This is a genomic window from Streptomyces sp. NPDC000410, assembly GCF_040300305.1.
Lineage (GTDB): Bacteria > Actinomycetota > Actinomycetes > Streptomycetales > Streptomycetaceae > Streptomyces.
The window spans coordinates 110,588-165,681 of sequence record NZ_JBEPDM010000006.1 but is presented as its reverse complement, the minus strand read 5'-3'; the positions used below and the strand labels follow the sequence as shown (position 1 = coordinate 165,681).

Below are 55,094 nucleotides of genomic sequence, written 5' to 3'. Positions count from 1 at the left end.
TGCAGCCGGAGCGCGAGCTGGATCTCCAGGGCGCGGGCGGGCGACTGCCAGTCGTCGCCGAGAAGCCGGCCGACGCGCTCCAGCCGCTGGGCCACCGTGTTGACGTGGACGTGGAGTTCGTCCTTCGTACGGGCCGGGCTCATCCCACTCGCGAAGTACGCGTCGAGCGTCCGCACCAGGTCCGTGCCGCGCCGCTCGTCGTAGTCGGTGACCGCGCCGATGGTGCGGCCGACGAAGCCCTCGATGTCGCGGCTGTCGGCGAGCAGCAGCCCGAGGAAGCCGAGGTCCCGCGCCGCCGCGCCCTCTCCCGAGCGGCCCAGCAGACGCAGCGCCTCGACACAGCGCCGCGCCTCGGCGTACCCCCCGGCCGTCGCTCCCGGGGTGGCGACGAGGGCCTCCACCGGGGCCGAGGCGCCCACGGTGACCGGTTCCCGCAGGGTGCCGCCGAGGTGCTTCGCGGTGTGCCGGGCGAGATCCGCGGCGCTGTCCCCGGGGCCGAGGGGCAGCAGCAGGACCGTACCGCCGTCGCGGGCGGCGGCCAGACCGTGGCGGGTGGCCGCGAGGTGCGAGGCCGCGGAGTAGAGACGCTGGCGGTCCGCGGTGGCCCGTGAGGCACCGTCGGCACCGTCGGCAGCGCGGGTGCCGGGGTGGTCGGCGATCCGGGCGGCGAGCACCACGTGCGCCGCGTCGAGGTCGGCTCGCAGCCGCGTCGCCCGTTCACGCAGCAGACGCGGGTCGCGGCCCGGTGCGTCGAGCAGGTCGTCGAGCAGTTCGCCGCGTACGCGCTGCTCGGCCTCGCCCGCGGAACGGCGGGCCAGGAGCAGCAGTGACGTGACCATCGCGGCCCGCTCCAGCGTGCGCCGGTCGACGGGGTCGAGCGAGGGGTGGCCGTGCAGCACGAGCGCGCCCAGCAGTTCGCCGCCCGCCGACACCGCCGCCAGCCAGTCGTCGTGGTGGCGGATCGCGTGGCCGTCGGTACCGGAGAGGGCCAGGGCCGTCAGGGAAGGCGAGCCGAGGTCGGCGAACTCGACCGTCCCGCCGAGCACTTCGGACAGGGCGTCGGCCACGTCATGGACCCCGCCACCGTGCAGGACCAGTTCGGTGAGCCGGTCGTGCACGTCCGACGCGCGCTCGATGACGGCGCTGTGGTCCCGGATGATCTCATTGGCCCGCTCCAGCTCCGCGAGGGCGGAGCGGGTCTCGGCGAGCAGATTGGCGGTGTCGATGGCCACCGCGGCGTGTGCGGCGAACGAGCCCAGCAGCGCCACCTGTTCGCGTTCGAAGACGCGGGCGCGCCGGTCCGCGGCGAAGAGCACTCCGATCACCTGGCTGCCGAGCATCAGGGGAACCCCGAGGATCGCGACGAGGCCCTCGTCCCGGACTCCCGAGTCGATCGTCCGGGTGTGCTGGAAGCGCTCGTCGTCGAAATAGCTCTCGGTCACATACGGTCTGGCGGTCTGGGCGACGAGCCCGCCGAGCCCCTCCCCCATGCCGAGACGCAGCTGCTGGAAGCGGGCCGACACCGAGCCCTCGGTGACGCGCATGTAGGTGTCACCGGCGGCCGGGTCGTTGAGGCTGAGATAGGCGACCTCCGTGCCGAGGAGCGAGCGGGCGCGCTGCACGATCGCCCGGAGCACCGCGTCGAGGTCGCGCAGACCGGACAGGTCATGGGCGGTCTCGAAGAGGGCCGACAGCTCCGCCTCGCGGCGCCGTCTGCCCTCCAGCTCGGCCCTCACACGCAGGGCGAGCTGCTTGGCGTGCTCCAGCCCGGACAGCGTCTCGGAGTCCGCGCCGCCCGCACGGGCGAGCAGCACGGGCCTGTCATACGCCTCGACGGCGGCGCCGCGGGCGAGGAGCTCCAGGTAGGAGGCCTGATCGTGGGACATGAACACAGGGATACCTGCCGTGTGGGGCGCGCACCAGCCCCTGTGGACGGCACGGCCGATGTGGACAACTCCGTCATCCCCCGCCGCGCCGGCCCCGGCGACGCCGGCCCGAGACACCCACCGGCCCAAGCGCGGCCTACGCCCGGGAGACCCCGGTCCAAGCGCGGCCTGCGCCCGGGAGACGCGGCCTCCGGGCTCTAGTGCGCGGTCCAGCCGCCGTCCAGTGCCAGGGAGGCCCCGGTGATGAACGACGCCTGCGGCGCGCAGAGGTACGCGACGGCCTCGGCCACCTCGTCGGGCTCGATGAGCCGCTTGAGCGCGGAGTCCTTGAGCAGGACGTCCGTGAGCACCCTCTCCTCGGGAATGCCATGGGCCGTGGCCTGGTCCATGATCTGCCGCTCCACCAGTGCGGTGCGCACATAGCCGGGGTTGACGCAGTTGGAGGTGACCCCGTGCGGGGCCCCCTCCAGAGCAGCTGTCTTGGAGAGGCCCTCCAGACCATGTTTGGCGGCCACATACGCGGACTTGTAGGCAGAGGCGCGCAGCCCATGCACGGAGGAGATGTTGACGATCCGGCCCCATCCCTGCCCGTACATATGCGGCAGGGCGCCCCTGATCAGCCGGAACGGTGCTTCGAGCATCACGGTGAGCACCGTATGGAACACGTCCGTCGGGAACTCCTCGATGGGGCGGACCAGCTGGAGCCCCGCGTTGTTGACCAGAACGTCCGCTCCGGCGGCGGCCGCCTCCGCCGCGTCGAGGTCGGTCAGATCGAGGACCTGCGGCTCGACGACACCGGCCAGGCCCGGTCCCAGCGCCAGCGACTCCTCGACGAGGGCTGCCAGACCGTCCGCCTCCCGGTCCACGGCCCTGACCTTGGCCCCCGCGGCCGCGAGCCGCAGTGCGCAGGCCCGGCCGATGCCGCCCGCGGCTCCGGTGACGAGCGCCGTACGCCCGCCGAGATCAAGGCCGAGGGCGGCGGACAGGGGGGCTGCGGGACGGAGGGCTGCGGAGTGGGGCGCGGGCGCGGCACCCGTATGTGTGGTCATGCTCCGCACCCTAGGCAGGGGGCCCAAGGCGACCGATGTGGTCAGCGCCCACAGTTCACTCAGGAACGGTGGAGTCGAACCACGTCGGGCCGTCGGTAAGGGCCTGCTTGATCCGGAAGAGAGCGAACTCCTGGAGCTTCGGCAGCGCGTCCACCGGGAACCAGCCGACGTCCAGCGACTCCTCGTCATTGACGCGCGCTTCGCCGCCGACGGCCCGGCAGCGCATCGTGATGTCCATGAACTGGCAGCAGTCGCCGTTCGGATACGTCACCGGCTTCCTGAACGCCTCCACGAGCACGACCCGCTCCGCGACACAGCGCACCGCGGTCTCCTCGTAGACCTCCCGCACCGCCGTCACCGCCGGCTGCTCCCCCGGTTCGGGGATCCCGCCGATGATCGACCACGTGCCGGTGTCGGCCCGCCTGCCCAGGAGCACCCGGTCCTCGTCGTCGAAGACGACCGCGCTCACTCCCGGGAGGAAGAGCAGCTGGTTGCCCGCGCTGGCCCGGATCTCGCGGATGAAGTCAGGAGTCGGCATACCTCGACCCTAACCGGACCCCGTCCGCGGCATCCGGACCCAGGTGGTGTCCTCACGGTCCCGTCCGCCCGGCGACACTGCTGCGAAGACCCTCCCCAGGGGTGTCCGCCGCCCCGCCCGGCACCTCGGTGCGACGGGCGCGGACGATCACCGTGCCCGCCCAGCCGAGACCGGCCAGCGCGAGACCCATCAGCACGAACTCGGGCAGGGTGCCCATCCGGGTCGCCGGGGTCAGCGAGGAGCGCAGCGGCACCTCGGCGACCAGGGCGTCCGGCGTGAACATCTCCGTCTGCTGGACGATCTTCCCGTCCGGCCCGATGACCGCGCTGACCCCGCTGGTGACGGGGACGACGACGGCCCTGCTGTGCTCGACGGCCCGCACCCGCGACATGGCCAGCTGCTGGTACGTCATCTCGCTGCGCCCGAAGGTGGCGTTGTTGCTGGGCACGGAGATGAGCTGGGCGCCGTGTGTGACGGTGTCCCTGACCGCCCAGTCGAAGGCGGCCTCGTAACACGTGGCGAGGCCCACCTTGGTACCCGCCAGATCGAACACGCCGACCTTGTTCCCCGGCCCGAAGTCGCGGCGGACCCGGTCGACGTCCGAGCTGAAGATCCGGACGACGGAGCGCATCGGGATGTACTCGCCGAACGGCTGGACGTGCCGCTTGTCGTATTCGGCGACCGGGCCCTTCGCCGGGTCCCACTCGATCAGGGTGTTGCGGAGCTTGCCCGTCTCCGGGGCGATGACCGACCCGACCACCGTGGGCACGCCGATCGCCTTCACGGCCCGGTCGATGACGAGCCGGGCGTCGGGGTTGCGGTACGGGTCGAGGTCCGAGGAGTTCTCCGGCCACAGCACGAAGTCGGGCTTGGCCGCCTTGCCCGCCGTGACGTCGTCGGCGAGCTGCTTCGTACGGAGGGCGTGGTTGTCCAGGACCTGGCGGCGCTCGGCGTTGAAGTCGAGTCCGGCCTTCGGCACGTTGCCCTGGATGGCCGCGACGGTCGCGGTGCCCTGCTCGGCGGAGTCGTCGACGAGCGGCAGCGCGGCGAGGGCGCCGGTGACGGGGACGAAGACGGTGAGCGCCGCGGCCGCGAGGGGGCCGCGCGGCAGTTCGCCGGTCCGGCGGTACGTACGCAGGCGGCGCGCCGTCTCGTACAGGCCGAAGCCGCAGAGGGCGACGGCGAAGCCGAGTACGGGGGTGCCGCCCACCGCGGCGAGCGGCAGGAAGACGCTGTCCGCCTGTCCGAACGCGATCTTGCCCCAGGGGAAGCCGCCGAACGGCGCACGGGCCCGCGCGGCCTCGCCGAGGACCCAGAGGGCCGCGCCCCACAGGGGCCACAGTGGCAGCCGCGTCACGAGGGCGATGCCCAGGCAGGCGAACGCGATGAACAGCGCTTCGATCGCGGCGAGCGCGATCCACGGCAGCGGCCCGACCTCCTCGCCGGTCCAGACCAGCAGCGGGAGCAGGAAGCCGAGGCCGGAGAGGTAGCCGAGGCCCAGGGCCGCTCGCGGGCGACGCCCTTGGAGGCACCAGCCGAGCAGAGCGAAGGCCGGCAGGGCCAGCCACCACAGGGGCCTCGGCGGGAAGCTGAGATAGAGCAGCACCCCGGACAGCGCGGCCATACCGGGCCGTAGGAGCCGCCGCGGCAGCGGCCGAGGGACCCGGCCGGACGCGGCTTGAACGGGCTGGGCATCGGCGGAGGTGATGGTCGCGGTCACGAGCCGGAGTCTACGGCGGCCGAAGTCACGGATCGGAACCCCGGCCGGGTCCGGCCGGGGTTCCGATCGGGGTGACGGGGCCTTCGGAGCGCTCTCCGGGGCGATCGGCGATCCCCGGCCCCGCGGTCCGGGTGCACGCGCCGCCCTGCCTTCCCGGAACCCCGACCCACAGTTCCTGCGCGTGCATCCACAAACCGCCGCCCCCGCCGTTACTGTGTGCGCCAGTGCCCGTCACACGTCGGGGGGTCGACGGGATGGCAGCAACGGCGGACCGTACGACCGCAAGCCGCCACCGGACACATCGGGCGTATCGCCGCGCACAGCAAGCACCCGGCGGTGTCCCCGATGCCGTCGGTGTCGCCGTCCTCGCCTTGTGCGCCGCATGGTCGCTGATCAGCGCGGCGGGCCGGGACGCGCGGCCCGAGGGGTTCCTGCTGGCCGTGCTGGCGGTCGCCGCCGGATACGCGTGCGGGCGGATCTTCGGCACGCTGCTGCCGGTGGCGGCCGCGGCCGTCACCGCGCTCGCCGCGCTCGCCCTCGCGGTCGCCTCGCCGCACGGAACGGCGGGTGCCACGACGGCGGCGGCGCCGGTCGGCCGCACCGGCATGGCCGCCGCGCTGCTCGTCCTGGCCGCCGGGGCGGCGTGCGGCGCGGCCGGTGGCGGCGCGTGTGCTGCTGCGGGTCCTGGCACTCGCCGTCGTCGGCACCGCGTTCGTGCTCGGCACGACCGCGGGGTTCGCGGCAGCCGTCGGCGTACTCGTGTGCTCGTCGGCAGCGGCCCGCATGCGCCGCCGCCCGCCGGCGCTGGCGGGGTTCGCGCTCGCCACCGCACTCGTGACCGGGGGGGTCCTGGGCGGTGACGGATGACGCGCTGCCGGAAGGACTCGCGGCGGTGGTGGAGGAGCGGCTCACCCCGCAGCGGGTGCTGCTGTGGCGGGACGCGGCCGAGATCGCGAAGGCACACCCGGTCCTCGGTGCCGGGCCCGGCCGGTTCGGCGATCTGAGCCCGGCCACGCAGCAGGCGCCCCAGTTCCCGCAGTCCGACGGCACGCCCGCCCCGGCCCCGCTCCAGCAGGCGGCGGAGCAGGGGCTCGTGGGCGTCGGGCTGCTCGGTTCGCTGTTCGGCCGGCTGCTGTACGCGCTGTGGCGCTCGCCCCGCTCCACTCCGGTGGTGCTGAGCGCGGGGGCCGCGCTCACCGCGCTGGTGGCGCTGGCGAGTGTCGGGGACGCCTTGAGTCATACGCCGGTCGCGGTGGGCGCGGGGGTCCTCGCGGGGCTGGCGACGGCGCGGGAATCGTCCGACACACGGCGAGCCCGGGTCTCGTAAGTCGGGCCCGTTACGCCGCCCCCGGGCCAGGACGCTCAGGCCCCCGTCGAGGCCGTCGGGCGGAGGTGGCCGCGGATCACGCGGACCGCCGCCTCCGCGTCGTCCACGGTGACGGTGAAGGTCCGGCCGTCGCCGAGGTCGAGGACCAGGCCCTCGCCGCGGCGCACGATGACCGCGGTGCCCTTCTCGGGGCGCCAGCGGCAGCCCCAGCCACCCCATTGGCGTGGGCAGATCCTGGGCACGAACTCGGCGCCCACGACGGACGCGAGGGGGATCCTCCGGCGCGGCAGGCCCATATGACCGCACCGCACCTCCAGGGCGTCGCGGTCGATCGTGACCACTACATAGACGAAGGCCAGGGTCCCGAAGAGCATGAGCAGCCCGGCGGCGACGCAGCCGATCACGGACATGAGGAGCGCGATGATGCCCGAGGTCCACGGGGAGTCGACGGCGAGCTCGATGCCCAGCGCCATGCAGGCCGCACCGGCGGCCGCGAGCACCCATTGGATGCGATTCGTCGCGCGGCCGGTCCAGAGTTCGGGCAGTGGCTCTACGGCCTGCCCCTCGGCACGGGGGTGGTCCGTCATGCGTCGCACACTACTCACGTTCCGCTCAGGCGGCACCGTCACGTCAGTGCGCGGGCGTGACCGTATCCATCGCGCCGAGCAGGCGGCCCTCGGCGTACTCCAGCGCCTCCTCCGGCAGCCGCGACGCACGGCCGCTGAGCAGCACCGTCAGGCGCGCGCTCGGCGTGGCCCCGGTCGCCGGGCGGGCGTCGATGCGGCGCAGGGCCTGCGCGGCGACGGCCCCGGCGGAGCCGTGCAGGACGACCGGCGGCAGCCCGGCGGGGCGGCGCTCGCTCACGGCTGTACGGATGCGCTCGGCGACGAGCTCGTAGTGGGTGCAGCCGAGGACGACCGCGCGTACGTCCATCGGAGTGAGCGCGGCGGCCGCGGCGACGGCGCGGTCGATCCCGGCGTCGTCCGCGTACTGCACGGCGTCCGCGAGTCCGGGGCAGGGCACCTCGGTGACCGCGGCGCCGTCGGCGAAGTCACGGATCAGCCCGCGCTGGTACGGGCTGCCGGTGGTGGCGGGCGTGGCCCAGATCGCGACGCGGCCGCCGCCCGCCGCGGCCGGCTTGATGGCCGGTACGGTGCCGATGACCGGGAGTCCGGGCTCCAGCTCCGCGCGCAGGGCCGGGAGGGCGTGCACCGACGCCGTGTTGCAGGCGACGATCAGGGCCTCGGGGCGGTGCGACGCGGCGGCGCGGGCGGCGGCGAGCGCGTGCTCCGTGACGTCGTCCGGGGTACGCGGGCCCCACGGCATTCCGTCGGGGTCGGAGGAGAGGACCAGATCGGCGTCCGGCCGCAGCCGGCGCACCGCGGCGGCCGCCGCGAGCAGGCCGATTCCGGAGTCGATGAGGGCGATCTTCACCCAGTCACCCTAGCCGACGACACCAACGCCCCCGACGCCGCCGACGGCCCTTGCGGTCCTGGCGAAGTGGGGCAGACTGCGGCGAATGAGCACCATTGCGTGGATCGCGTTGGGATCTCTGGCCGCCTGGCTCTGGCTGCTGCTGGGGCAGGGCTTCTTCTGGCGTACGGACCAGCGGCTGCCGCGGCGCGGGGCACCCGGGGAGTGGCCGCCCCCCGAAGGCCGCGTTCCGGGCAGCGCCCGCTGGCCGTCCGTCGTGATCGTCGTACCGGCCCGGGACGAGGCCGGCGTGCTGCCCGAGAGTCTGCCGTCGCTGCTGCGGCAGGACTATCCGGGCGAGGCCTCGGTGATACTCGTCGACGACGGCAGCACGGACGGTACGGGCCCGCTCGCCCGTGAGCTGTCCGTCCGATGCGACGGACTGCCGCTGACGGTGACCTCCCCCGGTGAGCCCGGACCCGGCTGGACGGGCAAACTGTGGGCGCTGCGCCACGGCATCGCGCTGGCGCGGGCCGAGCGGCCCGAGTACCTGCTGCTCACCGACGCCGATATCGCGCACGAGCCGGACAGCCTGCGCGAACTGGTCGCCGCGGCCCGCACGAACGGCCTCGACCTCGTCTCACAGATGGCGCGGCTGCGCGTCGCCACCGTGTGGGAGCAGCTGGTGGTGCCCGCCTTCGTCTACTTCTTCGCGCAGCTCTATCCGTTCCGGTGGATCAACAAGGAGCGCCCCTGGGCCACGGCCGCGGCGGGCGGTTGTGTGCTGCTGCGCACCGACGCGGCCGAGCGGGCCGGCATCCCCGAGTCGGTCCGTCAGGCGGTGATCGACGATGTGGCGGTGGCGCGGGCGGTGCGCAGGGCGGGCGGACGGGTCTGGCTGGGGCTCGCGGACCGGGTGGACAGCATCCGTCCGTATCCGCGGCTGACCGATCTGTGGCGGATGGTGTCGCGCAGCGCGTACGCCCAGCTGCGGCACAACCCGCTGCTGCTCGCGGGAACGGTGGCGGGGCTGGCGGTGGTGTACCTCGCGCCGCCCGTCGCGCTGTGCGTCGCGTGGCTGGCGCCGGACGCCCCCGGGGGAGCGGTGGCCGGCTGGGCGGGGTTCCTGGCGTGGGCGGTGATGGCGGGGACGTACCTCCCGATGCTCCGCTACTACGGGCAGCCGCCCGGGATGGCCCTGCTGCTGCCGTTCACCGCTCTGCTCTATCTGCTGATGACGGTGGATTCCGCGGTGCAGCACTACCGGGGCCGGGGCGCGGCCTGGAAGGGGCGTACGTACGCCCGCCCCGATCCGGCGCCCGGCCGGCGAGGGGGTACGGCGTAGGTCACTTCCTGCCCGGCGTCCAGTTCATGCCCCAGCCATAGGCGTAATCGATGGTGCGCTGCGGGCTGACCCCGCGCTCGGGGACCAGATAGCGCGCCTCGCGCTGGACGAGCAGGTCGCCGCCCTGGTTGGTGAGGAGGACGAGGGAGCAGACGGTGGAGGGGACGGTGCACTCGTCGAGGGAGAAGCCGACGGGGGCACCGTGCTGGGGCTGGAGGGTGACCGTGGCGTGCAGATCGGCGAAGCTGCGCGCACCTTCGTAAATCGTGACAAAGATGACGACGCGTCGGAGCTTGTCCTTGTGGTCGAGGTTGATGGTGAGGTTCTCGCCCGTGGACACGGCGCCGGTGCGGTCGTCGCCGTCGAGGTGGATGTACGGCGGCCGGTGGAGCGATCCGAACGCGTTGCCGAGGGACTGGACGACCCCCTTGCTGCCGTCGGTGAGTTCGTAGAGGGCGCACAGGTCGAGGTCGAGGTCGGCGTGCAGGGCGACGGCCTGGCCGAGTTTCGCGCCCCAGCCCTTGAACTGCTTGCGCACCTCCCAGTTGAGGTTGACGCGCATGGCGCCGGATGTGCCGCCCTGCTTGCTGAGCGAGACGGTCGGCGATTCCTTCGTCAGGGTGACTTTGGTGAGGCGTACGGGAGCAGTCACCTGCGCGGGTGGTGTAACGGGCGCGGATGACGCGACGACCGCCTCGGGCGCCGGAGGCACCACGGCCGCCGGCTCCTGGGGCTCGTCGACCGTGATGCCGAAGTCGGTGGCGAGCCCCGCCAGCCCGGAGCCGTAGCCCTGCCCCACCGCACGGAACTTCCACGCGCCCTGGCGCCGGTAGAGCTCGCCGAGGATGAACGCGGTCTCGACGGTCGCGTCCCGGCTGTCGTACCGGGCGATCTCCGCTCCCCCGGCTGCGTCCACGATCCGTACGTACAGTCCCGGCACCTGCCCGAAGCTGCCGCCGTCCGCCGAGGCGACCACGACGACCCGCTCGATCGCGGGCTCCACCGCGGCCAGGTCGACGGACAGGCTGTCGGTCGTCTGCTCCCCCGTGGCGTGCTTGCCCTCGTGCCGCACCGCACCGGAGGCGTGCTCGGGCTGGTTGTAGAAGACGAAGTCCGCGTCGGAGCGCACCTTTCCCGACCCGGAGTCCAGCAGGAGCGCCGACGCGTCGACGTCGGGCACGCCATTGCCGGAACGCCAGCCCAATTCCACCCGGACATTCGGCGACGGCACCGGAACATTGGCTCCCTTGAGCATGGTCATCCTCGCCCCCGTCACGGGTCCTCGCGCCGACGCTTTCCTTCCCCGCCAACCTATGCCCGGGGCCGCCGGAACGACCCCCGCCGACCCGCGGGTAACCCCTGTTCAGCTTGCCCTTTACACGATCTAGACACTCCGGAGCGACCGTTTTTCTCACATTCGCTCGTATTGGGGATCGGAGGTCACTCGTAACACGTCAAACAACCCTCTTATCGGTCTCCCCAACCAGCACATCGTGGGCTTAACTTATGTGCCATGACCTCCCCCCGCTCCACCTACGGCGGCGGTTACTACGCCGCGCCGTCGTTCCCCGACACCCCGATCTACGACTCCCTGGTCGCTGAGCGGGGCACGCCTCAGATCGCCCCGATCCGAGTGCCTTCCGCGTACGACACCGGCAACAGCTATCTGCCGGCGCTGCCCGCGGCCCTGCCCGCCCTTCCGGCGGCCCCTTCCCACCACACTCCTTCGTACGGATACCCGCAGCCGATGCCGCAGCCCGTTCCGCTGCAGCACGCGCCCGCGCCGTACATCCCCCAGCAGCCCACCGGCCCGCGCGGGTACCCGGGCGCCCAGCCGCAGCCCATGCCCCGCCCGGTGACGGCCGGGTACGAGGCGATGCGCCCCGCGGCGCCGCGCCCGATGCCCGCCCCCGCTCCGTACGACGACCCGTACAACCGCCCCTACCAGGGAGGCGGCTACTGACGGACGGGCCGAGCGGACCGCCGGGAGCGGCAGGGGCCCGCGGGGCGGCTGGCAGGATGGTCGTATGCCAAATCCTGTGATCCGCTCCCTCCACGTCCACCCGGTCAAGTCGGTCGCCGGTCACGCGCCGCGCGAGGCCGTCGTGGAACCGTGGGGGCTCGTCGGCGACCGCCGGTGGATGCTCGTCGACACGGAGAACAGGGCCGTCACGCAACGCCAGCAGGCGCGGCTGGCATTGGTCGGCGCCGAGCCGCTGCCCGGCGGCGCGATCCGGCTGTCCGCACCCGGACAGGAGCGTTTGACGGTCGAGGTGCCCGAGCCGTCGGGCACCGACGTGGTGGAGATCTTCGGGGCGAAGGTGGAGGCGGTGCCCGCGGGCGCCGCCTCCGACGCATGGTTCGGTGAATATCTGGGCACCCCGGCCCGGCTGGTGCACATGGACGCCCCCGAGCACCGCCGCCGTATCGATCCGGCCTACTCACTGCCCGGCGAGACGGTGTCCTTCGCCGACGGCTACCCGCTGCTCATCGCCTCCGTCGCGTCGCTCGACGCGCTGAACTCCCTCATCGCCCAGGGCGACCACCCCGACGAAGGCCCGCTGCCCATGAACCGGTTCCGGGCCAATCTCGTCGTGGAGGGCGCGGCCCCGTGGGCCGAGGACGGATGGAAGCGCATCCAGGTCGGCGAGGTCCGCTTCCGGGTGGTCAAGCCGTGCGGGCGGTGCGTCGTCACCACCACCGACCAGCTGACGGCACAGCGAGGCAAGGAGCCGCTGCGTACGCTCGCCCGGCATCGCCGCTTCGGCGACAAGCTGGTGTTCGGCCAGAACCTGATTCCCGAGCACACCGGAACCGTCCGGGTGGGGGATCCTGTACGGATCCTCGCCTGAGGCCCTGAGCCCCGGAGCTCCTGAGCCCTGCGACCGTAAGGACACGGGCGACGGAGGCGAGGAGGGCGGCTGACCGGTCAACTCCCACTGCCCGCGCGCGCTACGGTGGTGCGCACATCACGCGACAGCACACACACCGGCGTACGAGGTGGGGGCAGAGCAGCACCATGGCACAGGGCACCGTTCAGGTGACGCACACCGGCACATCGCGGTGGCGGCGCCGCACAGGCGAGTACGCCTCCCTCGCCGCCGCCCTGGAGGCCGCCGGCGACGGCGACATCCTCACCGTCGCCCCCGGGACGTACCGGGAGAACCTCGTGGTGCGGCGCGCCGTGACCCTGCGCGGGCCCGACGGATCGGTCGGCTCGGTGCGGATCGCACCGTCGGAGGGGGTACCGCTGACCGTGCGGGCCTCGGCGACCGTGCAGGACCTGCACGTCGAGGGGCAGGACACGGCGGCGCCCGCCCTGCTCGTCGAGGACGGCACACCCGAGCTGACGGATCTGCGGATCGTGACCCGCTCCGCCTCGGGCATCGAGGTGCGTGGCGCCGCGCGCCCGACCGTACGGCGCTGCACCGTCGACAATCCGGCCGGGGTGGGGATCGGCGTACTGGACGGCGCGGGCGGTGTGTTCGAGGAGTGCGAGGTGGTCGCGGCCGGACAGTCCGGCGTGTCGGTGCGCGGCGGCGCCCACCCACGCCTGGAGCGCTGCCGGGTGCACCACGCCTCCGGTGCGGGGCTGAGCATCACGGGTGAGGGCAGCGCTCTCGAGGCGCTCGGCTGCGAGGTCTACGAGATCAGGGGCACCGGTGTACAGATCGCCTCGCGCGCGACGGCCCATCTCACCGACTCGACCGTGCACCGGATCTCCTCGGACGGCATCACGCTCGACACGGACGCCGTACTCACCCTCTCCGACTGCGACATCCACGACATTCCGGAGAACGCGGTGGATCTGCGTTCCCGTTCGGTGCTCACGCTGACCCGCTCCACCGTCCGGCGCTTCGGCCGTAACGGTCTTTCCGTGTGGGACCCGGGCACCCGCGTGGACGCCAACCAGTGCGAGATCCACGACAGTACGGGGGACTACCCGGCGGTCTGGGTCAGCGACGGCGCGACCGCCGTCCTGGACTCCTGCCGGGTACACGATGTCCCGGACGCCCTGTTCGTCCTGGACCGGGGCTCGCGCGCCGATGTCGTCGACAGCGATCTGTCCCAGGTGCGCAACACGGCGGTGTCGGTCAGCGACGGCGCCACGGCGCAGCTCGACGACTGCCGCATCCGGGAGGCGTCCACGGGTGCCTGGTTCCGCGACCACGGCAGCGGCGGCACGCTCAGCAACTGCACCATCGACGGGGCCCAGACGGGCGTCATCGTCACCAAGGGCGCCGATCCGACGATCGAACGGTGCACGGTGACGTCACCGGCCGAGGCCGGTTTCTACGTGTCCGCCGAGGGGCGCGGCACGTTCCACGGCTGCCGGGTGACGGGCAGCGGCGGCTACGGCTTCCATGTGATGGACGGCTGCCGTACGACCCTGACGCGGTGCCGCACCGAGCGGTGCGCGCGCGGGGGTTACGAGTTCCCCGACGAGGGTCTGACGGTCGAGGACTGCACGAGCGACGAGAGCGGCGTACGGGCGCAGGCGGCGGGGCGGGCCCCGGCGGTCCTGACCGCGACCCAGCCGGACCGGACCGCCGGGCTGCTCGGCGCGATCCCCGGCCAGCGGGCCGCCGATCCGGAACCGGAGCCCGCGGCGCCGGTGCCTCCCGTCCGTACGTCCACGGACGTGCTCGGCGAACTCGACACGCTGGTCGGCCTGGACAGCGTCAAGCGTGAGGTCCGTACGCTCACGAACATGATCGAGGTCGGCAGGCGGCGCCAGGAGGCGGGCCTGAAGGCCGCGTCGGTGCGGCGCCATCTCGTCTTCACCGGCTCCCCCGGCACCGGCAAGACGACGGTCGCGCGGCTGTACGGCGAGATCCTGGCCTCGCTGGGGGTGCTGGAGCGCGGACACCTGGTCGAGGTGTCCCGGGTGGACCTGGTCGGCGAGCACATCGGCTCCACCGCGATCCGTACGCAGGAGGCGTTCGACCGGGCGCGCGGCGGAGTGCTGTTCATCGACGAGGCGTACGCGCTCTCCCCCGAGGACTCCGGCCGGGACTTCGGCAAGGAGGCCATCGACACGCTCGTGAAGCTGATGGAGGACCACCGGGACGCGGTGGTCGTGATCGTCGCCGGGTACACCGCGGAGATGGAACGCTTCCTTTCCGTCAACCCCGGTGTGGCGTCCCGGTTCTCACGCACCATCACCTTCAGCGACTACGTGCCGGACGAGCTGCTGCGGATCGTCCGGCAGCAGGCCGAGGAGCACGAGTACCGGCTGGGCGAGGGCGCCGCGGAAGCGCTGCTGAAGTACTTCACCGCACTGCCCAAGGGGCCCGCGTTCGGCAACGGCCGTACCGCGCGGCAGACCTTCGAGTCGATGGTGGAGCGGCACGCGGGCCGGGTCGCCGAGCTCGCCGAGGCGAGCACCGACGACCTGACCCTGCTCTATCCGGCGGACCTGCCCGAACTCCCCTGACATGCGGCGGACTCGGCGTCCCGCTGTCCGGGCAGCAGCGCGGGCGGCAGCCGGTCGAGCAGTTCCTCGCGCTCCTCGGCGAACGCCGGGTCGGCCTGGTAGTCGGAGTGGCCCAGGATCGGCTCCGGCAGCGGATGCGTTCCCGTACGCCCGTACACGACGGGGTCCTTGAGGGCGTCCCGGTCGACGGGGGGCCTGCCGTCCTCGGCGGGGAGGAGGACCGGCCCGCCTATCGGGTCGGTGTGCCGCCACAGATTGCGCCAGCAGTGCAGCTCCCGGTTGAGGGCGCGCAGCGGGGTGGGGCCGAAGTAGGCGGGGAACCAGCGGCCGTAGAGGCGCTCGAGCGGTGAGCCGTAGGTCAGGAGGGCGACGCGGCGCCGGGTGGTGGGTGGGAGCTGCCAGACCGCGGAAGCGGCCAGCACACTGCCCTGCGAGTGGCCGGAGATGACGAGCCGTCCACCGGTCCGTCCCGTCCAGGAGGCCATCCGCCAGGTGAGATCGGGGACGGCGCGCTCCGCGTAACAGGGGGGCGCGAAGGGGTGCGCGGCGCGCGGCCAGAACGTGCCGACGTCCCAGAGGATGCCGATGGTGCGACGGGCGGAGGCGTCCTGGTAGGCGCGCCTGCCCCAGGTGACGAAGAGGAGGAAGCCGAGGCCGATCAGCCAGGAGCCGATCGCCTGGGCGGCGTCGGCGGCGCCCTCCACGAGTGGATGGGCGCGGCGGAAGGCCTCCGACGGGACCTCGCCGGTCATCCAGGCCCCGGCCACGGCGCCCGCCCCGAGCAGCAGTGTCGCCGCGCACAGGATGCCGATGATCGTCGGGGCGGCGTCGGTGAGCCCGGCCCTGGCCCGGGTGCCGGCGATGCGCTGGGTGCGTACGGCATCGGGCCGCTCGCCCGCGTACTCCTCCTCGACGCGCGGGGCGAGGGCGCGTGCGGTGCGCCAGGTGCGTACGCCGAGGACCGCGAGCGGGACGAGCAGCAGAAGCAGCAGGACGGGAATGACGGACGCCTGCCAGCTCAGCAGCACGGGCGGCCCGGGGATCGGGCCGCGGCCCACCCCGGGCGTGCCGGGGCCGTCCAGCCAGTCGGCGACGCGCTGCGCGACGCCGCCGGTCATGACGCCGCCGAGCGCGCAGGCCAGCAGCGCGACGGCGGGACCGCCCAGTCCGTACATGGCGGTACGGGCATGCCGGACCCTCCGGTGCAGTACGTGCGCGGCGCCCGCGAGCACCACGACGAGGGCGCCCTGGGCGAGGGCGAGGGCGCGGAAGGCGGTGTCTCCGGGAAGCGTGCCCTGCGAGATCCAGCCGGGCCGGGACCAGGAGGCGTACAGCATCGACAGGGCGAGCAGGACCAGGGAGACGCAGGGCAGCCAGGTGACGACGGCGTGGTCGACGCGGTTGTCGAGCACCCGTTCGCTGCGGCCGCGCCGGAACACGACCGCGACGACGACGAGGCCCGCGAGCACGAGCAGCGACTCCAGGACCCAGCCCGTGACTTCGAGGGCGAGGACTCCCGCGCCCCGGTCGTGCCGGGCCGCGGCCCCGGCGACTGCTCCGGCGATGATGAGGAACCCGGCGGCGGTGTGCGCGGCACGCAGCCGCGCGACGAGCCGTCTGCCGTACCAGAAGCCGGGCCGCCCGAGAGCGGGGCGCACGCCGGTGTCCGCCGCGGCCTCGTCGGCATCCTCGTCCGCGCCCTCGTCGGCGCCTTCCGGCCGGTCCGTCGTCACCGTCGGCGGGCGCTGGGCCTCGTAGGCGCTCCAGGTGCGGTTGGACAGGTACCAGAGCAGGCCCACCAGGAGGGCGGGCACCAGCGCGGCGACGGAGAGACGACGGCCCGGCTGGGACCACCAGCCGCCCTGGGCGGACGAGAGGAAGCCGAGCCAGGAGCGGCCGGCCGAGCAGCGGGCCGAGCCGGCGCACTGCCAGGCCGTGAGGTCGAGCGCCACCTCGCAGGCCGTGGCGATGAGCACCGCGGTGAGGCTGAGGGCCACCAGCCGGACGAGCATGCCGTACAGCCGCACCGTGCGGGCGGGCCCCTTCGTCGTCGGCCGCATCCAGTGCGCGAGGTTCACCACCATGAAGGGGAGCAGCAGCAGCCACAGGGCGCGGGCGCCGTTCCCGGAGGTGAGGTTGGACCAGCAGTAGGCCTCCGGGACCGGTTCGTTCGCGTAGCGCTCCGGATGGCGTTCGGCGTCGACGTCGTCGGCGCGGCGGTACATGGCGGCGGTCTCGTCACCGGTGATCCGGACCGTGCGGGGGTCGTCGAGCATGCCCTGGGGGGTGGCCCCGCCGACGCCGTGGACCAGCAGTTCCAGAGCGGCGCCGCGGCTTCGGGGACTCGGTTCCTGTGGAGCGTCCGATGAGGCAGGTGACACTTCTGCGACTCGCTCTCTGGTGGGAGGATCTCAGGAACTGTCAGCGGATCAGCGGCGCGCCACCACGATCCCGGATCACGGTGTTCTGCCGCGGGACTCTCACGGATTCTCCCCGCGCCCCACGCGAATGGACCGTGGGAGGATGAGAAACCTTGACGGACACGGAAGGACCGGCCCCGGCGGTGAGCGACAATCAGAACCTCCTCGCGGAGCAACGGCGCGCCCTGATCCTCGACGAGGTGCGGCGCCGCGGCGGCGTTCGGGTCAATGAGCTCACCCGCAGGCTGAACGTCTCCGACATGACCGTGCGGCGCGATCTGGACGCCCTCGCCCGGCTCGGTGTCGTCGAGAAGGTGCACGGCGGCGCGGTGCCGGTGGCCGACGCGAGCACGCACGAGCCGGGCTTCGAGGCCAAGTCGTCGCTGGAGCTCAGCGCGAAGGAGGACATCGCGCGGGCGGCCGCGGCGATGGCGGTGCCGGGCAGCGCGATCGCCCTGTCGGGCGGTACGACGACGTACGCCCTGGCGCACCATCTGGTGGACGTGCCGGATCTGACGGTGGTGACCAATTCGGTGCGGGTCGCCGATGTGTTCCACGCGGCGCAGCGCGCGGGCGCGGCGAGCGGTCAGCGGACCGCGGCCGCGACGGTGGTCCTCACGGGCGGTGTGCGCACGCCGTCGGACTCGCTCGTGGGCCCGGTCGCCGACCAGGCGATCCGCTCCCTCCACTTCGACGTGCTGTTCCTCGGGGTGCACGGCATCTCGGTCGAGGCGGGCCTGTCGACCCCGAACCTGGCGGAGGCGGAGACGAACCGCCGCTTCGTCCGTTCGGCTCGGCGGGTGGTGGTCGTGGCCGACCACACCAAGTGGGGGACGGTGGGCCTGAGTTCGTTCGCAAGACTGGAGGACGTGGACACGCTCGTGACGGACGCGGGGCTGTCGGCGCGGGCGCGCGAGGAGATCGCGGAGCTGCTGCCGCATCTGGTGGTGGCCGGGGAGGCGGCCGACCCGGCGGAGTGACCGCCGGGGCGTGCCCGGGACCGCCGCGGGTGGGCGGCCTCGCCCGTGGTCCCGGCCGGGCCGCGCCCAGGTCGTGCGGGGGCGCACCCGACCGTGGGCATCTGACGGCCCGGCCGTTATCGTGTGCGGGCCCGACAGCCGCCCCTCACCGCCGGAGGTCATCCGCATGGCACGCCGACTGCACCCCGTGGAACTCGACTTCGTCGATTCCGCACCCCTGCGTCTGGTGTTCACGGCCGACGTGGGGGCCGCGCCCGCCACTGTCTACCGTGCGCTCGCCGAGGATGTCGAAGGCTGGCCCTCGTGGTTCACGGCGGTCACCGCGGCACGGCCCACGGCCGGGGGCGCGGGCCGTGAGGTCCGGCTGGTCGGCGGTACCCGTTTCCAGGAGACGATCATGGCCGCGGAGCCGGGGGCCCGCTACGCGTACCGCGTGGACGAGACCAACGCCCCCGGTGTGCGGGCGCTGCTGGAGGACTGGCGGCTGACGCCGGCCGGGGCCGGGTGCCGGGTGCGGTGGACGATGGCGGCCGACGGGGCGGCGCCGTTCCGGTTCGGGCTGCGGCTGGGGCGGGCGGCGGTGGGGCGTTCGTTCCGGGACGCCGTACGCAAGCTGGATCTGCGGCTCGCCTCCGCCCCCGCCTGACGGGTCAGTCCGGCCAGACGCCGGTGGTGAGGAAGTCGTCGATCGCGGCGGCGTACGGGGCGATGTCGAGGCCCTGTCCGGCCAGCCAGTCGTCGGAGTAGTACTTGTCGAGGTAGCGGTCGCCGGGGTCGCAGATCAGCGTCACCACGCTGCCCGTACGGCCCTCGGCCACCATCTCCGCGACGATCTTCAGGGCGCTCCACAGGCCCGTTCCCGTCGATCCGCCGGCCTTGCGGCCGATGACCCGTTCGAGCGCCCGTACGGCGGCGACGGTCGCCGCGTCGGGCACCCTCATCATCCGGTCGATGGCGCCGGGGACGAAGCTCGGTTCCATACGGGGGCGGCCGATGCCCTCGATGCGTGAGCCGCAGTCGCTCGTGGCCAGCGGGTCGCCCTGGGTCCAGCCGTCGAAGAAGCACGAGTTCTCCGGGTCGGGCACACAGATCATGGTGTCGTACTGCATGTAGCGCACGTACCGGGCGATCGTCGCCGACGTGCCGCCCGTGCCCGCCGTGGCGACGATCCACGCGGGTTCCGGATAGCGCTCCAGGCGCAGCTGCTGGTAGATCGATTCGGCGATGTTGTTGTTGCCGCGCCAGTCGGTGGCCCGCTCCGCGTAGGTGAACTGGTCCATGTAGTGGCCGCCGGTCCTGGCGGCGAGCGCGGCCGACTCCTCGTACATTCTCCGGGGGTCGTCCACGAAGTGGCACTGTCCGCCGTGGAATTCGATCAGCCGGCACTTCTCGGGGCTGGTGGTGCGGGGCATCACCGCGATGAAGGGCACCCCGATGAGTTTCGAGAAGTACGCCTCCGACACCGCGGTCGAGCCGCTGGAGGCCTCGATGACCGGCTTTCCGGGCCGGATCCAGCCGTTGCAGAGCCCGTAGAGGAACAGCGAACGGGCCAGCCGGTGCTTGAGGCTGCCGGTCGGATGGGTCGACTCGTCCTTGAGGTAGAGATCGATCCCCCACTCCTCCGGCAGCGGGAAGCGCAGCAGATGGGTGTCCGCCGAACGGTTCGCGTCGGCCTGGACCTTGCGTACGGCCTCTTTCAGCCACGCCCGGTACTCCGGATCACTTCGGTCCACGTCCACGGTGGCCGTCGCCTCGTAGGTGCTCATGCGGCCCGCTCCTTCTGCTTTCGCCTGTCCCACTTCCCACCATAAGCCCCTCACCTGCACAAACGTTCGCTTTGGGGTTCCATAGGGTTTCCTTGTGGCAGGGTTGCGGAATGCGCTCTGGTGTCCATGCGGTTACGTGGGCAGACTGAGGTGGAGACGCGCTTGCGAAGGGGGCGGCGGCCATGTCCGATTCCGGGTCCGAGCTGGAGTTCAGCGCCAAGGGTGTACGCATCGAGCGGTGGCCCCGCTCGCTCACCGAGGCGGGTCAAGTTCTCGTCGAGGACGGCCGACTGGCGCTGCTGACCAGCTACGGGCGGGTGATCGACAGTGCGCCCGTGCGGGCCGTACGGGCGGGCAAACCCTGGTTCGCGGGTGACGAGAGCACGGTCGCGACGGTCAACGGCACGCGCTACCGGCTGACCATGGGCGGCAAACCGGGCCGCGGGGATGACGGGCGCCGGCTCGACGGTGCGGCGCTCGCCGGACGTTTCCTCGAAGTGCTGCGCGGGGCCGGAGGCCCCCGGGGCTGAGAGTGCGCGGAGTTGCGCGGCCGCCGTCCCTGGTTCACGCTTGACTACATCACTCAGGGTTCACCGTCGGTGACGCTGCGAACCAGCCCGGCGGCGCGTACAGCAGGCGGCCAACTGCTGGATCCGATCCTTCGTCTTCTTCCGGACCTCATTCGGGGAGTCGCAGCCGTGATCAGCGAGGCAAGCAGGCAATGCACGGTGGAGCTCCAAGCCCTGCCGTCGCGGATCGGTCAGGTCCGCAGAATCGTCTCGGCGCACCTGCGCTACTGGCATCTCGATCCTTTGATCGACCAGGCGGCGCTCGGCGTCACAGAGTTGCTGACCAACGTCCACCGGCACGCCGAACCGGACAAGCAGTGCACCGTCGAGATGGCGCTGCTGCTCGACCGGCTCACCGTCTCGGTGCACGATCACGATCCGAGGCCGCCCACGCTCGGCGCCGCCGGGTTGCTGGCGACCACCGGGCGCGGGCTCGCGCTGATCGAAGCGGTGAGCGAGAGCTGGGGCGTGCTGCCCAAGGGCGACGAGGGCAAGGCCGTGTGGTTCACACTGCCGACTTCGCCGCCGGTGGCGACGGCTGCGCCGTACGCGGTGTACGGGGCGAGGGCCGACGCCCCCTTCCCGGTCGTCGACGCCGAGGCGGGTCGCGCGCCGGCTTCGGCCCGGACGCGGTCGGCCGCACTGGGCTGACGGAGGCGGGCGTCAAGCCCGTCCTCCCTTGGCGTGGCGGCCGAATTCCTCGTCGAGCACGGACAGTCGGCGCCAGTACTCGTCCTCGTCGATCTCGCCCGCCGCGAAGCGGTGCCCGAGTACGGCGATGGGCGACCGCTCGTCGTACCGCCTCAGCGGCCCTCGTCGGCCGAGCCGGGCGGTGCGGCGCACCAGGGTGACGCCGAAGAAGATCACGGCGGCCCAGATCAGCGGGAAGAGCAGGATCCACGGGCCGGGTCCGTCGTGGGCCAGGGTGTTCATCTCGGTCAGCTCCTCGGTTGCGGCTGCGGCTGCGGTTAAGGCCACGGCTGCGGCTGCGGCTGCGGCTTCTGGTTCGCTTCCGAGATTCGCTCCGGGAGGGGGCCCGAGTCGTCGTACGGGCAGCGGCAGTGCGGATACCTCCCCAGGAGTACTGGGTTCTGTACCTACTAGTATGTACATTAAGATCATGAGCACCCCGGAGCGCCTGATCGAAGCCACCCGCGAGCTGCTGTGGCAGCGCGGCTACGTGGGCACCAGCCCCAAGGCGATCCAGCAGCAGGCCGACGCGGGCCAGGGCAGCATGTACCACCACTTCGCCGGCAAGCCGGACCTCGCGCTCGCGGCGATCCGCCGGACGGCCGAGGAGATGCGCGCCGCCGCGGAAGTCCCCCTCGGCGGGCCCGGACCGGCGTACGCGCGGATCTCGGCGTATCTCCTGCGCGAGCGCGACGTGCTGCGCGGCTGCCCCGTCGGACGGCTGACGATGGACCCGGAGGTCGTCGCCAGCGACGAGCTGCGCGCCCCGGTCGACGAGACGCTGGACTGGCTGCGGGAGCGGCTGGAGGGAATCGTCGAGGAAGGGCGTGAGCGTGGCGAGTTCAGTGCGTCACTGGTCCCGTCCGAGATCGCGGCGCTGATCGTCGCGACCGTACAGGGCGGCTATGTGCTCGCGCGCGCGTCCGGATCGACGGCCGCCTTCGACAGTGGCGTACGGGGACTGCTCGCTCTGCTCGCACCGTCCGATCCGTCCGCCGCGTCCTGAGGCTCGAGGAGCTCGTCCGTGCACGCCATGCAGTACGACATCACCCTTCCCGCCGACTACGACATGGGGATCATCCGCACCCGCGTCGCCACGAAGGGCCATCTGCTCGACGCCTTCCCGGGCCTCGGCCTCAAGGCGTATCTGATCCGCGAACGCGCCGACGGCTCGCCGGTCAACCAGTACGCGCCGTTCTATCTGTGGACCGCGCCCGAGGGCATGAACGCCTTCCTCTGGGGGCCGGGCTTCCAGGGCCTCGTCAACGACTTCGGCCGACCGGTGGTCCAGCACTGGACCGGACTGGCCTATGAGGAGGGCCCGGCGGCCGCGTCCGCACCACGCGGAGCCTCCCGCCGCCGGGAACGCCTGCCGGAGGACTCCGCGCCCGCCGAAGCCGTCGCACGCGCGCTGGACGCCCACGGCCGACTGGCGCGGACGGAGGGCGTGGTGGCGGCCGCCGTGGCGATCGACCCCCGGCACTGGGAGCTGATCCACTTCGCGCTCTGGGCAGACGCCGCTCCCCGGGAGGCCGGCGATGCCTTCCAGGTGCTGCACGTGTCCGCTCCGCACCGTGCCGAGCTGTCCCGGGGCCGGCAGTGGTGAGCGTGGTGCGTACCGTCCTCGGCGATGTGCCCGCCGGGGACCTGGGCGTCTGCGACGCGCACGACCATCTCTTCCTGCGCAGCCCGCAGTTGGCGGGGCAGGAACTGGACGACCCGCGGCACGCGGCGGCGCGGCTGGGCGAGTTCGCCGCGCTCGGCGGCCGGACGGTGGTCCAGTGGACGCCGTACGGGATGGGCCGCCGGGCACAGGCGCTGGCGGGGCTCTCCCGGGAGACCGGGGTCCATGTGGTGGCGGCCACCGGGCTGCATCAGGCGGCGCACTACGAGGCCGGGGTCGTCGAGGAGGTCGTCGACAACCTGGCGGACCTGTTCACCACGGAAATCACCGAGGGAATCGCCGGGACGGGCATCAGGGCGGGAATCATCAAGGTCGCGGGCGCCTTCCACGGCCTGGACGAGCACGCGCGGCTCACGATGGCCGCCGCGGCCGGGGCGCACCATCGGACGGGCGCGCCCATCGCCGTGCACATGGAGCTGGGCACGGGTGCGCTCGACGTACTGGATCTGCTCTGCGGGCAGTTGGAGGTGGCGCCCCAGCGGGTGATCCTCGGGCACGTGGGCCGCAATCCGGACCGGGTGACGCAGTTGCTGGCCGCGCGGGAAGGCGCGTACCTCGCGTTCGACGGACCGTCGCGGGCCAACCACATGACGGACTGGCGGGTGCCGGACTCGCTCGAGGCGCTCGCCGACGCCGGGTTCGGCGAGCGGCTGCTGCTGGGCGGCGACACCACCGTACCGACGACCCCCGGAATGCCCTATCTGCTGCGCAGGCTGCGGCCGAGACTCGAACTCACCCTGGGCGAGGAGCTGGTGGAGCGGATCCTCACCGTGAACGCGGCCCGTGCCTTCGTTCTGGGCAGTCCACGGTGAGCGAGCCTCCTGCTGTCAGCCGACCGGGACCAGGGTGAGGTACACGAGGCCGAGGATCCCCCGGTAGCCGCGCAGCCAGCTCGCGCGGTGCCGGTCCACTCTGGCGCGGGTCTCGGCGGCGAGCGGGTGCCCTTCGTGGGCGGCGAGCCACTCCTCCAGGTCGGCGAGGTAGCCGGACTCGAAGTGCTCCCACTCCTCCTCGGTCGCCGTCTCGATCCATTCCACACGGAATCCGGCGGCGGTGGCGGCCTCGGTGATGGCGGCGAGGGAGAGGTGGTCCTCGGCTGTGGCGTCCGGCCACATCCGTGCCAGCTCGTCGGCGGTGGGGGTGCGCTGCCAGAAGCCATCGCCGAAGAGCACCCGGCCGCCGGGGGTGACGAGTTGACGCACGGCGCGGAGGGCTGCGGTCGTGGGGTCCGCAGGGGCCGGGGCGTCCGCGTCCGTTGCGATGAGCGCCTGCCCGGAGCCCACGCAGAGCACCACATCGGCCGGCCCCCGGGACGTCCCGGTGGCGGACTCCTCGACGAACTCGACGCGCCCGTCGAGGCCGCGCGCGGCGGCGTTGCGTCTCCCGCGCGCGAGGTCGGCGCCGTTGAGGTCGATCCCCACGCCCTTCGCGCCGGGCGCGGCTTCGAGCACGCGGAGCATCAGCTCGCCCCAGCCGCAGCCGATATCGAGAACGGAGGCAGGGGTCTGCCGGGTCAGCCGTGCGGCCAAGTGCGCGGCCCGGGTTTCGGAGAGCGGCCCGTGGAAGGTGAGACGGGTGAGCCGGGGTGGAAAATCGTCGACAGCCATGGCGGGAACGGTACGGACGCCGGTCGCCGCGTACACCTCATTTCCGCTGATCCGGCCTGGCAAGCTGGTCCGATGGTGGATCGCGCGTTCTCCGACGAGAGCCTCGCCAGGTGGTACGACCTGCTCAACCCGTGGCGGCCCTGCGACGACTTCTATCTGGGGCTGCTGATGTCCGCGGAGTCGGTGCTCGATGTGGGCTGCGGGACGGGCACACTGCTGCACCGGGCCCGGGAGGCCGGTCATACGGGCCGGCTGTGCGGGCTCGACCCGGCCGAGGCGATGCTCGGCCGGGCGCGCGGGCGGACGGACATCGAGTGGATCCTCGGGGACCTCGCGTCGGCCGGACCGCGCGGGCAGTTCGATCTGGTGGTGATGACCGGCCACGCCTTCCAGGTCTTCGTCGAGGACGACGTGGTCCGCGCTTCGCTCGCCGCGATCCACGGCGCCCTCGTCGACGGCGGCCGCTTCGCGTTCGAAACGCGCAATCCGCTCGTACGGGCGTGGGAGGCGTGGACCCCGGACAACGCGGTGGAGGTCACCGACGCCGAGGGCACCGTGGTGCGGGTCCGGCACGAGGTCGAGAAGCCCGTGTCCGGCGATGTCGTGCGCTTCACCGAGAGCTTCACGAGTCCCGGGTGGGAGCGGCCGAGGGTGAGCCGCACCGCATTGCGGTTCCTCGACGCCCGGTCACTGTCCCGGTTCCTGGCCGGGGCGGGGCTGGGGATCGAGGAGCAGTACGGGGACTGGGAGCGGGGCCCGTTGAACGATACGAGCCCCGAGATCATCACGATCGCCCGTAAGGGGCGGGGCTGATCAGCCTGTTCGAGGCCGACTCGGGACGCCTCAGCTCAGGACGCCTCTGTTTCTGACGCCCGGCTCGGCAGCACGCTCAGCGGATCGTCCAGTACCGGCTGCCATGCCAGCTCCGCCGCCCCCACCAGACTGTTGTGGTCGAGCGTGCACGGCAGGATCGGTACGCCGCCACTGCGCCCCCACAGGCTGCGGTCGGCGACCACGGCGCGCAGCCGCTCGGGGTCGGCGTCGAGCAGCTCGCGGTGCAGGCCGCCGAGGATGATCCGGTCCGGGTTGAGGATGTTCACGAGCCCCGCGAGACCGAGGCCGAGGCGGTCGACGATCTCCTCGGCCGCCGCGCGTACGGACGGGTCGCCGTACTCCGTACGGAGCAGGTCCCGGGACTGCTGGAGGAGCGACACCTCGGGCCCGGGGTCGCGGCCCGCGGCCGTGAGGAAGGCGAGCGGGTCGGCCTCGACGTCCAGGCAGCCCCGGCTGCCGCAGTAGCAGGGGCGCCCCTCGGGGTTGACGGTGAGGTGGCCGACCTCCAGCGCCAGGCCCGAGCTGCCCGTGTGCAGCCGCCCGTCCAGGACGAGCGCGCCGCCGACGCCGCGGTGCCCGGTGGCGACGCACAGCAGGTGCTGGGCGCCGCGGCCGGCTCCGTGCCGGTGCTCGGCGAGGGCCGCGAGGTTCACGTCGTTGGCCGTGAAGACGGGTCCGTCGATGCCCGCGGCGCGGACGCGCTCGGCGAAGATGTCGCGGACCTGCGCGCCCGCGGGCCAGGCGAGGTGGAGCGGGTTGAGCGCGGTGCCCTCCGGTTCGGCCACGGCGGAGGGGACGGCGAGCCCTGCGCCCACGCACCGCCGCCCGGTCGCGCGCAGCAGCGCGGCTCCTGCCTCGACCACCTCGCCGAGCACCTGCGCGGGGTCCTCCGAGACCGTGACACAGCCGGGCACGGTCGCGACGATCCGCCCGCCGAGCCCGACCAGCGCGGCGCGGAAGCCGTCGGCGTGCACCTGGGCGGCCAGCGCGACGGGGCCCTTGTCGTCGACGGACAGCCGGTGCGATGGCCGCCCCTGCGAGCCGGCGGCCGCGCCCGGCCGGGAGTCGACCCGGATCAGCCCGAGCGCTTCGAGTTCGGCGGCGACGGCCCCGGCGGTGGCCCGGGTCACGCCGAGCTCGGCGGTGAGCACGGCCCTGGTGGGCGCCCGCCCCGTGTGAACCAGTTCCAGCGCGGGGCCGAGAGCGCTGCGGCCTCTGTCCAGCCTCGTCCGGGTCGTCGTCGCCTTGCCGTTCATGGGGGCGAGTCTCCCATGATCCCGGAGGCGGCGGGCGGCCGGGCCGTAAGCCATCACTTGTCGTATGACACAACGACCGCGACCTCTCCCGCCCGGACCAAGGCCGACGCGGCCCGGCCCCACAGCCCCAGCGCCGCCCTGGCCGCGGCGGTTGCGCCAGGGTCTGGCGGGCCCTACCCTGAGTTTGTGCCGCTACTAAACAAAAGAACGCGGACGGCCGCTCCGGGGGGCCACGGCGGAGATCCCGCCCCGTACCCCTTGTCCCGCCTCCGTATCGCCCTGACCGTCTTCTTCGGCCTCGACGGCTTCCTCTTCGCCGGCTGGGTGGTCCGTATCCCCGCCATCAAGCAGCAGACCGGCGCCTCGGCGAGCGATCTGGGGCTCGCCCTCCTCGGGGTGTCGGCCGGTGCCGTGGTGACCATGACGCTGACCGGGCGGTTGTGCCGACGCTTCGGGAGCCATCCGCTGACCGTCGTGGCCGCCGTGCTGATGTGCCTGAGCATCGCGCTGCCCGCGCAGACGCACTCGGCGCTCGCGCTCGGCCTGGTGCTGCTCGTGTTCGGCGCCGCGTACGGCGGCATCAACGTGGCGATGAACAGCGCCGCCGTCGACCTGGTGGCGGCCCTGGGCCGCCCGGTGATGCCGAGCTTCCACGCCGCCTTCAGCCTCGGGGGCATGATCGGCGCCGGGCTCGGCGGGCTCGTCGCCGCAGGCCTCTCGCCCGCCGCTCATCTGTTCGCGCTCACCGGCATCGGGCTGCTGGTCACCGCCGCCGCCGGACCGGTGCTGCTGCGCCACCGCTCCCCCGCGCACCCCGAGCGGACCGCACACGAAGCGCCCGCGGCACCCGCCCGGCTCTCCGGCCGCACCCGCCGTCTCGTCGCCGTCTTCGGTGTCATCGCGTTGTGCACGGCGTACGGCGAGGGCGCGCTGGCCGACTGGGGCGCACTCCACCTGGAGCAGGACCTGCGCGCGCATCCGGGTCTGGCGGCCGCCGGATACTCGATGTTCGCGCTCGCGATGACCGCGGGGCGGCTGTCGGGCACGGCCCTGCTGGAACGGCTCGGGCAGACCAGAACGCTCGTCGCGGGCGGCGCGACCGCCGCGGCCGGCATGCTCCTCGGGGCGCTGGCGCCGACGGTGTGGCTCGCCCTGCTCGGCTTCGCCGTGACAGGCCTGGGCCTCGCGAACATCTTCCCGGTGGCCGTCGCCCGCGCGGGCGCGCTGGCCGGCCCCGGTGGTGTGGCCGCCGCGTCCACACTGGGCTACGGCGGCATGCTGCTCGGGCCGCCCGCGATCGGCTTCCTGGCCGACTGGTTCTCACTGCCCCTCGCCCTGACCACGGTCGCGGCCCTCGCGGGTTCGGCCGCCGTCATCGGGTACGCGGTGCGCAGAGCACCGGTCACATCACCAGTCGCGTCACCAGCCACGTCAGCGGTCGCGTCACCGGTTGAGTAGCCGTACTCGCGCGTCCGCACGGCAACGGCCGCAGGATGGACATGGAGACATGGAGGCATCGACCTGAGAGGGCATCCCATGAACTCGTCCGGACATCTCAGCCGCATAGCCAGGCTCACCTTCGCCAATCCGGCGTCGCTGATATACCTGGCACTCATAGCCGCGGCTGTCCTGTTCGCCACCTACGACACGCTGTTCGTGCACCACGAGGACGCGTCGTTCGCCTGGCTGGCTCCGATGCTGCTGACCGCGCCGACCTCCTTCGCCCTCGTCGCCGGAGCACCGGACGCCGACTGGTTCCCGTACCTGGCCCTGCTCCTGTCGGCGCTGATCCAGTCGTTCGCCCTCGGCTGTTTCTTCCAACTGCTGCGCCGGGGCCCGCACTCCGCACACTCCCACGGCGTCTGACTCCTCCGACACAATGCCCCGCATGAAGACCACAGAGCTGATCACGGCCCTCTCCGGAGAGGGCAGGGCCCTGGCCGCCGCGGCGCGGCAGGCGGGCCCGGACGCGCCGGTGCCGACATGCCCCGGCTGGCAAATCAGGGACCTGCTGCGGCACACCGGAGCGGTGCACCGCTGGGCCGCGGCGTTCGTGACCGAGGGGTACACGAACGGCCGCCCCCTGGGCGGTGAGCCGGACCTCGACGGGGACGAGCTGCTGCAGTGGTACGTGGAACAGCACCGGCTGCTGGTCGGGGCCCTGACGCGGGCCCCGGAGGACCTGGACTGCTGGACCTTCCTGCCCGCGCCCTCACCCGAGCCGCTCCCGCCACGGGCCTTCTGGGCGCGCCGCCAGGCCCATGAGACCGCCGTACATCGCGTGGACGCCGAATCGGCTCTCGGCGGGGGGCCGGGGACGGTTCCGGAGCATCTCGCGGCCGACGGCATCGACGAGCTGCTGCGCGGATTCCACGCCCGGCCGAAGAGCAGGGTGCGCACGGAGGAGCCACGCACCCTGCGGGTCCGGGCGACGGACACGGGCGATGCCTGGACCGTACGCCTGTCCCCTGAGCCGCCGCGCACCGAACGGGCGGCGGAAGGGCCGGCGGAGTGCGAGCTGAGCGGCCCCGCCGACCGGCTCTATCTCGCGCTGTGGAACCGGCTGCCGCTCGCCGCCGTGTCCGTCACGGGTGACGCGGACCTCGCACGCCTGTGGCGCGAGAAGTCCGGCATCTGACCCCGAACGGCCGCGAGCGTCAGCGTGCCGGATCGTCCGCCAGCATCCTGGCCAGCACGGCACGCTGCAGCGGCCGGACCTCGGTGTGGCGCTCCCGGCCCTTGTCGGTGAGCGCCACCCGCACACCCCGCCGGTCCTCGGCGCACATACCGCGGGTCACCAGGCCGTCCTTCTCCAGGCGTGCGACCAGGCGCGAGAGCGCGCTCTGGCTCAGGTGCACGCGAGAGGCCAGTTCCTGCACCCGGTAGGAACAGCCGCCGTCCTCGGCCGCCCCTTCGGCGAGCACATCGAGGACCTCGAAGTCGCTCGCGCCCAGCCCGTGCTGGTGCAGCTCGCGGTCGAGCTCGCAGATCGTACGGGCGTGCCGCGCGAGGACATCCCGCCATTCCTCCACGAGCGCGTGCTCGGTCGGCGCGGTGCGCGCGGTGTGCTCGGTGTCCTTGGCCGCCATGACCGCACGCTAGCAGAGAAGACGCACTTCGTTGCAACAGAATTAAATGCACTTGCATTCAATGCATGCGCATGTACTGTTGCTGCCCATGACCTCTCCGCTCAATGTCCCCACGTCGCAGGAGCGTTGGACACCCCGGCTCTGGGGCACCCTGCTGGTGCTCTGCGCCGCGATGTTCCTCGACGCCCTCGACGTCTCGATGGTCGGCGTCGCCCTGCCGTCCATCGCGACCGACCTCGGCCTGTCCACCTCGACCCTCCAGTGGATCGTCAGCGGCTACATCCTGGGCTACGGCGGACTGCTGCTTCTCGGTGGCCGGGCGGCCGACCTCCTCGGCCGGCGCCGGGTCTTTCTCATCGCCCTCGCGGTCTTCGCGCTCGCGTCGCTGCTCGGCGGGCTCGTCGACTCCGGGCCGCTGCTGATCGCGAGCCGCTTCATCAAGGGCCTGAGCGCCGCGTTCACCGCCCCCGCCGGGCTGTCCATCATCACCACGACGTTCAAGGAGGGGCCGCAGCGCAACCGGGCCCTGTCCATCTACACCACCTGCGCCGCCACCGGCTTCTCCATGGGCCTCGTCCTGTCCGGGCTGCTCACCGAACTGAGCTGGCGCTGGACGATGCTGCTGCCCGCCCCGGTCGCGCTCATCGCCCTGATCGCCGGACTGAAGCTGATCCCGCACAGCCCGCGCGAGGACGCCCGCGGCGGCTACGACCTGCCGGGCGCCGTCACCGGCACGGCCTCGATGCTGCTGCTCGTGTTCACCGTCGTCCAGGCCCCCGAGGTGGGCTGGGCCTCCGCCCGTACGCTGCTGTCGTTCCTCGCCGCCGCTCTCCTGCTCACCGCCTTCGTGGCGATCGAGCGGCGCACGGCGAGCCCGCTGGTCAGGCTCGGGGTACTGCGCTCCGGCTCCCAGATCCGGGCCCAGCTCGGCGCGATGACGTTCTTCGGCTCGTACGTCGGCTTCCAGTTCATGGTGACCCAGTACATGCAGTCGCTGCTCGGCTGGTCGGCGCTGCAGACCGCGCTCGCCTTCCTGCCCGCCGGTGTGCTGGTCGCCCTGTCGGCGACGAAGATGGGTGACCTGGTGGACCGGTTCGGCACACCCCGGATACTCGCGGTCGGCTTCACGCTCGCCGTGGTGGGCTACGCCCTGTTCCTGCCGGTCAGTCTCACTCCGCAGTACGGGGTCGCGATCCTGCCGTCGATGCTGCTGATCGGCGCGGCCTGCGCGCTGATCTTCCCGTCGCTCAACATCCAGGCGACGAACGGCGTGGACGACGACGAGCAGGGCATGGTGTCCGGTCTGCTGAACACGTCGATCCAGGTGGGCGGCGCGATCTTCCTGGCCGCGGTCACCGCGGTGATCACGGCGGACGGCGGCGGGACCGGCTCACCGCAGCAGGTACTCGACAGCTACCGGCCGGGTCTGGTGGTGGTGACCGTGATCGCCCTGGCCGGCCTCCTGATCACGCTGCCCGGACTGCGCACGCGCAGCACCGCCCAGCAGTCGGTCGTCGTCGCGAAGTCCGACGGGCCCGTACGAAAGGACGCGGTGGACGCTGCGGACTCGGTGGACGCGGCCGGTGAGCGCGTGGGCGCCCGCGACTGACCATTTCGGCACGGGGGGAGGCGGCGTACGGGTGGTTGCCCGTACGCCGCCGCGCTGTGAGACTCCCACCATGGGGGAACGTACACAGGCGGAACGGGACGCGATCACCGTCGAGATCGGTTACGCACTGCTGAGCGCGGTCTTCGCTGCCGCGGTCGCCTTCGGCGTGATCGCGGGACCGAAGCTGATGTTCGCCATGCCGTACGCCGTCGAGCGCGCGCTGCTCGTCGCGGGCGTCGCGGCGGCTGCCCTGGTGTTCCCGCTGCGGGTGGTGACCGTGCTGTGGCGGTTCTCCAGGGCCTCCCGCACGTCCCGTCAGCCGAGCCAGCCCGGACGAACCAACCCCGACTCATAGGCCAGCACCACCAGTTGGGCCCGGTCGCGGGCGCCCAGCTTCACCATCGTGCGGCTGACATGGGTCTTGGCCGTGAGCGGGCTGACCACCAGCCGGCGGGCGATCTCCTCGTTCGACAGGCCGATCCCCACCAGCGCCATCACCTCCCGCTCCCGGTCGGTGAGTTCGGCCAGCCCCGCCGCCCGCGCGGGTGCCTTGGAGCGGGCGGCGAACTCGGCTATCAGCCTGCGCGTCACACCCGGCGAGAGCAGCGCGTCGCCCTCCACCACCGCCCGGACCGCGCGCAGCAGTTCGTCCGGCTCGGTGTCCTTCACCAGAAAGCCGGAGGCCCCGGCGCGGATGGCCTCGAAGACGTACTCGTCCAGCTCGAAGGTGGTCAGCATGACCACCTTCACCCCGTCCAGCGTGTCGTCCTCGGTGATCCTGCGGGTGGCGGCGAGGCCGTCGAGCAGCGGCATCCGGATGTCCATCAGGACCACGTCGGGCCGGACCTCGGCGACCCGGCGCAGCGCCTCCTCGCCGTCGGCGGCCTCCCCCACGACCTCGATGTCCGGCTGGGCGTCGAGCAGGGCGTGGAATCCTGCCCGTACCAGCGACTGGTCGTCGGCGAGCAGTACCCGGATCACGGCGTCTCCTTCTGTTCCAGGGGCAGTTCCGCGTGCACCCGGAATCCCCCGTCCGGGCGGGTGCCCGCCTCGATCCTGCCACCCAGCGCGGCGGCCCGCTCCCGCATCCCGGCGAGACCGTTGCCGCTGCCGCCCTGTTCGGCGCCGGTGGCGGGCCCGTCGTCGTCGACGCGCAGATCGAGGCGGCCGGGCGCGTAGCCGATCCTGACCCGCGCGGTACGCGACCCCGAATGCCGTACGACGTTCGTCAGCGCCTCCTGGACGATCCGGAAGGCGGCGAGGTCGGCGCCCGGCGGCAGCGCGGCCCTCTCCCCGTCGGTGGTGACCTCCACGGTGAGTCCGGCGGCCGCTGCCTGATCCGCCAGCTCGGGGAGCCGGTCGAGGCCGGGTGCGGGAGTGCGGGGCGCGTCACCGGGCGCGCGGAGGGTGTCCAGGACCTGCCGTACCTCGCCGAGCGCCTCCTTGCTGGCGGCCTTGATGGTGGTCAGGGCCGTACGGGCCTGCTCGGGGTCGGAGTCGAGCAGCGCGAGGCCGACGCCGGCCTGCACATTGATGACGGACATGGAGTGGGCGAGGACGTCGTGGAGTTCGCGGGCGATCCGCAGCCGCTCCTCGTCGGCGCGGCGCTTCTCGGCCGTCTTGCGTTCCTCGCGTTCCCGGGCCCACTGCTCCCTGCGGACGCGCGCGAGTTCGGCGGCGGCGAGGATCGCGACGATCCAGGCGGCGGTGAGCAGTTCCGTGCCCCACGGCGCCGGCATGTCGTCGCCGGGCGGCAGATAGCGGTACAGCCAGTGGCCGATCAGCAGATGGCCCGCCCAGAGCATCCCAAGGGCCCACCAGGCGGCCTGCCGGTGCCCGGCGACGATCGCCGAGAAGACTCCCACGGCGACGGTGACGAAGACCGGCCCGTAGGGATAGCCCGCGCCCAGATAGATCAACGCGGTGGCGGTGGCGCCGAACAGCGCGGCGACGGGGTACGAGCGGCGCAGCAGCAAGCAGGCAGGACCGGCGAGCAGCAGCGTCCTGGCGAAGGCGTCGAGCGGCTCGCGGTCCTGGCCCCGCGCGGCGAAGGAACTCCCGACCGTCACGAAGACGGCGAGGACCAGGGTGGAGCGCCAGGGCACTCCGGTCGTCCCGTCCCACCATCTCTCCAGCTGCCCGTGGCGCCACCACGGTGGCTCGCCCTGTGTCCGGGGCGGGCCACCGTGGGGGTGACGGATGCTCTCCATTTCCATACCAGCCACGCTAGACCGGGCGGGCCACCCCGGTCGTCGGCCGAGGGGAGTCGATCACACGTACTCCCTGTGCAGTACGTCGCCAGGGGCGCCCCCGGGTGCGGCGGCCGGAGCGCTCTCGCTGATCCCGAAGCGTGCGTGGAGCCGGCGCAGCGGGGCGGGCGCCCACCAGTTGGCGCTGCCCGCGAGGCGCATCGCGACCGGGAGGAGCACGACGCGGATCAGCGTGGCGTCGACGAGGATCGCCAGGGCCGTGCCGATGCCGAGTTCCTTGAGGAAGACGACGCCGCCGGTGGCGTACGCGGCGAAGGTGAGCGCGAGGATGCCGGCGGCCGCGGTGATCAGCGGGGCGCTGCGGCGGATACCCTCGGCGACGGCCGTCTCCGTGTCGGCGCCGCGGTCGTGCTCCTCCTTGATGCGGGCCAGCATGAACACCTCGTAGTCCATGGACAGCCCGTAGGCGATGCAGAACATGAGCACGGGGATGCTGGGTTCGATGGAGCCGGTCGGGGTGAAGCCGAGCAGCGACGCGAAGTGGCCGTCCTGGAAGACGTACACGAGGCAGCCGAACATCACCGACAGGCTGAGCAGGTTGAGCACCGTGGCCTTGGCGGGCAGCAGCAGGCTACCGGTCATCAGGAAGAGGATGAGGAACGTCGCGGTGAGGATGAGGGCGATGACGACGGGCAGCCGGTCGAGGAGCGTGGCGCGGAAGTCGGTCGTCTCGGCCGGATAGCCGCCGACGAGGACGCCTTGCGGGCCTTCCGTGTCCCGGATCTGCTGGACGAGGGCGGGGACGTCCCCGTACATCGCCTCCTGGGTCGGGACGACGGGGATGCGTACGGCGCCGCTCGCGGCGGTCTCGGGGGCTTCGACGCGGAAGACGCCGGGGATACGGGCCAGTTCGGCGGCGTACGCGGTGAGGCTCGACGCATCCCGCGGCGCCGGGACGACGACCTGGATGGTGTCGGTCGGTTCGGCGGCGAACTCCTCGTGGATCGTCTCGGACGTCGTACGCGAGGAGGTCCCGGCGGGCAGCACGCGCTCGTCCGGCAGCCCGAAGCGCAGCCCGAGCAGCGGCGATCCGGCGAGCAGCAGTACGGCGAGCACGGACGCTCCGCTGAGCAGCGGGCGGCGCATGGCACGCAGCGCGGTCCGGTGCCAGAAGCCGCTCGCCACGGGCGGCTTCGCGCGCTCCATCCGGTGTCCCCAGCGGGCGAGGGCGGCCGGCAGCACGACGACGGCCCCGGCGAGCGCGGTCGCCACGACCAGGATTCCCGCGTAGGCGAAGGAGCTGAGGAAGAAGAAGGGGAAGACCAGCAGGGCGGAGAGGGAGACGGCGACCGTGACGCCGCTGAAGATCACCGTGCGGCCGGCGGCAGAGGTCGCCCGGATCACGGCCGTGTCCTGGTCGTGGCCCGCGTACCGCTCCTCGCGGTAGCGGTTGATGACGAACAGGCTGTAGTCGATGCCGAGTCCGAGGCCGAGGACGAGCGCGATGTTCGCCGCGAAGGTGGAGACCTCGGTGAACTGGGCGAGCGCGCGAAGCCCCGCGAGGGTCCCGACGACGGAGAACAGGCCCACGGCGACGGTGATCAGGGCGGCGGCGGTGCGCCGGTAGACCAGGATCAGCAGCAGGATCACGGCGGGCAGGACGAGGATCTCGGCGGTGAGGAAGTCCGCGCGTGCCTGCTCGCCGACCTGCCGGGAGATCTCCTCCTGGCCGCCGACGGTGACGGTGATCTCCGGTGTGGTGCGGGTCAGCTTCGGGGAGAGCACGGCGAGTTCGGCCCGGACCTCGGTCGCCGTGCCTTCGAGCCGGGCGAGGACGAGGGCGTGCCGGCCGTCCTTGCCGCGCAGGGCGGGGCTCTTGTCCGTCCAGTACGCGTCCACGTCGGTGACGCGCGGCAGCCCCGCGACCTCGGCGGCCAGCGCCCGGCCCGCCGCGGCGGTGGCCGGGTGGTCCACGTCCGCGCCCCGGGCGGTGACCAGCAGCGCGAGGTTGGGGTTGCCGGTGGAGAACTCGTCCCGGAGGATGCCGGCGGCCGCGACGGATTCGGTGCCGGGCGAGTCCCAGCGCGACAGGTCCAGGTCGCTCTGGGCGCCCGCTCCGTAGGCGCCGAGGCCGAGGAAGACGAGCAGGGTGGTGATCAGGACGGCACGGCCGCGGCGTACGGCGAGCCGCCCGAGGCGGGTCAGCGGGTCTGTCATGGACCCACTGTCGGCCCGGCCGCTGGAACGCCCGCTGGAACGCCCGCTGGAAGATCCACTGGAAGTTCCGCTGGAACGCCGGGATACCCTCAGGGACATGGCTGAGGGCATCCGCTTCGAACTGCTCGGCCCGCTCAGGGCATTGACGGCGGGGCACGAGATGCCCCTCGGACCGCCGAAACAGCGGGCCGTTCTCGCCGTGCTGCTGCACCAGGACGGGCGCTCGTTGTCGTACGAGGCGCTGGTCGACGCGGTGTGGGGCGCGGAGCCGCCCGCGCACGTACGCAATCTGGTGCAGAAGTACGTCTCCGGCCTGCGCCGCGCGTTCGCGGCGGCCGGGCCCGGTGCGCCCGAGCTGGTGTGGACGGGCAGCGGGTACCGGCTCTCGGGCGCCTCGATCGACGATCTGCGGGAGCGGCGCGCGAAGCTGCGGGAGGCGATGGCAGCCCGGGACGCGGGCGACCTGGGGTACGCGAGTGAACTCGCCGTCGCCGCCGAGTCGTTGTGGCGCGGTGACTTCGCGGAGGGCCTGTCGGGGCCGTATCTGGAGGCGGAGCGGCGCCGCTGGGCCGAGAAGCGGATGCTCGTGCTGGAGGCCCGGCTGGAGAGCGAGATCGAACTCGGCCGGTTCCACGAGTGTGTCCATGAGCTGGTGCGCCAGGTCGCCGCGCATCCGCTGCGCGAGCGGCTGGTGGGGCTGTTGATGCTGGCGCTGTACCGGAGCGGGCGCTCGTCGGACGCGCTGATCGCCTACGAGGAGGCACGGCGGCACATCGCGGACGCGATGGGCGCCGATCCGGGGCCGGCGCTGCGGGCCCTGCACCAGCGGGTGCTGCGGCAGGACCCGGCGCTGCTGCCGCCTGCGGTGTCGGCGGCCTGACCGGTTCGGGGGCGGTTGCCGTCCCCTGTGCGCGTCAGCCGGCCGACGGGCCGTCGCCGCTCGGAATGCACCGCCAGAGGGTGTCCGGTGGATCAGGCCCTAGCGGGGTGGCGCGAGTACGAGGCCGGATTCGCGGGCGAGGCGGGACACGGAGTGCGTGAAGAAGGCGTCCCGGTCCTCGACCACCCGGTTGAACTGGCCGAACACCTCGAAGGAGATCAGCCCGAACACCTGCGACCAGGCGGCGACGAGGGCGACGACCAGCTCCGGGGGCAGGTCGGGCGCGACGTCCCGCGCGATCCGCTCGGCCTCCTGGCGCAGCTCCGCGGCGAGCGGGGGCAGGGCGACGCCGGGGCCTCGATGGGCGTCACGGGCGACGGTGATGAGCGCGAGGCCGACGCGGGAGGCCGGCTCGACGGTGGCCTTCGGGGCGACGTACCCGGGTACGGGGGAGCCGTAGATCAGGGCGTACTCGTGCGGGTGGGCGAGCGCCCAGGCGCGTACGGCCGTGCAGACGGCGGTCCAGCGGGCGACCGGGGCGGTCCTGGCGGGGGTTCCCGCCTCGGCGAGGGCGCGTTCGGCCGCGGCGCCGACGGCGTCGTACGCGTCCACGATGAGGGCGGTGAGCAGTTCGTCGCGGCTCGGGAAGTAGCGGTAGAGCGCCGAGGACACCATGCCGAGCTCGCGGGCGACGGCCCGCAGGGAGAGCTTGGCGGCTCCTTCCGCGGCGAGCTGTCTGCGGGCCTCGTCCTTGATGGCCGCGGTGATCTCGGAGCGGGCCCGTTCCCTGGCACCGCGCACGGCGCCGCCCGTGCTTCCCGTACTCGTCGCGCTTCCCGTACTCGTCGTGCTCCTCGTGCTCTTCATGTGGTGCAGTCTGTCACGTTTCAGAGCACCGCCCAATAACGAGAGCACTGCTCTTGCTTTGGACCGTCGATCCAGTGCACACTGCTCTCAAGCGAGAGCAGTGCTCTCTTACTCCAGGAGGTCGCCATGTCGTCATCGCCGCGCTACATCAAGGTCAACGCGCTCGAAACCCGGATGCACAAGTTCGTGGCCTGGCTCGCCCGCCGCGGCGTCAGCATGCTCGGCTCCGCCGAGCTCTCCGTACGCGGCCGCAAGAGCGGCACGATGCAGCGCGTCCCCGTCAATCCGTTCACCCATGACGGCGGGCAGTACCTGGTCTCGGCCCGCGGCCACTCCCAGTGGGTGCGCAACATGCGCGCCGCGGGTGGCGGCGAGCTGCGCGTCGGCCGCACGGTGCGCGGCTTCACCGCCGTCGAGATCCCGGACGACGAGAAACCCGCGGTCCTGCGCGGCTATCTGGAGCGGTGGGGCTGGGAGGTCGGCCGGTTCTTCCAGGGCGTGACCGCCAAGTCCTCCGACGCGGAGATCCTGGCGGCCGCCCCTGATCACCCGGTGTTCCGGATCACCGTCACGAAGTGACGCCGGCCCCGTCCGTCTCCTGCTCCCCCGCACCCTCTGCGGCACGGTCCTCACCGGCGGCGGCCCCGGACACCGGCGGCCGCACCCGGTCCAGCGCCTCCAGCGCACGCCGCGCCATCGGACGCGACCGGACGATGCCCGCCAGCGACGTCGAGCCGCGCGTGATGTCCGCGAACGCCCTCCACGCCGGGCGGAACCCGGTGATCGCGGCGTGGAACAGACCGGGGCGCCGCTCGAAGGCCGAGAGCATCCGCCTGCCGACCCCCATCTCCACCCCGAGTCCGGCCTTGATGGCGAAGGCGTAGTTCAGCGCCTGGCGGCGGGCGTCCACGGCGTCGTTCGCCTCCGCGATGCGTACCGCCCACTCCCCCGCGAGCCGCCCGGAGCGCAGCGCGAAGGAAATGCCCTCGCGCGTCCACGGCTCCAGCAGTCCGGCCGCGTCCCCGCACACCAGCACCCGCCCGCGCGACAACGGCGAGTCGTCGGCGCGGCAGCGCGTCAGATGCCCGGAGGAGACCGACGGCTCGAATCCGGCCAACCCCAGCCGTGCGATGAAGTCGTCCAGATAACGCTTGGTGGCGGCCCCTTCGCCGCGCGCCGAGATGACGCCGACGGTGAGAACGTCCCCCTTGGGGAACACCCAGCCGTAACTCCCCGGCATCGGCCCCCAGTCGATGAGCACCCGCCCCGACCAGTCCTCGGCGACCGTCGCCGGCACCGGGATCTCGGCCTCCAGGCCCAGATCCACCTGGTCGAGCTTGACCCCGACATGGGCTCCTATCCGGCTGGCGCTGCCGTCCGCGCCGACGACGGCGCGCGCGAGCACCGTCTCACCGTCCGCGAGGACCACCGCGACCGTGCGGCGGTCCGGCACGGCGGGCCCGTGCTGCTCGACGCGCGCGACGGTCGCCCCGGTGCGCAGCGTCGCGCCCGCCTTCTGCGCCTGCTCCACCAGTCCCGCGTCGAACTCGGGCCGGTTGATCAGGCCGAACAGCATGCGCCGCGAGCGGCGCGTGCGGGTCAGCTTCCCGTTCAGCGAGAAGGTGACCGCGTGCACCCGGTCCCTGAGCGGCAGTTCGAACCCGGGCGGAAGGGCGTCCCGCGAGGGCCCGATGATCCCTCCGCCGCAGGTCTTGTAGCGGGGCAGCTCGGCCTTCTCCAGCAGGAGGACCTGTCGCCCCGCCACCGCGGCGGCGTACGCCGCCGACGCTCCGGCCGGGCCCGCACCGACCACGACGACATCCCACACCGGTGCGCCGTTTCCGGCCACGGCATCTGCGTTCTCGCTGCTCACGATGTGCTTCTGCTCCCGATCCGACCCATGATCCACACTCTCGACGGCATCCTACGGGCGAGGCTCCGCGGCCCCCCTCTGTGGGAGGATCGCCGTACCGTCGCCGTACCTTCGCTGTACACACAACGTCGCACCCACAAGGAGCGTGCCCATGACCGCCCATCCGATTGCCGAGACCGTCGCTTCCCTGATGCCCCGCGCGAAGGCGGAGCTCGCCGAGCTGGTGGCGTTCCATTCGGTGGCGGACGAGGCCGTGGCACCGAGGAGCGAGTGCGAGGCGGCCGCGGCGTGGGTGGCCGACGCACTGCGCGCCGAGGACTTCCAGGATGTGGCGCTGCTCGACACCCCTGACGGTTCCCGGTCGGTGTACGGGTTCCTGCCGGGCCCGCAGGGCGCGCCCACCGTGCTCCTGTACGCGCACTACGACGTGCAGCCGATGCTGGACGAGTCGGCGTGGATCACCCCGCCGTTCGAGCTGACCGAGCGGGACGGCCGCTGGTACGGGCGTGGCGCCGCCGACTGCAAGGGCGGCTTCATCATGCACCTGCTCGCGCTGCGCGCGCTCAAGGCGAACGGCGGCGTCCCGGTGTCCGTCAAGGTCATCGTGGAGGGCTCGGAGGAGCAGGGCACGGGCGGTCTCGAACGGTACGCCGAGGCGCACCCGGAGCTGCTGCGCGCCGACGCGATCGTCATCGGTGACACCGGGAACTTCCGGGTCGGTCTGCCGACCGTGACGGCGACGCTGCGCGGTATGACGATGATCCGCGTCCGGGTCGACACCCTCGAAGGCAACCTGCACTCGGGCCAGTTCGGCGGCGCCGCGCCCGACGCGCTGGCCGCCCTGATCCGCGTCCTCGACTCGCTGCGCGCCGAGGACGGCTCGACGGTCGTCGAGGGACTCACGGCGGACGCGGCCTGGGACGGGCTGCAGTACCCGGAGGCCGACTTCCGGGGGGACGCGAAGGTCCTCGACGGGGTGGGCCTGATCGGGCACGGCACGGTCGCCGACCGTATCTGGGCACGTCCGGCCGTGACCGTCATCGGCATCGACTGCCCGCCGGTGGCCGGGGCGACCCCGTCGATCCCGGCGAGCGCCCGGGCGCAGATCAGCCTGCGGGTGCCGCCCGGCCAGGACGCGGCCGAGGCGACGAAGCTGCTGTTCGCCCACATCGAGAAGCACACGCCGTGGAACGCCCGGGTGAGCCTCGAGCAGGTGGGGCAGGGCCAGCCGTTCCGCGCGGACACGGCCAGCCCGGCGTACACGTCGATGGCGGACGCCATGCGCGTCGCGTACCCGGGAGAGGAGATGCAGGCCTCGGGCATGGGCGGTTCGATCCCTCTGTGCAACACGCTCGCCGCGCTGTACCCGGAGGCGGAGATCCTGTTGATCGGCCTGAGCGAGCCGGAGGCGCAGATCCACGCGGTGAACGAGAGCGTGTCGCCCGCTGAGCTGGAGCGGATGTCGGTGGCGGAGGCGGTGTTCCTCGGGAACTACGCGCGCTCGAAGCGGGGTTAGGGCCTGTCCGGTGGATCAGGCTGGATCAGGGAGCGGCGGCATGCGGCTTCGGATCCAAGGCGGAGGAAGGAGTCATGGCGGTGGGGGTACCTCCCGTGCCCGAAGGGATACGGGGGACCATGCCTACTGACGACAACGCTGGGGGTACCTCCCAGGCCGACAGGCCTAGGAGGAGAGACGGAGTCGCACGACGCCGCGAGCCCAGCCTGATCCGCCGGACAGGCCCTAAGCTCTGGGCGAAGATCGCCAGGAGCGTAGATCCGTGCGGCGGGCGTGGGCGGATGCGTACGGTCGCCGCATGGAGTTCATCGAGGTACTGCCTCAACTGCACATGTTCCGCTTCCCGATCGGCCAGGCGTACCTGTGGCGCGACGGCGAGGAACTCACCCTGATCGACGCGGGCAACGTGCACGCCGCGGCCGATATCGAGAAGGCGATACGCGGGCTCGGCCTCGACCCCGCGGGCATCCGCCGGATCGTTCTGACCCACTGCCACCGCGACCATGTCGGCGCGGCGCAGGAACTCGCGGACCGGTACGGCGCCGAGGTGCTGGCGCACCGGCTGGACGCGCCGGTGATCCGTGGCGAGGCGCCCGTCCCCGAGCCGGTCCTGCTGGACTGGGAGATCCCCCTCTACGAGCACGGCCTCACCGTCCCCGAGGCCCCGCCCACCCGCGTGGACCGCGAGCTGGAGGACGGCGACGACCTCGGCTTCGGCGACGGGGCCCGGGTGGTGCACGTCCCGGGCCACACGCCCGGCTCCCTCGCGGTGCACCTGCCGCGCCACGGCGTGCTGTTCACCGGGGACACGGTGGCCGGGGTGGGCCAGGTGATGCTGGGCGTCTTCAACGTCGACCGCGACCGGGCCCGGGAGTCGATGCGCCGCCTGGCCGCGCTGGCGCCGTCCACGCTGTGCTTCGGTCACGGCGATCCGGTGACGGTGGACGCGGCGACGGCGCTGAGCGCGGCGGCGGAGACGGCCTGAGACGGGCGAGGGGTGCGCCTGCGGCGGGGTTTCCTACCCACCCCGCCCCTTCCCGCGGTATCGATGTGCGGCTCCGCCGCGTGGTGGGGGCAAGCCCCAGACCCCCCAACCAGCCCCGCTGGGGGTCCCCCCCCATGCCCGCGGGGCATAGGGGGAGTTCGAGGCGCGGGGGTCCGGGGGCGGAGCCCCCGCAAACGGGGTCCCCGGGGCGCAGCCCCAGCGGGGGTTCGGGGGCAGAGCCCCCGGTCAGCCCACCGGCACCCCCGCCTCCAGGTTGAGCACCACTCCGCGCTCCCGGGCCCGCAGGGCCCAGCGCAGGCGCTCGTAGCGGACGGGCGGGAGCATTCCGGCCGCCTCCTCCTCGGAGGCGAAGCGCCAGTCGCGCAGTTCCGAGCCCGGCAGCAGCACCCGCGCCGCCGCCTCACCGCCGAGGCGACCGCCGTCGAAGATCAGGCGCAGGCCTCCGTAGCCGGGCGGCCTCGGTGATTCCCAGTCGACGACCAGCAGCCGGGGTACGGCGTCGAGCTGGATACCGATCTCCTCGGCGACTTCGCGCATCCCGGCACGGGCCGGGGCCTCTCCCGGTTCCACCACACCGCCGGGGAACTCCCAGCCCGGTTTGTAGGTGGGGTCGACGAGGAGCACGCGGTCCTGTTCGTCGAAGAGCAGGACCCCGGCGGCAACGGTCTCGGCGGTCGGCTCGGGTGTCTGGACGATCTCGCACACCGGCGCGGCTCCGGTGCGTACGGCCTCGGCAACGGCCTCAGCGGCCTGACGCGGGGTCAGGTAGGAGGTGTCGACGACGTGCGCGTCGGCGGTGAGCCAGCCGAGGCCGGCGCGGTAGGGCTCGATGTGGTCGTACGACCACTGCCGTATCTCCGGCTCCCCGCGTTCGGCGATACGCGTCCGCAGTATCGTTTCCGCTGGTGCGAGCAGGACATGCCGTACGGGGATGCGCCGGGCGGCGAGCCCGCCGAAGATCTCGTCCCGGTACTCCTGCCGCAGCAGCGTCATCGGCACCACCAGCACCCCGCCCACCTCGGCGAGCAGCGTGGCCGCCGCGTCCACGACCAACCGCCGCCACATCGGCAGGTCCTGGTAGTCCGTCACCTCGTCGAGACGTTTCTGCGGCAGCAGATACCGCAGCGCACCGCCGATCACCTCGGGGTCGTACAACGTGCTGTTCGGGATCAGATCGATCAGTTCGCGAGCGGCGGAGGTCTTGCCCGCACTGAACGCACCGTTGATCCAGACGATCACGGTTCCCCCTCTTCCGTAGCCCCCAGTGGACTGCCCGCAACACCCTGCCACGGAAACCCGTGCCCTCGGCCAGGGCAGGGCGTAACAGAACCGGACAGGGCTTCGTTGGAGGACATGAGAGCAAGGGGACAAGGGGGTGCTCGGATGCGCCGTAAGGTGCTGGAGATGTTTCCCGCCGGGGGACCGCGCGGCAGTTGGCCGGCCGAGGAGTTCGCTCGGGCGCGGCGGGACGAGGGGCTGCCCGCGGAGGTCGTGATGGACCTGGACGCGGACGCGTTCCTGGTGGTCGTACCGCACGCTGTCGCGCCGCAGGTGGTCGTACCGCACGCCGTAGCGCCGCAGGTGGTCGCGCCGCACAACGTCGTACCGCACGCCGTCGTACCGCAGCAGCCGGCCGAGTCGGGCCGCCGTCGGAGATGAAGACGAGCACCCTGAGGAACGTCTGAGCCGCTGACCCGCCCGCGGGGAGGCCGGGTTCCCGTGCGCGGCGGGCCAGGCCTCCGAAGAACGGTCACATGCGGCTTCCCGGGGTCACGAGAACTCGGGAGGCTGCTGCGCGAGGTTCTTCTCGTGCCCCTCCAGCCACGTGCTCAGCTCAGCGCATTTCACGAGACCGAGTCCCGGATAGTCCACCTGGTACCCCCTGGCGTTCCCCGGCATCCCGGTCTCGAGGCACTGCGCGGCGTACGGCAGGGTGTAGGCGATGCCGTGGGCGTTCTCGCGTACGACCTTGCTCTTGTGTGCCTGAAGGATCACCGAGGCCGACGCGGCTTGGGCGGCCAGCTGGTCGGTGTCCTTCGTCAACTCCCCGATGACGAGGGGATCGCGCTTCGCCTTGTCGTCCAGCCGCTCGAACCGCCGCATCAGAATGCGTACCCGCGTCGACGCCTGGATCAGCTCGCCGTACCGGGTGATCTGCTCGTGCACCTGGTCGGAGTCCCGCTGCCGGTCTATCTGCGCCCTGGTCGCCGCGAGTGTGCCGTCGACCTGCCGGCGCCCTGTCTCCAGCACACTGGCGGCCTGCAACTGCCCGGCCACCACGGTCGCCACGACCGCCGCGAGTCCGGCGTACACGACCCCGTGCGCGCGCACGTGCTCGCCTATCCGCTCCCTCATGTTCGCCATGAGGGCATCGTGTCCCGCCGGTTGATCGCTACGCCACGATCACGGAGCCAGGCGCCTCGTCCCCAGGCCCGCACCAGGGGACGCGCCCGCCCCGCCGCCCCGCCGCACGCCCGAGGGCGGCGCGGCCGCGGCCGCGCCCAGGAGGCCCGCGTCCGTGCCCGTGCGGGCCGGGGCCACCACCAGGTCCTGGACGAACGACAGCGTGGCGTAGTCGCGCAGGGCGCGGCGCAACGGCGTGAAGAGGACCTCGCCGGCGCCCGCGACTCCCCCGCCGATGACGGCGATACGAATCTCCACGAGCGTCGCGGTCGCGGCGATCGCGGCCGCCAGCGCCTGGGCCGCCCGCTCGAACGAGGCGATGGCGACCGGGTCACCGGCGGCGGCCGCGGCGGCCACCGCGGCCGCCGACGCGTCGCCGTCCGGGCCCGGCCGCCAGCCGCCCTCGATCGCGCGGCGCGCGATGTTGGGACCGCTGGCGATCCGTTCCACGCAGCCACGCCCGCCGCACGGGCACGGATCACCGTCGAGGTCCACGCTGATGTGGCCGATGTGTCCGGCGTTGCCCGTCGGCCCCGGATGGAGCTTCCCGCCGAGGACGAGCCCGCCGCCGACGCCCGTGGACACCACCATGCACAGGGCGTTGTCGTAACCGCGCGCGGCCCCCTGCCAGTGCTCGGCCGCGGTCATCGCGACGCCGTCCCCGACGAGTGCGACGGGCAGCCCGCCGCAGACGGCCCGCACCCGCTCCACCAGGGGAAACCCGCGCCACCCCGGCACGTTGACCGGGCTGACCGTACCGGCCGAGGCGTCCACGGGCCCCGCGCTGCCGATGCCGACGGCCGCGGTGTGCAGCCACAGCGGCGACCTCGCGAGCTCGGCGACGACCGACTCGACGGCGCGCATCACCGTCTCGCCGTCCTCGCGTGCCGGGGTCGGCCGCTGGGCCCGCAGAAGAATCCCGCCGCCGCTGTCCACCAACGCGCCTGCGATCTTGGTGCCGCCGATGTCGAGCGCGGCGACGAGGTCGTTATGCATCGGTGTGGGGTCTCCCGGGGGCTGGCATGGTCGGTCGTGGTCATGGTCGTGATCGTGATCGGCCGGCGTCGGCGGACCGGCGGCTTCGAAGACCAGTGTCCATTCCCCTGACAACGTTGTCCAGGCCCTATGCTCGACGCACAGCCTTGCACAGCCTTCAGGTGCCCGCACGGCACATCCGACGACGACAGGACAGCGCACTGTGGCCGAGCACGCCCGCCGCCCCGAGACCACCCGCTACGGCACCCGGCCCACCATGAAGGACGTGGCCGCGCGCGCCGGGGTCGGCCTCAAGACGGTCTCGCGGGTGGTGAACGGCGAGCCCGGCGTCACGCCGGACACCGAGCGCCGGGTGCAGGAGGCCATCGAGGCGCTGGGCTTTCGGCGCAACGACAGCGCGCGCGTCCTGCGCAAGGGGCGTACCGCCTCGATCGGTCTGGTGCTGGAGGATCTCGCCGACCCCTTCTACGGCCCGCTGAGTCGCGCCGTCGAGGAGGTCGCCCGCGCGCACGGCGCGCTGCTGATCAACGGCTCCAGCGCCGAGGACCCGGACCGCGAGCAGGAGTTGGTGCTGGCGCTGTGCGCCCGCCGCGTGGACGGGCTGATCGTGATCCCGGCCGGCCACGACCACCGCTATCTGGAGCCGGAGATCAAGGCGGGCATAGCGACCGTGTTCGTGGACCGGCCCGCCGGGCGGATCGACGCGGACGTGGTGCTCTCGGACAGCTTCGGCGGCTCCCGGGAAGGTGTCGCCCATCTGATCGCGCACGGCCACCGACGGATCGGCTTCATCGGCGACCAGCCGCGCATCCATACGGCGACGGAGCGGCTGCGCGGCTACCGGACGGCCATGGAGGACGCCGGGCTGCCGGTGGACGAGCGCTGGGTCGCCCTCGGCTCGACCGACCCGGAGCGGGTGCGCGCCGCCGTCACCGCGATGCTGTCCGGCCCGGATCCGGTCACCGCCGTTTTCGCGGGCAACAACCGGGTGACGGTGACGGCCGTGCGAGTCCTGGCGGAACAGCCGGCGCCGGTCGCCCTGGTCGGCTTCGACGACATCGAACTCGCCGATCTGCTGGGCATCACCGTCATCGCCCAGGATGCCGCCGCGCTCGGCCGGACGGCCGCGGAGCGGCTGTTCCGCCGCCTCGACGGCAGCGCGGACGAGCCCGCCCGCGTCGAGCTCAGGACGAGGCTGATCCCGCGCGGGTCGGGCGAAGTGGCGCCGTCAGCAGATCGGTAGGCCCGGCAGCGGGGCGTCGTTGTCGCCGCCCTTGAGGTTGACGACGTTCACGTACACGTTGGTGTTGCCGCTGTCGTCGTCGGTCCTCGCCCACCAGACGTTCGTCCACTGGCCGTGGGTCTCGCGGCGGCCCAGATTCACCTGGCAGTAGAAGTAGTTGGTGCCCGCGTAGAGCACCCCCATCTCATTGCCGCCGTGGCTGTACGACGTCGCGGTGCGCCAGACCTCGCAGTTGGACTTGCCGCCGCCGATGGAGTGGCAGGAGGGGACGGGGGCCGGGTCGCCGCCGCCGCCACTGGTGGTGGCACCGCCGCTGGTGCTTCCCCCGGTGTCGGTGGCACCACCCGTCGATCCGCCGGAACCGGAACCGTAGCCACTGCCGGAACCGGAGCTGGAACCGGAACCGGAAGCGCCGCCGTCCGCACCGCCGCTCTTCCCGTCACCCGTGTCACCCGCGCCGCCCGCACCCGCCGCCGGCGGCTTCCGGGACGGCGTGGCGGATTCCTTCGCGTCGCCCTTGCCCGAGGCCGACGGGCTGCCGCTGCCGGCCGACGGCGAAGGCACACCGCCCGGTTCGAGCACGTCGCCGGACCGCGTCCGCGACGGAGCCGGATCGGCCGCCCCCGCCGCCTTGTCGCCCGGGGCCTGGTCCCGGCCGACCAGTGCGTACGTCACTCCGCCCCCGGCCAGCAGTACGGCGGCCACCGCGGCGGCGACCAGCGCCTTGCCGCGCCCGCGCCCGGGACCGTGCGCGCTGCCGCCGCCGGGGACGGGACCCGTCCCCGACCCACCGGCTCCGCCGGAGGCCTGGGGCGTACGACCGCCCTCGGCCGGCCCGGCACCGTACGCCGCGGGGTGGCCGCCCGGCACGGGGCCGTGCCCCTGCGCGAACTGCGCGCCGTACGGAGCACCCGCGCCCCCGGCCGGCTGCCCGGCCTCATGGGCTCCGGCAGGTGCCGGCCCGAAGCCCTGGGGCCGGTACGGGACTTCGTTACGGGCGGTCGGGGCCGGGCCGCTGCCGCGCGTGTCCCCACCCGCACCCGGGGCAACCGGAGGCGCAACCGGAGACAGCCCATCGGCCGTCGCGGAACCCGTGTCGCCGCCCCGCGCCGCGCCGGGCGCGGCCGAATGCGCCGCGCCTCCCAGCCCCAGCGTCGCCGACGTCTCCTGTCCGGCCGCCACCTCGGTGAGCAGGCGGGCGGCGGTGGTCGCGTCGGGGCGCTGCGCAGGGTCCTTGTGCATCAGGGCCCGCAGGACGGGAGCGAGCGGCCCGGCCCGGTGCGGCTCGGGCAGCGGTTCGTCGACGATCGCGCTGAGCGTCGACCAGGTCGACGTACGCCGGAACGGCGAGGATCCCTCCACCGCCGCGTACAGCGTGGCGCCGAGGGCCCAGACGTCGGAGGCGGGTCCGGGCTCGTGGCCCTGCGCGCGCTCCGGCGCCAAGTAGTCGAGGGAGCCGACGATTTCGCCGCTGCGGGTCAGATGGGTGGCGGAGCCGTCGCCGGGGTCGTCCATCGCGGCGATGCCGAAGTCGGTGAGGACGACCCGGCCCGTGCGGTCCAGCAGTACGTTGCCGGGCTTGACGTCACGGTGGAGCACGCCCACGCCGTGGGCCGCGGCCAGCGCCTCCAGCACCCGTGCGCCGATGGCCGCGGCCTCGCGCGGGTCCATGACGCCGCGTTCGGAGAGCACGTCGTCGAGCGAGGGGCCGTCGACGAGCTCCATCACGATGACGGGCCGGCCCTCGTGCTCGGTGACGTCATGGACGGCGACGACCCCGGGGTGACGGACGCGCGCGGCGGCGCGCGCCTCGCGCTGCATCCGCAGCCGCAGATCGGCCAGCTCGGCACCGGACGCGTCCGAGTACGTACGCAGTTCCTTGACCGCGACCTCGCGGCCGAGGACGTCGTCGACGGCGCGCCACACGACGCCCATGCCGCCACGGCCCAGTTGCCGCACCACCCGGTAGCGGCCGGCCAGCCGCTCGCCCTCCCCCGAAGACCCTGAAGATCCCGAAACTCCTGGAAGCTCCCCCGAAGACACCGCTGCCCCGTTCCTCTGTCCGCTGGTGATGTCGCGTACAGGGTACGGGGCAGGGGTGACGGCTCCGCCGGGGGCCGAACGGCTGTTACTGGGCCGTGGCCGTCAGGTCGCCGCGGCGCGGCCGGGCGAACGCGTCGATCTCGGCCCGGCCGAGACCCGTGAGACCGGCGACCTCGGCGTCGTCGAGGGCGCCGCAGTCGAGTCCGCGCAGCAGGTAGCTGCTGAGCGCCTTGGCGGTGGCGGGCTCGTCCATGATGTCGCCCTCGGTCTTGGCTACGTACGCGGCGAGGCGCGCGGCGGCCGCCTCCATGCCCTCGCGGTAGAAGGCGAACACGGCGGCGTAGCGGGTCGGGAGGTGGCGCGGGTGCATGTCCCAGCCCTGGTAGTACGCGCGGCCCAGGGCGCGGCGCGTGAGGCCGTAGTGGAGCTTCCACGCCTCGTGGACGTGCTCGGTGCTGCCGACGGGCAGCACGTTGGTGGAGCCGTCGGAGACGCGCACGCCCGTGCCGGCGGCGGCGACCTGCATGATCGCCTTGGCGTGGTCGGCGGCGGGGTGGTCGCTGGCCTGGTAGGCGGCGCTGACGCCGAGGCAGGCGCTGTAGTCGAAGGTGCCGTAGTGCAGTCCGGTGGCGCGGCCCTCGGCGGCGTCGATCATGCGGGCGACGGCGGCGGTGCCGTCGGCGGCGAGGATGGACTGGCTGGTCTCGATCTGGATCTCGAAACCGATCCGGCCGGCGTCCAGGGCGTGGGCCTTCTCGAAGGCCTCGAGGAGCCGGACGAAGGCGGTGACCTGCTCGGGGTAGGTCACCTTGGGCAGGGTGAGGACGAGGCCGTCGGGCAGGCCGCCGTTCTCCATCAGCCCGGTGAGGAAGATGTCGGTGGTGCGGATGCCGCGGTCGCGTACGGCGGCCTCCATGCACTTCATGCGGATGCCCATGTACGGGGCGGCGGTGCCGTTCGCGTAGGCCTCGGAGATCAGGCGGGCGGCCTGCGCCGCGTGCGTGTCCTCGTCCTGGCCCTGGTAGCCGTCCTCGAAGTCGACGCGGAGGTCCTCGATGGGCTCGCGCTCCAGCTTGGCCCGTACGCGCGTGTACACGGGCTCGGCGAGCTCGTCGGACAGACCGAGGATCCGGGCGAAGGACCCGGCGTCGGGGGCGTGCTCGTCGAGCGCGGCGAGCGCCTGGTCGCCCCAGGAGCGGATGGTGCCGGCGTCGAAGGCGTCACCCGGTACGTAGACGGTGTGGACGGGCTGGCGCGTGCCCGGGTCTCCGGGGTAGCGGCGGGCGAGCTCGGCGTCCACCGATGCGAGGGAGGCGCTGATGCCCTCGCTGACCGCGCCGGCGAGGCTCGTCGCCACCTTCTCCTGCTGACCCATCGCTGCACACCCTCCTGTTTTCCGCTACACGGAATCAATAATCCGTATGGTGAAGTTAGCTGCGGCGACTGACCTGCGTCAATGGTGCCTCGGAACGCGGACCGGGGCCGCGCGGTGACGATCACCACACGGCCCCGGTCATGGAGACGAGCCTCGAACCGGCCGAGCTCAGCCCTTGCGGGCCTTGATCTCCTCGGTCAGCTGCGGGACGACCTCGAAGAGGTCGCCGACCACGCCGTAGTCGACCAGGTCGAAGATCGGGGCCTCGGCGTCCTTGTTGATGGCCACGATGGTCTTCGAGGTCTGCATGCCGGCCCGGTGCTGGATCGCGCCGGAGATGCCCGAGGCGATGTACAGCTGCGGGGAGACCGACTTACCGGTCTGGCCGACCTGGTTGGAGTGCGGGTACCAGCCGGCGTCGACGGCGGCGCGCGAGGCGCCGACGGCGGCACCGAGCGAGTCGGCGAGCGCCTCGATCACCGAGAAGTTCTCGGCACCGTTGACGCCGCGGCCGCCGGAGACCACGATCGCGGCCTCGGTCAGCTCGGGACGGCCGGTCGACTCGCGCGGGGTGCGGGCGACGACCTTGGTACCGGTCGACTTCTCACCGAAGGTGACGGCGAGAGCCTCGACGGCACCCGCCGCCGGGGCGGCCTCGACCGGGGCCGAGTTCGGCTTGACGGTGATGACCGGGGTGCCCTTGGAGACACGGGACTTGGTGGTGAACGCGGCGGCGAACGCGGACTGCGTGGCGACCGGGCCCTCGTCGCCGGCCTCCAGGTCGACCGCGTCGGTGATGATGCCGGAGCCGATACGGACCGCGAGGCGGGCCGCGATCTCCTTGCCCTCGGCGGAGGACGGGACGAGCACGGCGGCGGGCGATACGGCCTCGTACGCGGCCTGCAGCGCGTCCACCTTCGGCACGACGAGGTAGTCGGCGAACTCGGTGGCGTCCGCGGTGAGGACCTTGACCGCGCCGTGCTCGGCGAGCACCCCGGCGGTGTTTTCGGCACCCGCGCCGAGCGCGACGGCGACCGGCTCGCCGATCCGGCGGGCCAGCGTCAGCAGCTCCAGGGTGGGCTTGCGGACGGCACCGTCCACGTGGTCGACGTAGACGAGAACTTCAGCCATGGGACTTCAATCTCCTGCGTGTGAAGTGTGAGGGGGCAGTACGGGGCCGAAGCCTCAGATGAACTTCTGTCCGGCCAGGAACTCGGCCAGCTGCTTGCCGCCCTCGCCCTCGTCCTTGACGATCGTGCCGGCGGTACGGGCCGGACGCTCGGCGGCCGAGTCGACCGCGGTCCACGCGCCCTCCAGACCGACTTCCTCCGCCTCGATGTCGAGGTCGGACAGGTCCAGGGACTCCACCGGCTTCTTCTTGGCGGCCATGATGCCCTTGAAGGACGGGTAGCGGGCCTCACCCGACTGGTCCGTCACGGACACGACGGCCGGCAGGGACGCCTCCAGCTGCTCGCTGGCGGTGTCGCCGTCACGGCGGCCCTTGACGGTGCCGTCCTCGACGGAGACCTCGGAGAGCAGGGTGACCTGCGGGACGCCGAGGCGCTCGGCGAGGATCGCCGGCAGCACGCCCATGGTGCCGTCGGTCGAGGCCATACCGCAGATGACCAGGTCGTAGCCGGTCTTCTCGATGGCCTTGGCGAGCACCAGCGAGGTGCCCATGACGTCGGTGCCGTGCAGGTCGTCGTCCTCGACGTGGACGGCCTTGTCGGCACCCATGGACAGCGCCTTGCGCAGCGCGTCCTTGGCGTCCTCGGGGCCCACCGTCAGCACGGTGATCTCCGCGTCGTCGGCCTCGTCGGCGATCTGCAGCGCCTGCTCGACCGCGTACTCGTCGAGCTCCGACAGCAGGCCGTCGACGTCGTCACGGTCGACGGTCAGGTCATCGGCGAAGTGCCGGTCGCCGGTGGCGTCGGGCACGTACTTCACACAGACAACGATCCTCAAGCTCACGCCGGCTCTCCTACTGCATCGTCATTTCTGAGCTGCCTTGTGCAGGCAGCATAGGCGCCTGAAGGCGGGGTTTCCGGTCGGGGCGACCGGCGCTCCGAACGAAATATTACTCGTCAGTACAGCTGGTACGTACCCCGTAAGCAAGCGCTTGGAACTGTGACGTTGACAACGCTGCGTAACCAGAACCTCTCAGTCCCTCAGCGCGTTGAAACGTCCCTGGTGATAGAGGAGCGGACGGCCGTCCCCGGCCGGGTCCCCGGCAACGGCCTCGGCGATGACGATGCGATGGTCCCCGGCGGGCACCCGGGCGACGACGCGGCAGACCAGCCAGGCCAGTACGCCGTCCAGGACCGGCACTCCCCACGGCCCGCTACGCCATCGGGTGGGCGGGGCGAAGCGGTCGGCGCCGCTGCGGGCGAAGGTGGCGGCCAGTTCCCGCTGGTGCTCGCCGAGCACATGGACGCCGACGTACGACGCCTCCGAGACGACCGGCCAGCTGGATGACGAGGTGCCGATGCCGAACGAGATCAGCGGGGGCTCGGCCGCGACCGAGCTGAGCGAGGTGGCGGTGAAGCCGACGGGGCGGTCCCCCTGGGCGGTGATGACCGCGACACCCGCCGCGTGCTGCCGGAAGACGGAGCGCAGGAGGTCGGGAGTGGCCGGCCGTGGGGCGCCGAGGCCGGGGCCGGGAGCGGCCGACTGGTGGGGAATGGCCGGCCGATCGGCGGCGAGGTCGGGCGAAGCCGTCATGGAGTTGTCCTTCTGCGAGGGATACGAACGGGTCCGTGGCTGCTCAGACGCCCGGACAGCGCGCGCTCGCATGACGGGCCAGGTCCACATGGACCCGGCCGAAGAGAAGGAATCGTGAGGGCACGCCGTCAGACTGACGATCGTTGGCCCGTGCAGTCAAGCCGTATCGGCGAGATGCGAGCGGCGTCACGGACTTGCCACTTCCCGGTCACAGCGCTGCTGCCAGCGCCGCGATCACATCGGCCTTGCGGGGCTGCCCCGACGCCCTGCGCACGATCCGGCCGCCCGCGTCCAGCACGAGCACCGTGGGCGTTCTCACGATGCCCAGCTCGCGCACGAGCGGGAGGCGCTCCTCCGCGTCTATCTCCAGGTGCGCCACCCCGCCGATCATGCCCGCCACATCGGCGAGGACGCGCCTGGTCGCCCGGCACGGCTGACAGAAGGCGCTGGAGAACTGCACGAGCGTGGCCCGCTCCCCCAGCTCCGCACCCAGCTCGGCAGCCCCGAGCCTCTCGAGCCTCTCGGCATGTTCGTTCATCGTCCGGGTACAGCGCCCCGGACGGGCGCCGAAATTCCGCCAGGTGACTCGACGTGACGAGAATCTCGCCGTGCGACGCGCCCAGGACTGGCCGTTACGGCGCACATGGGGCACCATCTGCCCAATGCCGAAAACCTACGGCTGCGTAACTTCCACCGGGCGAACCCTCCCCCGGGGCAAGTAAGGAAGGGTCTCCCCACAGATGGCAGAGCTCGTCTATCGGCCGGTCATCGGCGCCGCCCTCACGCTGTTCAAGGCGCTGGACCTGAAGATCGACACTCAGGGGTCGGAGAACATTCCGCGCTCCGGCGGTGCGGTGCTGGTGAGCAATCACATCGGCTACCTCGACTTCATCTTCTCCGGCCTGGCGGCGCTGCCGCAGAAGCGGCTGGTCCGCTTCATGGCGAAGGAGTCCGTGTTCCGGCACCGGGTCTCGGGTCCGCTGATGCGCGGCATGAAGCACATTCCGGTGGACCGCAAGCAGGGCGAGACGGCCTACGCGCACGCGCTCGACTCGCTGCGCTCCGGCGAGATCATCGGCGTGTTCCCGGAGGCCACGATCTCCCAGTCGTTCACGCTGAAGAGCTTCAAGTCGGGCGCCGCGCGCCTCGCGCAGGAGGCCGGCGTGCCGCTGATCCCGGTGGCGCTGTGGGGCACGCAGCGGCTGTGGACCAAGGGCCGCCCGAAGAACCTCAAGCGCAGCCACATCCCGGTGACCATCCGGGTCGGCGAGCCGATGGAGGCGCCCACCGACCAGTACGCGGGTGCGATCACGCGGCGGCTGCGCGAGCGGGTGCAGGAGCTGCTGGAGGCGGCGCAGCGCGCCTATCCCGTACGCCCCAAGGACGCCGGCGACACCTGGTGGGTGCCCGCGCACCTCGGGGGTACGGCTCCGACCGCGGCCGAGGTCCGCGAGGCCGGCGCCTGAGCGCTCCGCTGGAAGTCCGGTGCGATACCTGCGGGTGCGTCGTGGCTGGTCGCGCCACGCGGCGGAGCCGCGCATCGATACAGCCCCGCGCCCCTTCGGGGCGCCGCCGAACCGCACCGGACTTCGCCGAGCCCGCTGAGGGCCCGTCCGGTGGATCAGGCCCTGGGGGCCGCCGGCGGGGCATCACTCCGGGGTGCGGACGGTGATCAGCGCCCCGGGGCTGAGCTTCTCCAGCGACTCGGCGAGTTCGGCCCCCGCCGCCTCCAGCTCTCCGCGCGTCATCGGCGCGAGGCTCTCCAGCAGGAAGATCGCGTTCACCGACTCCTCGGTGAGCCGGGTGCGCGGGCCCTGACGCCAGTTCCAGCGGCGGCAGGTGACGCCCTCGTCGTCGCACCAGACGATCTCGCCGGGCTCCGGGTGCTCCACGGCGGCCTCGCCGCCCGCGACGGTGACGAACGGCTCGTCACCGGTGGCCCGTACCAGGCGCATCGCCCCCTCGACGAGGTCGGCGTCCTCGCCGCCGACCGGGATCAGATGGGCCACGCTGATCGCGTTGTACGCGTCCACGAGCAGGTTGATGCGGGGCAGTCCGGCCCCGGACAGCGCGCGCTTGGCGAGCGCCTCGGCGGAGTTGCGCGTACGGGACGGCTTGGCGCCGAAGGCGCTGTACGCCTCGCGCCACGCGGCCATGTGCGCGTCCTCGTGCGGGGCACGGCCCCCGAGCCGCTCGGCCAGCCGGTCCGCGGCATCGTCGAGCAGCGCCGCACTCGCTTCATTGCTGGGGCCGTTGACCAGGCCACGGGCCTCGATGGCCAGATGGGTGAATCCGGGCACGAGGGCACGCACCTCGTCGGACACGGTGAGCTTCAGGGTCATCGTCTGCCTTGCCTCAGCGCTTCCCAGCGCGACGGAAGTGGACCGCGCAGTGCACTCTACTGCGCCACGCGGTCCACTCCACTAACCCTTGGCGCTACCTGGTCATTTCTTCCTTCAGCGCCTGGAGGAAGGCGTCCACGTCGTCCTCGGTGGTGTCGAAGGAGCACATCCACCGGACGTCGC

General features: G+C 72.6%; 52 protein-coding genes and 2 pseudogenes (2 of these 54 running past the window's edge). 25 read left to right on the top strand and 29 right to left on the bottom strand.

Annotated elements, in window-relative coordinates:
• The 4 genes from ABT342_RS10640 to lnt all read right to left on the bottom strand — a co-directional run.
• A protein-coding gene (locus tag ABT342_RS10640; RefSeq protein ID WP_351570096.1) for a helix-turn-helix domain-containing protein crosses the window boundary here: on the bottom strand, nt 1-1,886 show its 5' portion. It extends 28 nt beyond the left edge of the window; 1,886 of the gene's 1,914 nt are visible here — the first part of the coding sequence; the start codon lies at nt 1,884-1,886; the stop codon falls past the left edge of the window.
• A gap of 197 nt (nt 1,887-2,083) precedes the next feature.
• Nucleotides 2,084-2,935: a 3-hydroxybutyrate dehydrogenase gene (locus ABT342_RS10635; protein ID WP_351570093.1), complete on the bottom strand. Its 852-nt coding sequence runs from the start codon at nt 2,933-2,935 to the stop codon at nt 2,084-2,086.
• Nucleotides 2,936-2,990: 55 nt separating this feature from the next.
• Entirely contained in the window at nt 2,991-3,473 is a 483-nt protein-coding gene (locus ABT342_RS10630) for an NUDIX hydrolase (protein ID WP_351570091.1), read from the bottom strand.
• Between the two features lie 52 nt (nt 3,474-3,525).
• On the bottom strand, nt 3,526-5,193 hold the full coding sequence (lnt, locus tag ABT342_RS10625) for an apolipoprotein N-acyltransferase (RefSeq protein ID WP_351570088.1): 1,668 nt from the start codon (nt 5,191-5,193) through the stop codon (nt 3,526-3,528).
• Between the two features lie 254 nt (nt 5,194-5,447).
• On the opposite strand from lnt, the pseudogene ABT342_RS38205 reads away from it, so the two are divergent.
• Nucleotides 5,448-6,520: pseudogene (locus tag ABT342_RS38205) on the top strand (O-antigen ligase family protein).
• A 35-nt stretch (nt 6,521-6,555) separates the two neighbouring features.
• On the opposite strand, the gene ABT342_RS10610 reads toward ABT342_RS38205, so the two are convergent.
• Together ABT342_RS10610 and ABT342_RS10605 are read right to left on the bottom strand one after the other, a co-directional pair.
• Nucleotides 6,556-7,107: a hypothetical protein gene (locus ABT342_RS10610; RefSeq protein ID WP_351570079.1), complete on the bottom strand. Its 552-nt coding sequence runs from the start codon at nt 7,105-7,107 to the stop codon at nt 6,556-6,558.
• Between the two features lie 43 nt (nt 7,108-7,150).
• A complete protein-coding gene (locus tag ABT342_RS10605; RefSeq protein WP_351570076.1) occupies nt 7,151-7,954 on the bottom strand; it encodes a glutamate racemase in 804 nt (267 codons plus the stop codon).
• 85 nt (nt 7,955-8,039) lie between these two features.
• On the opposite strand from ABT342_RS10605, the gene ABT342_RS10600 reads away from it, so the two are divergent.
• Nucleotides 8,040-9,278: a glycosyltransferase gene (locus ABT342_RS10600; protein ID WP_351570074.1), complete on the top strand. Its 1,239-nt coding sequence runs from the start codon at nt 8,040-8,042 to the stop codon at nt 9,276-9,278.
• Between the two features lies 1 nt (nt 9,279).
• Here ABT342_RS10600 and ABT342_RS10595 read toward each other — a convergent pair whose 3' ends face one another.
• Nucleotides 9,280-10,539, bottom strand: coding sequence for a TerD family protein (locus tag ABT342_RS10595; protein ID WP_351570071.1), 1,260 nt, complete (start codon nt 10,537-10,539; stop codon nt 9,280-9,282).
• Nucleotides 10,540-10,791: 252 nt separating this feature from the next.
• Here ABT342_RS10595 and ABT342_RS10590 point away from each other — a divergent pair, with 252 nt between their 5' ends.
• The 3 genes from ABT342_RS10590 (at nt 10,792) to ABT342_RS10580 (ending at nt 14,715) form a co-directional block, all read left to right on the top strand.
• Entirely contained in the window at nt 10,792-11,241 is a 450-nt protein-coding gene (locus tag ABT342_RS10590) for a DUF6643 family protein (protein ID WP_351570068.1), read from the top strand.
• A gap of 64 nt (nt 11,242-11,305) precedes the next feature.
• Entirely contained in the window at nt 11,306-12,130 is an 825-nt protein-coding gene (locus ABT342_RS10585) for an MOSC domain-containing protein (RefSeq protein ID WP_351570065.1), read from the top strand.
• A gap of 167 nt (nt 12,131-12,297) precedes the next feature.
• The gene (locus ABT342_RS10580; RefSeq protein ID WP_351570062.1) at nt 12,298-14,715 is read left to right on the top strand and encodes a right-handed parallel beta-helix repeat-containing protein; all 2,418 of its coding nucleotides are present in this window, start codon (nt 12,298-12,300) and stop codon (nt 14,713-14,715) included.
• On the opposite strand, the gene ABT342_RS10575 is transcribed toward ABT342_RS10580, so the two are convergent.
• Nucleotides 14,685-16,991: a hypothetical protein gene (locus tag ABT342_RS10575; protein WP_351570059.1), complete on the bottom strand. Its 2,307-nt coding sequence runs from the start codon at nt 16,989-16,991 to the stop codon at nt 14,685-14,687. The genes ABT342_RS10580 and ABT342_RS10575 overlap by 31 nt on opposite strands.
• A 287-nt stretch (nt 16,992-17,278) precedes the next feature.
• Between ABT342_RS10575 and ABT342_RS10570 the strand changes: the two genes are divergently transcribed.
• Nucleotides 17,279-18,115: a DeoR/GlpR family DNA-binding transcription regulator gene (locus ABT342_RS10570; protein ID WP_351570056.1), complete on the top strand. Its 837-nt coding sequence runs from the start codon at nt 17,279-17,281 to the stop codon at nt 18,113-18,115.
• A gap of 166 nt (nt 18,116-18,281) precedes the next feature.
• Complete coding sequence (locus ABT342_RS10565; RefSeq protein ID WP_351570053.1) at nt 18,282-18,761, top strand: SRPBCC family protein; 480 nt, start codon at nt 18,282-18,284, stop codon at nt 18,759-18,761.
• Nucleotides 18,762-18,765: 4 nt separating this feature from the next.
• Here the strand turns inward: ABT342_RS10565 and cds1 are convergent, their stop codons facing one another.
• Nucleotides 18,766-19,881, bottom strand: a complete 1,116-nt coding sequence (cds1, locus tag ABT342_RS10560) for an L-cysteine desulfhydrase Cds1 (RefSeq protein ID WP_351570050.1) — start codon at nt 19,879-19,881, stop codon at nt 18,766-18,768.
• Nucleotides 19,882-20,063: 182 nt separating this feature from the next.
• On the opposite strand from cds1, the gene ABT342_RS10555 reads away from it, so the two are divergent.
• Together ABT342_RS10555 and ABT342_RS10550 are read left to right on the top strand one after the other, a co-directional pair.
• Nucleotides 20,064-20,411: a hypothetical protein gene (locus tag ABT342_RS10555; RefSeq protein ID WP_351570047.1), complete on the top strand. Its 348-nt coding sequence runs from the start codon at nt 20,064-20,066 to the stop codon at nt 20,409-20,411.
• Between the two features lie 168 nt (nt 20,412-20,579).
• Nucleotides 20,580-21,101: an ATP-binding protein gene (locus ABT342_RS10550; RefSeq protein ID WP_351570044.1), complete on the top strand. Its 522-nt coding sequence runs from the start codon at nt 20,580-20,582 to the stop codon at nt 21,099-21,101.
• Between the two features lie 12 nt (nt 21,102-21,113).
• On the opposite strand, the gene ABT342_RS10545 is transcribed toward ABT342_RS10550, so the two are convergent.
• Nucleotides 21,114-21,383 (bottom strand): SHOCT domain-containing protein, encoded by a 270-nt coding sequence (locus tag ABT342_RS10545; protein WP_351570042.1) that lies wholly within the window; start codon nt 21,381-21,383, stop codon nt 21,114-21,116.
• A gap of 187 nt (nt 21,384-21,570) precedes the next feature.
• On the opposite strand from ABT342_RS10545, the gene ABT342_RS10540 reads away from it, so the two are divergent.
• From ABT342_RS10540 to ABT342_RS10530, 3 genes are read left to right on the top strand one after another with little or no spacing between them, the layout of a single operon-like run.
• Nucleotides 21,571-22,146: a TetR/AcrR family transcriptional regulator gene (locus ABT342_RS10540; protein ID WP_351570040.1), complete on the top strand. Its 576-nt coding sequence runs from the start codon at nt 21,571-21,573 to the stop codon at nt 22,144-22,146.
• 18 nt (nt 22,147-22,164) lie between these two features.
• Nucleotides 22,165-22,746, top strand: a complete 582-nt coding sequence (locus tag ABT342_RS10535; RefSeq protein WP_351570037.1) for a DUF4865 family protein — start codon at nt 22,165-22,167, stop codon at nt 22,744-22,746.
• Nucleotides 22,740-23,636, top strand: coding sequence for a phosphotriesterase family protein (locus ABT342_RS10530; RefSeq protein WP_351570034.1), 897 nt, complete (start codon nt 22,740-22,742; stop codon nt 23,634-23,636). Before ABT342_RS10535 ends, ABT342_RS10530 begins: the two co-directional genes overlap by 7 nt.
• Nucleotides 23,637-23,651: 15 nt before the next feature.
• Here ABT342_RS10530 and ABT342_RS10525 read toward each other — a convergent pair whose 3' ends face one another.
• Entirely contained in the window at nt 23,652-24,431 is a 780-nt protein-coding gene (locus tag ABT342_RS10525) for an SAM-dependent methyltransferase (RefSeq protein WP_351570030.1), read from the bottom strand.
• 72 nt (nt 24,432-24,503) lie between these two features.
• Here ABT342_RS10525 and ABT342_RS10520 point away from each other — a divergent pair, with 72 nt between their 5' ends.
• Nucleotides 24,504-25,244, top strand: coding sequence for a class I SAM-dependent methyltransferase (locus ABT342_RS10520; RefSeq protein WP_351570027.1), 741 nt, complete (start codon nt 24,504-24,506; stop codon nt 25,242-25,244).
• Nucleotides 25,245-25,279: 35 nt separating this feature from the next.
• Here ABT342_RS10520 and ABT342_RS10515 read toward each other — a convergent pair whose 3' ends face one another.
• The gene (locus tag ABT342_RS10515) at nt 25,280-26,521 is read right to left on the bottom strand and encodes an ROK family protein (protein WP_351570024.1); all 1,242 of its coding nucleotides are present in this window, start codon (nt 26,519-26,521) and stop codon (nt 25,280-25,282) included.
• 186 nt (nt 26,522-26,707) lie between these two features.
• Here ABT342_RS10515 and ABT342_RS10510 point away from each other — a divergent pair, with 186 nt between their 5' ends.
• The 3 genes from ABT342_RS10510 (at nt 26,708) to ABT342_RS10500 (ending at nt 29,159) form a co-directional block, all read left to right on the top strand.
• Nucleotides 26,708-27,979 carry an MFS transporter gene (locus tag ABT342_RS10510; RefSeq protein ID WP_351570021.1) on the top strand — a complete coding sequence of 424 codons (1,272 nt, stop codon included), beginning with the start codon at nt 26,708-26,710 and terminating at the stop codon, nt 27,977-27,979.
• Nucleotides 27,980-28,057: 78 nt separating this feature from the next.
• Nucleotides 28,058-28,387 carry an SCO4225 family membrane protein gene (locus tag ABT342_RS10505; protein WP_351570018.1) on the top strand — a complete coding sequence of 110 codons (330 nt, stop codon included), beginning with the start codon at nt 28,058-28,060 and terminating at the stop codon, nt 28,385-28,387.
• Nucleotides 28,388-28,409: 22 nt separating this feature from the next.
• Nucleotides 28,410-29,159: a maleylpyruvate isomerase family mycothiol-dependent enzyme gene (locus ABT342_RS10500; protein ID WP_351570015.1), complete on the top strand. Its 750-nt coding sequence runs from the start codon at nt 28,410-28,412 to the stop codon at nt 29,157-29,159.
• A 19-nt stretch (nt 29,160-29,178) separates the two neighbouring features.
• Here ABT342_RS10500 and ABT342_RS10495 read toward each other — a convergent pair whose 3' ends face one another.
• The gene (locus tag ABT342_RS10495; protein WP_351570012.1) at nt 29,179-29,610 is read right to left on the bottom strand and encodes a MarR family winged helix-turn-helix transcriptional regulator; all 432 of its coding nucleotides are present in this window, start codon (nt 29,608-29,610) and stop codon (nt 29,179-29,181) included.
• Nucleotides 29,611-29,698: 88 nt separating this feature from the next.
• On the opposite strand from ABT342_RS10495, the gene ABT342_RS10490 reads away from it, so the two are divergent.
• Together ABT342_RS10490 and ABT342_RS10485 are read left to right on the top strand one after the other, a co-directional pair.
• Nucleotides 29,699-31,219, top strand: coding sequence for an MFS transporter (locus ABT342_RS10490; protein WP_351570009.1), 1,521 nt, complete (start codon nt 29,699-29,701; stop codon nt 31,217-31,219).
• 70 nt (nt 31,220-31,289) lie between these two features.
• Nucleotides 31,290-31,574, top strand: coding sequence for a DUF6332 family protein (locus ABT342_RS10485; protein ID WP_351570006.1), 285 nt, complete (start codon nt 31,290-31,292; stop codon nt 31,572-31,574).
• On the opposite strand, the gene ABT342_RS10480 is transcribed toward ABT342_RS10485, so the two are convergent.
• Genes ABT342_RS10480 through ABT342_RS10470 form a run of 3 tightly spaced genes read right to left on the bottom strand, consistent with a single transcriptional unit; the run spans nt 31,535 to nt 35,646 of the window.
• Nucleotides 31,535-32,200 (bottom strand): response regulator transcription factor, encoded by a 666-nt coding sequence (locus ABT342_RS10480; protein ID WP_351570003.1) that lies wholly within the window; start codon nt 32,198-32,200, stop codon nt 31,535-31,537. The two genes, ABT342_RS10485 and ABT342_RS10480, sit on opposite strands and share 40 nt — an antisense overlap.
• The gene (locus tag ABT342_RS10475; protein WP_502965507.1) at nt 32,197-33,429 is read right to left on the bottom strand and encodes a sensor histidine kinase; all 1,233 of its coding nucleotides are present in this window, start codon (nt 33,427-33,429) and stop codon (nt 32,197-32,199) included. The genes ABT342_RS10480 and ABT342_RS10475 overlap by 4 nt, the downstream gene beginning before the upstream one ends.
• 60 nt (nt 33,430-33,489) lie before the next feature.
• The gene (locus tag ABT342_RS10470; RefSeq protein ID WP_351569998.1) at nt 33,490-35,646 is read right to left on the bottom strand and encodes an MMPL family transporter; all 2,157 of its coding nucleotides are present in this window, start codon (nt 35,644-35,646) and stop codon (nt 33,490-33,492) included.
• Nucleotides 35,647-35,743: 97 nt separating this feature from the next.
• Here ABT342_RS10470 and ABT342_RS10465 point away from each other — a divergent pair, with 97 nt between their 5' ends.
• Complete coding sequence (locus ABT342_RS10465) at nt 35,744-36,526, top strand: AfsR/SARP family transcriptional regulator (protein WP_351569996.1); 783 nt, start codon at nt 35,744-35,746, stop codon at nt 36,524-36,526.
• Nucleotides 36,527-36,625: 99 nt separating this feature from the next.
• Here ABT342_RS10465 and ABT342_RS10460 read toward each other — a convergent pair whose 3' ends face one another.
• The gene (locus ABT342_RS10460; protein WP_351569993.1) at nt 36,626-37,393 is read right to left on the bottom strand and encodes a TetR/AcrR family transcriptional regulator; all 768 of its coding nucleotides are present in this window, start codon (nt 37,391-37,393) and stop codon (nt 36,626-36,628) included.
• 126 nt (nt 37,394-37,519) lie between these two features.
• Here ABT342_RS10460 and ABT342_RS10455 point away from each other — a divergent pair, with 126 nt between their 5' ends.
• Nucleotides 37,520-37,972: a nitroreductase family deazaflavin-dependent oxidoreductase gene (locus tag ABT342_RS10455; RefSeq protein WP_351569990.1), complete on the top strand. Its 453-nt coding sequence runs from the start codon at nt 37,520-37,522 to the stop codon at nt 37,970-37,972.
• On the opposite strand, the gene ABT342_RS10450 is transcribed toward ABT342_RS10455, so the two are convergent.
• The gene (locus tag ABT342_RS10450) at nt 37,962-39,266 is read right to left on the bottom strand and encodes a geranylgeranyl reductase family protein (protein ID WP_351569987.1); all 1,305 of its coding nucleotides are present in this window, start codon (nt 39,264-39,266) and stop codon (nt 37,962-37,964) included. The genes ABT342_RS10455 and ABT342_RS10450 overlap by 11 nt on opposite strands.
• A 151-nt stretch (nt 39,267-39,417) precedes the next feature.
• Between ABT342_RS10450 and ABT342_RS10445 the strand changes: the two genes are divergently transcribed.
• A complete protein-coding gene (locus ABT342_RS10445; RefSeq protein ID WP_351569984.1) occupies nt 39,418-40,782 on the top strand; it encodes a dipeptidase in 1,365 nt (454 codons plus the stop codon).
• 298 nt (nt 40,783-41,080) lie between these two features.
• On the top strand, nt 41,081-41,767 hold the full coding sequence (locus tag ABT342_RS10440) for an MBL fold metallo-hydrolase (protein ID WP_351569981.1): 687 nt from the start codon (nt 41,081-41,083) through the stop codon (nt 41,765-41,767).
• A 246-nt stretch (nt 41,768-42,013) separates the two neighbouring features.
• On the opposite strand, the gene ABT342_RS10435 is transcribed toward ABT342_RS10440, so the two are convergent.
• Complete coding sequence (locus tag ABT342_RS10435; RefSeq protein ID WP_351569978.1) at nt 42,014-43,027, bottom strand: NUDIX domain-containing protein; 1,014 nt, start codon at nt 43,025-43,027, stop codon at nt 42,014-42,016.
• Nucleotides 43,028-43,171: 144 nt separating this feature from the next.
• Between ABT342_RS10435 and ABT342_RS38200 the strand changes: the two are divergent.
• Nucleotides 43,172-43,318: pseudogene (locus tag ABT342_RS38200) on the top strand (DUF8839 family protein); the annotation flags it as partial.
• Between the two features lie 240 nt (nt 43,319-43,558).
• On the opposite strand, the gene ABT342_RS10425 reads toward ABT342_RS38200, so the two are convergent.
• Together ABT342_RS10425 and ABT342_RS10420 are read right to left on the bottom strand one after the other, a co-directional pair.
• Nucleotides 43,559-44,152: a hypothetical protein gene (locus ABT342_RS10425; protein WP_351569975.1), complete on the bottom strand. Its 594-nt coding sequence runs from the start codon at nt 44,150-44,152 to the stop codon at nt 43,559-43,561.
• Nucleotides 44,153-44,191: 39 nt separating this feature from the next.
• Nucleotides 44,192-45,187, bottom strand: a complete 996-nt coding sequence (locus tag ABT342_RS10420) for an ROK family protein (protein ID WP_351569972.1) — start codon at nt 45,185-45,187, stop codon at nt 44,192-44,194.
• A gap of 202 nt (nt 45,188-45,389) precedes the next feature.
• On the opposite strand from ABT342_RS10420, the gene ABT342_RS10415 reads away from it, so the two are divergent.
• Nucleotides 45,390-46,430 (top strand): LacI family DNA-binding transcriptional regulator, encoded by a 1,041-nt coding sequence (locus ABT342_RS10415; RefSeq protein WP_351569969.1) that lies wholly within the window; start codon nt 45,390-45,392, stop codon nt 46,428-46,430.
• On the opposite strand, the gene ABT342_RS10410 is transcribed toward ABT342_RS10415, so the two are convergent.
• The 6 genes from ABT342_RS10410 to ABT342_RS10385 all read right to left on the bottom strand — a co-directional run bounded on the left by ABT342_RS10410 (nt 46,416) and on the right by ABT342_RS10385 (nt 53,107).
• The gene (locus ABT342_RS10410; RefSeq protein ID WP_502965504.1) at nt 46,416-48,473 is read right to left on the bottom strand and encodes a serine/threonine-protein kinase; all 2,058 of its coding nucleotides are present in this window, start codon (nt 48,471-48,473) and stop codon (nt 46,416-46,418) included. The genes ABT342_RS10415 and ABT342_RS10410 overlap by 15 nt on opposite strands.
• Before the next feature lie 85 nt (nt 48,474-48,558).
• Nucleotides 48,559-49,848, bottom strand: coding sequence for a DUF6986 family protein (locus ABT342_RS10405; RefSeq protein WP_351569966.1), 1,290 nt, complete (start codon nt 49,846-49,848; stop codon nt 48,559-48,561).
• A 168-nt stretch (nt 49,849-50,016) separates the two neighbouring features.
• Nucleotides 50,017-50,979, bottom strand: coding sequence for an electron transfer flavoprotein subunit alpha/FixB family protein (locus tag ABT342_RS10400; protein WP_351569963.1), 963 nt, complete (start codon nt 50,977-50,979; stop codon nt 50,017-50,019).
• Between the two features lie 54 nt (nt 50,980-51,033).
• On the bottom strand, nt 51,034-51,819 hold the full coding sequence (locus ABT342_RS10395; protein WP_351569960.1) for an electron transfer flavoprotein subunit beta/FixA family protein: 786 nt from the start codon (nt 51,817-51,819) through the stop codon (nt 51,034-51,036).
• A 189-nt stretch (nt 51,820-52,008) separates the two neighbouring features.
• Nucleotides 52,009-52,569 carry a flavin reductase family protein gene (locus ABT342_RS10390; RefSeq protein WP_351569957.1) on the bottom strand — a complete coding sequence of 187 codons (561 nt, stop codon included), beginning with the start codon at nt 52,567-52,569 and terminating at the stop codon, nt 52,009-52,011.
• A 208-nt stretch (nt 52,570-52,777) separates the two neighbouring features.
• Nucleotides 52,778-53,107, bottom strand: a complete 330-nt coding sequence (locus ABT342_RS10385; RefSeq protein ID WP_351569954.1) for a TlpA family protein disulfide reductase — start codon at nt 53,105-53,107, stop codon at nt 52,778-52,780.
• Nucleotides 53,108-53,309: 202 nt separating this feature from the next.
• Here ABT342_RS10385 and ABT342_RS10380 point away from each other — a divergent pair, with 202 nt between their 5' ends.
• A complete protein-coding gene (locus ABT342_RS10380; RefSeq protein WP_351569951.1) occupies nt 53,310-54,035 on the top strand; it encodes a lysophospholipid acyltransferase family protein in 726 nt (241 codons plus the stop codon).
• Between the two features lie 183 nt (nt 54,036-54,218).
• On the opposite strand, the gene ABT342_RS10375 is transcribed toward ABT342_RS10380, so the two are convergent.
• On the bottom strand, nt 54,219-54,911 hold the full coding sequence (locus ABT342_RS10375) for a B3/B4 domain-containing protein (protein WP_351569948.1): 693 nt from the start codon (nt 54,909-54,911) through the stop codon (nt 54,219-54,221).
• Nucleotides 54,912-55,005: 94 nt separating this feature from the next.
• Nucleotides 55,006-55,094, bottom strand: the final stretch of a protein-coding gene (locus ABT342_RS10370) for a threonine aldolase family protein (RefSeq protein ID WP_502965506.1). Its footprint extends 982 nt past the window's final position; only the last 89 of its 1,071 coding nucleotides appear in the window; the start codon falls outside the window, past its right edge; its stop codon occupies nt 55,006-55,008.

Excerpts from the sequence above, each read along its gene's own strand:
- ABT342_RS10420 (WP_351569972.1), bottom strand. The coding sequence starts at position 45,187 with ATGCATAACGACCTCGTCGCCGCGCTCGACATCGGCGGCACCAAGATC.
- ABT342_RS10390 (WP_351569957.1), bottom strand. The coding sequence starts at position 52,569 with ATGACGGCTTCGCCCGACCTCGCCGCCGATCGGCCGGCCATTCCCCAC.
- ABT342_RS10630 (WP_351570091.1), bottom strand. The coding sequence starts at position 3,473 with ATGCCGACTCCTGACTTCATCCGCGAGATCCGGGCCAGCGCGGGCAAC.
- cds1 (WP_351570050.1), bottom strand. The coding sequence starts at position 19,881 with ATGAGCACCTACGAGGCGACGGCCACCGTGGACGTGGACCGAAGTGAT.
- ABT342_RS10500 (WP_351570015.1), top strand. The coding sequence starts at position 28,410 with ATGAAGACCACAGAGCTGATCACGGCCCTCTCCGGAGAGGGCAGGGCC.
- ABT342_RS10515 (WP_351570024.1), bottom strand. The coding sequence starts at position 26,521 with ATGAACGGCAAGGCGACGACGACCCGGACGAGGCTGGACAGAGGCCGC.
- ABT342_RS10585 (WP_351570065.1), top strand. The coding sequence starts at position 11,306 with ATGCCAAATCCTGTGATCCGCTCCCTCCACGTCCACCCGGTCAAGTCG.
- ABT342_RS10470 (WP_351569998.1), bottom strand. The coding sequence starts at position 35,646 with ATGACAGACCCGCTGACCCGCCTCGGGCGGCTCGCCGTACGCCGCGGC.
- ABT342_RS10595 (WP_351570071.1), bottom strand. The coding sequence starts at position 10,539 with ATGACCATGCTCAAGGGAGCCAATGTTCCGGTGCCGTCGCCGAATGTC.
- ABT342_RS10610 (WP_351570079.1), bottom strand. The coding sequence starts at position 7,107 with ATGACGGACCACCCCCGTGCCGAGGGGCAGGCCGTAGAGCCACTGCCC.
- ABT342_RS10475 (WP_502965507.1), bottom strand. The coding sequence starts at position 33,429 with ATGGAGAGCATCCGTCACCCCCACGGTGGCCCGCCCCGGACACAGGGC.
- ABT342_RS10485 (WP_351570006.1), top strand. The coding sequence starts at position 31,290 with ATGGGGGAACGTACACAGGCGGAACGGGACGCGATCACCGTCGAGATC.
- ABT342_RS10565 (WP_351570053.1), top strand. The coding sequence starts at position 18,282 with ATGGCACGCCGACTGCACCCCGTGGAACTCGACTTCGTCGATTCCGCA.
- ABT342_RS10445 (WP_351569984.1), top strand. The coding sequence starts at position 39,418 with ATGACCGCCCATCCGATTGCCGAGACCGTCGCTTCCCTGATGCCCCGC.
- ABT342_RS10385 (WP_351569954.1), bottom strand. The coding sequence starts at position 53,107 with ATGAACGAACATGCCGAGAGGCTCGAGAGGCTCGGGGCTGCCGAGCTG.
- ABT342_RS10590 (WP_351570068.1), top strand. The coding sequence starts at position 10,792 with ATGACCTCCCCCCGCTCCACCTACGGCGGCGGTTACTACGCCGCGCCG.
- ABT342_RS10455 (WP_351569990.1), top strand. The coding sequence starts at position 37,520 with ATGTCGTCATCGCCGCGCTACATCAAGGTCAACGCGCTCGAAACCCGG.
- ABT342_RS10440 (WP_351569981.1), top strand. The coding sequence starts at position 41,081 with ATGGAGTTCATCGAGGTACTGCCTCAACTGCACATGTTCCGCTTCCCG.
- ABT342_RS10575 (WP_351570059.1), bottom strand. The coding sequence starts at position 16,991 with ATGCTCGACGACCCCCGCACGGTCCGGATCACCGGTGACGAGACCGCC.
- ABT342_RS10375 (WP_351569948.1), bottom strand. The coding sequence starts at position 54,911 with ATGACCCTGAAGCTCACCGTGTCCGACGAGGTGCGTGCCCTCGTGCCC.
- ABT342_RS10465 (WP_351569996.1), top strand. The coding sequence starts at position 35,744 with ATGGCTGAGGGCATCCGCTTCGAACTGCTCGGCCCGCTCAGGGCATTG.
- ABT342_RS10405 (WP_351569966.1), bottom strand. The coding sequence starts at position 49,848 with ATGGGTCAGCAGGAGAAGGTGGCGACGAGCCTCGCCGGCGCGGTCAGC.
- ABT342_RS10495 (WP_351570012.1), bottom strand. The coding sequence starts at position 29,610 with ATGGCGGCCAAGGACACCGAGCACACCGCGCGCACCGCGCCGACCGAG.
- ABT342_RS10635 (WP_351570093.1), bottom strand. The coding sequence starts at position 2,935 with ATGACCACACATACGGGTGCCGCGCCCGCGCCCCACTCCGCAGCCCTC.
- ABT342_RS10580 (WP_351570062.1), top strand. The coding sequence starts at position 12,298 with ATGGCACAGGGCACCGTTCAGGTGACGCACACCGGCACATCGCGGTGG.
- ABT342_RS10600 (WP_351570074.1), top strand. The coding sequence starts at position 8,040 with ATGAGCACCATTGCGTGGATCGCGTTGGGATCTCTGGCCGCCTGGCTC.
- ABT342_RS10400 (WP_351569963.1), bottom strand. The coding sequence starts at position 50,979 with ATGGCTGAAGTTCTCGTCTACGTCGACCACGTGGACGGTGCCGTCCGC.
- ABT342_RS10490 (WP_351570009.1), top strand. The coding sequence starts at position 29,699 with ATGACCTCTCCGCTCAATGTCCCCACGTCGCAGGAGCGTTGGACACCC.
- ABT342_RS10380 (WP_351569951.1), top strand. The coding sequence starts at position 53,310 with ATGGCAGAGCTCGTCTATCGGCCGGTCATCGGCGCCGCCCTCACGCTG.
- ABT342_RS10555 (WP_351570047.1), top strand. The coding sequence starts at position 20,064 with ATGTCCGATTCCGGGTCCGAGCTGGAGTTCAGCGCCAAGGGTGTACGC.
- ABT342_RS10520 (WP_351570027.1), top strand. The coding sequence starts at position 24,504 with ATGGTGGATCGCGCGTTCTCCGACGAGAGCCTCGCCAGGTGGTACGAC.
- ABT342_RS10545 (WP_351570042.1), bottom strand. The coding sequence starts at position 21,383 with ATGAACACCCTGGCCCACGACGGACCCGGCCCGTGGATCCTGCTCTTC.
- ABT342_RS10505 (WP_351570018.1), top strand. The coding sequence starts at position 28,058 with ATGAACTCGTCCGGACATCTCAGCCGCATAGCCAGGCTCACCTTCGCC.
- ABT342_RS10525 (WP_351570030.1), bottom strand. The coding sequence starts at position 24,431 with ATGGCTGTCGACGATTTTCCACCCCGGCTCACCCGTCTCACCTTCCAC.
- ABT342_RS10425 (WP_351569975.1), bottom strand. The coding sequence starts at position 44,152 with ATGGCGAACATGAGGGAGCGGATAGGCGAGCACGTGCGCGCGCACGGG.
- ABT342_RS10540 (WP_351570040.1), top strand. The coding sequence starts at position 21,571 with ATGAGCACCCCGGAGCGCCTGATCGAAGCCACCCGCGAGCTGCTGTGG.
- ABT342_RS10460 (WP_351569993.1), bottom strand. The coding sequence starts at position 37,393 with ATGAAGAGCACGAGGAGCACGACGAGTACGGGAAGCGCGACGAGTACG.